General features: G+C 77.9%; 52 protein-coding genes (1 of these 52 running past the window's edge). 27 read left to right on the top strand and 25 right to left on the bottom strand.

Features of this window, described 5'->3' with window-relative positions; genetic code table 11:
- From ACRYMN_RS06655 to ACRYMN_RS06640, 4 genes are all read left to right on the top strand, one after another.
- Positions 1–280, top strand: partial view of an MFS transporter gene (locus ACRYMN_RS06655; RefSeq protein WP_432493257.1) — the final stretch only. The gene continues 1,058 nt to the left of window position 1, outside the view; the window shows 280 of its 1,338 coding nt (coding positions 1,059–1,338); the start codon falls outside the window, past its left edge; its stop codon occupies positions 278–280.
- Positions 281–397: 117 nt separating this feature from the next.
- Complete coding sequence (locus ACRYMN_RS06650) at positions 398–1,507, top strand: quinone-dependent dihydroorotate dehydrogenase (protein ID WP_432493255.1); 1,110 nt, start codon at positions 398–400, stop codon at positions 1,505–1,507.
- A gap of 124 nt (positions 1,508–1,631) precedes the next feature.
- Positions 1,632–3,230: an MFS transporter gene (locus tag ACRYMN_RS06645; protein WP_432493253.1), complete on the top strand. Its 1,599-nt coding sequence runs from the start codon at positions 1,632–1,634 to the stop codon at positions 3,228–3,230.
- Between the two features lie 10 nt (positions 3,231–3,240).
- Complete coding sequence (locus ACRYMN_RS06640) at positions 3,241–3,450, top strand: hypothetical protein (protein ID WP_432493251.1); 210 nt, start codon at positions 3,241–3,243, stop codon at positions 3,448–3,450.
- A 65-nt stretch (positions 3,451–3,515) separates the two neighbouring features.
- Here the strand turns inward: ACRYMN_RS06640 and ACRYMN_RS06635 are convergent, their stop codons facing one another.
- On the bottom strand, positions 3,516–4,526 hold the full coding sequence (locus ACRYMN_RS06635) for an aldo/keto reductase family protein (RefSeq protein WP_432493249.1): 1,011 nt from the start codon (positions 4,524–4,526) through the stop codon (positions 3,516–3,518).
- Between the two features lie 97 nt (positions 4,527–4,623).
- Positions 4,624–5,214 (bottom strand): DUF3043 domain-containing protein, encoded by a 591-nt coding sequence (locus tag ACRYMN_RS06630; protein WP_432493247.1) that lies wholly within the window; start codon positions 5,212–5,214, stop codon positions 4,624–4,626.
- 82 nt (positions 5,215–5,296) lie between these two features.
- Here ACRYMN_RS06630 and ACRYMN_RS06625 point away from each other — a divergent pair, with 82 nt between their 5' ends.
- The 6 genes from ACRYMN_RS06625 to ACRYMN_RS06600 all read left to right on the top strand — a co-directional run bounded on the left by ACRYMN_RS06625 (position 5,297) and on the right by ACRYMN_RS06600 (position 11,348).
- Complete coding sequence (locus ACRYMN_RS06625) at positions 5,297–6,772, top strand: dipeptidase (RefSeq protein WP_432493245.1); 1,476 nt, start codon at positions 5,297–5,299, stop codon at positions 6,770–6,772.
- A 93-nt stretch (positions 6,773–6,865) separates the two neighbouring features.
- Positions 6,866–7,228, top strand: a complete 363-nt coding sequence (locus ACRYMN_RS06620; RefSeq protein ID WP_432493243.1) for a HesB/IscA family protein — start codon at positions 6,866–6,868, stop codon at positions 7,226–7,228.
- A gap of 86 nt (positions 7,229–7,314) precedes the next feature.
- Entirely contained in the window at positions 7,315–8,112 is a 798-nt protein-coding gene (aat, locus tag ACRYMN_RS06615) for a leucyl/phenylalanyl-tRNA--protein transferase (protein WP_432493241.1), read from the top strand.
- 138 nt (positions 8,113–8,250) lie between these two features.
- Positions 8,251–9,171, top strand: coding sequence for an aa3-type cytochrome oxidase subunit II (ctaC, locus tag ACRYMN_RS06610; protein ID WP_432493239.1), 921 nt, complete (start codon positions 8,251–8,253; stop codon positions 9,169–9,171).
- On the top strand, positions 9,171–10,943 hold the full coding sequence (ctaD, locus tag ACRYMN_RS06605; RefSeq protein WP_432493237.1) for an aa3-type cytochrome oxidase subunit I: 1,773 nt from the start codon (positions 9,171–9,173) through the stop codon (positions 10,941–10,943). The genes ctaC and ctaD overlap by 1 nt, the downstream gene beginning before the upstream one ends.
- A gap of 3 nt (positions 10,944–10,946) precedes the next feature.
- Entirely contained in the window at positions 10,947–11,348 is a 402-nt protein-coding gene (locus ACRYMN_RS06600) for a cytochrome c oxidase subunit 4 (RefSeq protein ID WP_432493235.1), read from the top strand.
- Positions 11,349–11,591: 243 nt separating this feature from the next.
- Here the strand turns inward: ACRYMN_RS06600 and ACRYMN_RS06595 are convergent, their stop codons facing one another.
- From ACRYMN_RS06595 to ctaE, 6 genes are all read right to left on the bottom strand, one after another.
- The gene (locus ACRYMN_RS06595) at positions 11,592–11,816 is read right to left on the bottom strand and encodes a hypothetical protein (protein ID WP_432493233.1); all 225 of its coding nucleotides are present in this window, start codon (positions 11,814–11,816) and stop codon (positions 11,592–11,594) included.
- A complete protein-coding gene (locus ACRYMN_RS06590; protein ID WP_432493231.1) occupies positions 11,813–12,277 on the bottom strand; it encodes an LbetaH domain-containing protein in 465 nt (154 codons plus the stop codon). The genes ACRYMN_RS06595 and ACRYMN_RS06590 overlap by 4 nt, the downstream gene beginning before the upstream one ends.
- Positions 12,278–13,814: 1,537 nt before the next feature.
- Positions 13,815–15,491, bottom strand: coding sequence for a cytochrome bc1 complex cytochrome b subunit (gene qcrB / locus ACRYMN_RS06585; RefSeq protein ID WP_432493229.1), 1,677 nt, complete (start codon positions 15,489–15,491; stop codon positions 13,815–13,817).
- On the bottom strand, positions 15,488–16,516 hold the full coding sequence (qcrA, locus tag ACRYMN_RS06580; protein WP_432493227.1) for a cytochrome bc1 complex Rieske iron-sulfur subunit: 1,029 nt from the start codon (positions 16,514–16,516) through the stop codon (positions 15,488–15,490). The genes qcrB and qcrA overlap by 4 nt, the downstream gene beginning before the upstream one ends.
- Positions 16,517–16,601: 85 nt before the next feature.
- Positions 16,602–17,432 (bottom strand): cytochrome bc1 complex diheme cytochrome c subunit, encoded by an 831-nt coding sequence (qcrC, locus tag ACRYMN_RS06575; protein WP_432493225.1) that lies wholly within the window; start codon positions 17,430–17,432, stop codon positions 16,602–16,604.
- Positions 17,433–17,489: 57 nt separating this feature from the next.
- Positions 17,490–18,149, bottom strand: coding sequence for an aa3-type cytochrome oxidase subunit III (ctaE, locus tag ACRYMN_RS06570; RefSeq protein WP_432493223.1), 660 nt, complete (start codon positions 18,147–18,149; stop codon positions 17,490–17,492).
- Positions 18,150–18,391: 242 nt separating this feature from the next.
- Between ctaE and trpD the strand changes: the two genes are divergently transcribed.
- A complete protein-coding gene (gene trpD, locus ACRYMN_RS06565) occupies positions 18,392–19,558 on the top strand; it encodes an anthranilate phosphoribosyltransferase (RefSeq protein ID WP_432493221.1) in 1,167 nt (388 codons plus the stop codon).
- Between the two features lie 63 nt (positions 19,559–19,621).
- Here trpD and ACRYMN_RS06560 read toward each other — a convergent pair whose 3' ends face one another.
- On the bottom strand, positions 19,622–19,900 hold the full coding sequence (locus tag ACRYMN_RS06560) for an Lrp/AsnC family transcriptional regulator (protein ID WP_432493219.1): 279 nt from the start codon (positions 19,898–19,900) through the stop codon (positions 19,622–19,624).
- Positions 19,901–19,909: 9 nt separating this feature from the next.
- Positions 19,910–21,679: a DEDD exonuclease domain-containing protein gene (locus ACRYMN_RS06555; protein ID WP_432493217.1), complete on the bottom strand. Its 1,770-nt coding sequence runs from the start codon at positions 21,677–21,679 to the stop codon at positions 19,910–19,912.
- A 175-nt stretch (positions 21,680–21,854) separates the two neighbouring features.
- Here ACRYMN_RS06555 and ACRYMN_RS06550 point away from each other — a divergent pair, with 175 nt between their 5' ends.
- From ACRYMN_RS06550 to ACRYMN_RS06540, 3 genes are all read left to right on the top strand, one after another.
- Positions 21,855–22,052: a hypothetical protein gene (locus tag ACRYMN_RS06550; protein WP_432493215.1), complete on the top strand. Its 198-nt coding sequence runs from the start codon at positions 21,855–21,857 to the stop codon at positions 22,050–22,052.
- A 61-nt stretch (positions 22,053–22,113) separates the two neighbouring features.
- Entirely contained in the window at positions 22,114–23,406 is a 1,293-nt protein-coding gene (locus tag ACRYMN_RS06545; protein ID WP_432493213.1) for a hypothetical protein, read from the top strand.
- Complete coding sequence (locus tag ACRYMN_RS06540) at positions 23,403–24,623, top strand: glycosyltransferase family 4 protein (RefSeq protein ID WP_432493211.1); 1,221 nt, start codon at positions 23,403–23,405, stop codon at positions 24,621–24,623. The genes ACRYMN_RS06545 and ACRYMN_RS06540 overlap by 4 nt, the downstream gene beginning before the upstream one ends.
- On the opposite strand, the gene ACRYMN_RS06535 is transcribed toward ACRYMN_RS06540, so the two are convergent.
- Both ACRYMN_RS06535 and ACRYMN_RS06530 read right to left on the bottom strand, forming a co-directional pair.
- Positions 24,511–25,902, bottom strand: coding sequence for a hypothetical protein (locus tag ACRYMN_RS06535; RefSeq protein WP_432493209.1), 1,392 nt, complete (start codon positions 25,900–25,902; stop codon positions 24,511–24,513). The two genes, ACRYMN_RS06540 and ACRYMN_RS06535, sit on opposite strands and share 113 nt — an antisense overlap.
- A 19-nt stretch (positions 25,903–25,921) precedes the next feature.
- A complete protein-coding gene (locus ACRYMN_RS06530) occupies positions 25,922–27,721 on the bottom strand; it encodes an AMP-dependent synthetase/ligase (protein ID WP_432493207.1) in 1,800 nt (599 codons plus the stop codon).
- A gap of 200 nt (positions 27,722–27,921) precedes the next feature.
- On the opposite strand from ACRYMN_RS06530, the gene ACRYMN_RS06525 reads away from it, so the two are divergent.
- The 4 genes from ACRYMN_RS06525 (at position 27,922) to ACRYMN_RS06510 (ending at position 31,683) form a co-directional block, all read left to right on the top strand.
- Entirely contained in the window at positions 27,922–28,524 is a 603-nt protein-coding gene (locus ACRYMN_RS06525) for a hypothetical protein (RefSeq protein ID WP_432493205.1), read from the top strand.
- 195 nt (positions 28,525–28,719) lie between these two features.
- Entirely contained in the window at positions 28,720–29,733 is a 1,014-nt protein-coding gene (locus tag ACRYMN_RS06520; RefSeq protein WP_432493203.1) for an ROK family glucokinase, read from the top strand.
- A gap of 67 nt (positions 29,734–29,800) precedes the next feature.
- On the top strand, positions 29,801–30,880 hold the full coding sequence (locus tag ACRYMN_RS06515) for an ROK family glucokinase (RefSeq protein WP_432493201.1): 1,080 nt from the start codon (positions 29,801–29,803) through the stop codon (positions 30,878–30,880).
- Positions 30,877–31,683 (top strand): endonuclease/exonuclease/phosphatase family protein, encoded by an 807-nt coding sequence (locus ACRYMN_RS06510; protein ID WP_432493199.1) that lies wholly within the window; start codon positions 30,877–30,879, stop codon positions 31,681–31,683. Before ACRYMN_RS06515 ends, ACRYMN_RS06510 begins: the two co-directional genes overlap by 4 nt.
- A 52-nt stretch (positions 31,684–31,735) precedes the next feature.
- On the opposite strand, the gene ACRYMN_RS06505 is transcribed toward ACRYMN_RS06510, so the two are convergent.
- The gene (locus ACRYMN_RS06505; protein WP_432493197.1) at positions 31,736–32,392 is read right to left on the bottom strand and encodes a hypothetical protein; all 657 of its coding nucleotides are present in this window, start codon (positions 32,390–32,392) and stop codon (positions 31,736–31,738) included.
- A gap of 142 nt (positions 32,393–32,534) precedes the next feature.
- On the opposite strand from ACRYMN_RS06505, the gene ACRYMN_RS06500 reads away from it, so the two are divergent.
- The 3 genes from ACRYMN_RS06500 to ACRYMN_RS06490 all read left to right on the top strand — a co-directional run bounded on the left by ACRYMN_RS06500 (position 32,535) and on the right by ACRYMN_RS06490 (position 35,947).
- Positions 32,535–33,299, top strand: coding sequence for a lysophospholipid acyltransferase family protein (locus ACRYMN_RS06500; protein WP_432493195.1), 765 nt, complete (start codon positions 32,535–32,537; stop codon positions 33,297–33,299).
- A 97-nt stretch (positions 33,300–33,396) separates the two neighbouring features.
- On the top strand, positions 33,397–34,476 hold the full coding sequence (locus tag ACRYMN_RS06495; protein ID WP_432493193.1) for a 6-phosphofructokinase: 1,080 nt from the start codon (positions 33,397–33,399) through the stop codon (positions 34,474–34,476).
- 76 nt (positions 34,477–34,552) lie between these two features.
- Positions 34,553–35,947 (top strand): class II 3-deoxy-7-phosphoheptulonate synthase, encoded by a 1,395-nt coding sequence (locus ACRYMN_RS06490; protein ID WP_432493191.1) that lies wholly within the window; start codon positions 34,553–34,555, stop codon positions 35,945–35,947.
- Between the two features lie 76 nt (positions 35,948–36,023).
- On the opposite strand, the gene pknB is transcribed toward ACRYMN_RS06490, so the two are convergent.
- The gene (pknB, locus tag ACRYMN_RS06485) at positions 36,024–37,982 is read right to left on the bottom strand and encodes a Stk1 family PASTA domain-containing Ser/Thr kinase (RefSeq protein WP_432493190.1); all 1,959 of its coding nucleotides are present in this window, start codon (positions 37,980–37,982) and stop codon (positions 36,024–36,026) included.
- Positions 37,983–38,055: 73 nt separating this feature from the next.
- Complete coding sequence (locus ACRYMN_RS06480; protein WP_432493188.1) at positions 38,056–39,225, bottom strand: lytic transglycosylase; 1,170 nt, start codon at positions 39,223–39,225, stop codon at positions 38,056–38,058.
- A gap of 169 nt (positions 39,226–39,394) precedes the next feature.
- Here ACRYMN_RS06480 and ACRYMN_RS06475 point away from each other — a divergent pair, with 169 nt between their 5' ends.
- Positions 39,395–39,787: an Rv2175c family DNA-binding protein gene (locus ACRYMN_RS06475; RefSeq protein ID WP_432493186.1), complete on the top strand. Its 393-nt coding sequence runs from the start codon at positions 39,395–39,397 to the stop codon at positions 39,785–39,787.
- Positions 39,788–39,847: 60 nt separating this feature from the next.
- Here the strand turns inward: ACRYMN_RS06475 and ACRYMN_RS06470 are convergent, their stop codons facing one another.
- Genes ACRYMN_RS06470 through ACRYMN_RS06460 form a run of 3 tightly spaced genes read right to left on the bottom strand, consistent with a single transcriptional unit; the run spans position 39,848 to position 43,517 of the window.
- The gene (locus tag ACRYMN_RS06470) at positions 39,848–40,837 is read right to left on the bottom strand and encodes a phytoene/squalene synthase family protein (RefSeq protein ID WP_432493184.1); all 990 of its coding nucleotides are present in this window, start codon (positions 40,835–40,837) and stop codon (positions 39,848–39,850) included.
- On the bottom strand, positions 40,828–42,387 hold the full coding sequence (gene crtI / locus ACRYMN_RS06465; RefSeq protein WP_432493182.1) for a phytoene desaturase family protein: 1,560 nt from the start codon (positions 42,385–42,387) through the stop codon (positions 40,828–40,830). Before crtI ends, ACRYMN_RS06470 begins: the two co-directional genes overlap by 10 nt.
- On the bottom strand, positions 42,387–43,517 hold the full coding sequence (locus ACRYMN_RS06460; protein WP_432493180.1) for a polyprenyl synthetase family protein: 1,131 nt from the start codon (positions 43,515–43,517) through the stop codon (positions 42,387–42,389). Before ACRYMN_RS06460 ends, crtI begins: the two co-directional genes overlap by 1 nt.
- A gap of 75 nt (positions 43,518–43,592) precedes the next feature.
- On the opposite strand from ACRYMN_RS06460, the gene ACRYMN_RS06455 reads away from it, so the two are divergent.
- Positions 43,593–44,282, top strand: coding sequence for a CDP-alcohol phosphatidyltransferase family protein (locus ACRYMN_RS06455; protein WP_432493178.1), 690 nt, complete (start codon positions 43,593–43,595; stop codon positions 44,280–44,282).
- A gap of 8 nt (positions 44,283–44,290) precedes the next feature.
- Here the strand turns inward: ACRYMN_RS06455 and ACRYMN_RS06450 are convergent, their stop codons facing one another.
- The 7 genes from ACRYMN_RS06450 to ACRYMN_RS06420 all read right to left on the bottom strand — a co-directional run bounded on the left by ACRYMN_RS06450 (position 44,291) and on the right by ACRYMN_RS06420 (position 50,405).
- Positions 44,291–45,769, bottom strand: a complete 1,479-nt coding sequence (locus ACRYMN_RS06450; RefSeq protein WP_432493176.1) for a phytoene desaturase family protein — start codon at positions 45,767–45,769, stop codon at positions 44,291–44,293.
- A 13-nt stretch (positions 45,770–45,782) separates the two neighbouring features.
- Positions 45,783–46,931 (bottom strand): glycosyltransferase family 2 protein, encoded by a 1,149-nt coding sequence (locus tag ACRYMN_RS06445; RefSeq protein ID WP_432493174.1) that lies wholly within the window; start codon positions 46,929–46,931, stop codon positions 45,783–45,785.
- Positions 46,928–47,701 (bottom strand): carotenoid biosynthesis protein, encoded by a 774-nt coding sequence (locus ACRYMN_RS06440; protein WP_432493172.1) that lies wholly within the window; start codon positions 47,699–47,701, stop codon positions 46,928–46,930. Before ACRYMN_RS06440 ends, ACRYMN_RS06445 begins: the two co-directional genes overlap by 4 nt.
- A 52-nt stretch (positions 47,702–47,753) precedes the next feature.
- Positions 47,754–48,011, bottom strand: coding sequence for a hypothetical protein (locus tag ACRYMN_RS06435; RefSeq protein ID WP_432493170.1), 258 nt, complete (start codon positions 48,009–48,011; stop codon positions 47,754–47,756).
- A 65-nt stretch (positions 48,012–48,076) separates the two neighbouring features.
- Positions 48,077–48,796, bottom strand: coding sequence for a monooxygenase (locus ACRYMN_RS06430; RefSeq protein WP_432493168.1), 720 nt, complete (start codon positions 48,794–48,796; stop codon positions 48,077–48,079).
- Positions 48,793–49,737: an alpha/beta fold hydrolase gene (locus ACRYMN_RS06425; RefSeq protein WP_432493166.1), complete on the bottom strand. Its 945-nt coding sequence runs from the start codon at positions 49,735–49,737 to the stop codon at positions 48,793–48,795. Before ACRYMN_RS06425 ends, ACRYMN_RS06430 begins: the two co-directional genes overlap by 4 nt.
- Entirely contained in the window at positions 49,734–50,405 is a 672-nt protein-coding gene (locus ACRYMN_RS06420) for an aminoacyl-tRNA deacylase (protein ID WP_432493164.1), read from the bottom strand. The genes ACRYMN_RS06425 and ACRYMN_RS06420 overlap by 4 nt, the downstream gene beginning before the upstream one ends.
- 311 nt (positions 50,406–50,716) lie before the next feature.
- Between ACRYMN_RS06420 and ACRYMN_RS06415 the strand changes: the two genes are divergently transcribed.
- The 4 genes from ACRYMN_RS06415 (at position 50,717) to ACRYMN_RS06400 (ending at position 56,451) form a co-directional block, all read left to right on the top strand.
- Positions 50,717–51,157, top strand: coding sequence for a DUF6504 family protein (locus ACRYMN_RS06415; protein WP_432493162.1), 441 nt, complete (start codon positions 50,717–50,719; stop codon positions 51,155–51,157).
- Between the two features lie 31 nt (positions 51,158–51,188).
- Complete coding sequence (locus ACRYMN_RS06410; protein ID WP_432493160.1) at positions 51,189–51,647, top strand: SAV_6107 family HEPN domain-containing protein; 459 nt, start codon at positions 51,189–51,191, stop codon at positions 51,645–51,647.
- Between the two features lie 87 nt (positions 51,648–51,734).
- Positions 51,735–55,619, top strand: a complete 3,885-nt coding sequence (locus ACRYMN_RS06405; RefSeq protein ID WP_432493158.1) for a PHP domain-containing protein — start codon at positions 51,735–51,737, stop codon at positions 55,617–55,619.
- 85 nt (positions 55,620–55,704) lie between these two features.
- A complete protein-coding gene (locus ACRYMN_RS06400; RefSeq protein WP_432493156.1) occupies positions 55,705–56,451 on the top strand; it encodes a methyltransferase domain-containing protein in 747 nt (248 codons plus the stop codon).
- Positions 56,452–56,489: the final 38 nt, after the last annotated feature.

Genomic DNA, 56,489 nt, shown 5'->3' with positions numbered 1-56,489 from the left:
GTGGCTGTGCGCCGGCCTGTTCTTCATGGGCCTGGTGTTCGGGCCGATCGGCGCGTACCTGCCCGAGCTCTTCCCGACGAACGTGCGCTACACCGGCGCCTCGCTCGCCTTCAACGCCGGCAGCATCCTGGGCGCCTCGCTCGCCCCGTACACCGCCGTGCGCCTGGCGCAGGCCCACGGCGTCAGCTGGGTGGGCTTCTACCTGGCCGGCACGGCCGTCGTCAGCCTGGTCGCGCTCGCGCTGCTGCGCGAGACGCGCACCAGCGCCCTGGAGGACTGAACCACCGGGGCCGCCGCGCGTGGGCGGCCCCGGCGCGCGGCCGCCCCGCCGGCGCGGGGTTACCCTGCCGGTGGCCGCGCCCAGGGGGGGAGCGCCGCTGGATCGAGGAGGACCGTGGTGGCTGGCGGCTCGGGAGCTGCGTACCGCGCGCTGTACCGGACGGTGCTGACGCGCGTCGACCCGGAGCGCGCGCACCACCTGGCCTACGACGGGATGCGCGCCGCGAGCCGGGTGCCCCCCGCGGTGCCGCTGCTGCGCCGCGCGTTCGTCGAGACCGACCCGCGCCTGCGCACCCGCGCCCTGGGCCTGGACCTGGCCAGCCCGCTGGGCCTGGCCGCCGGCTTCGACAAGGACGGCGCGGCCGTGGAGGCCCTGGCGCACTTCGGCTTCGCCTTCGTCGAGGTCGGCACCGTCACCGCGCTGCCGCAGCCGGGCAACCCGAAGCCGCGCCTGCAACGCCTCGTCGACGACCGCGCGATCGTCAACCGCATGGGCTTCAACAACTCCGGCGCCGAGGCCGTGGCGCGCCGCCTGCGCCGGCTGCGCGCGGTGCCGCCGCGCCACCCCGTCGCCGTCGGGGTCAACATCGGCAAGAGCAAGGTGGTGCCCGAGCGGGACGCCGCCGCCGACTACGCCACCTCCGCGCGGCTGCTGGCCCCCTACGCCGACTACCTCGTGGTCAACGTCAGCTCCCCGAACACCCCGGGCCTGCGCGACCTGCAGGCGGTGGGCAAGCTGCGCCCGGTGCTGGAGACGGTGCGCACCAGCGCCGACGCCGCCGCCCACCGCCACGTGCCGCTGCTGGTCAAGATCGCCCCGGACCTCGGCGACGAGGACGTCGACGCCGTCGCGGACCTCGCCCTGGAGCTGGGCCTGGACGGCGTCGTGGCCACCAACACCACCACCGCCCGCGAGGGCCTGCGCTCGGACCCGGCGCTGGTGAGCGCCGCCGGCGGGGGAGGGCTCTCCGGCGCCCCGCTGCGCGAGCGCTCCGTGCAGGTGCTGCGCCGGCTGTCCGCGCGCGCCGGGGACCGCCTGACCCTCGTCAGCGTCGGCGGCGTGGAGAGCGCCGACGACGTGCGCGAGCGGCTCGAGGCCGGCGCCTCCCTCGTGCAGTCCTACACGGCGTTCGTCTACGAGGGCCCGGGCTGGGCGCGCCGGGTCCTCTCCGACCTGGCCGCCTCCCGCTCGCGGCGCGAGGAGGACCGCGCCGGCGCCGCGCGCTGAGCCGCGGCGCACCACCGCCGGGGTCGCGCTCTCGAGTTGTGCGCGCGGCCCGCAGCGGCGACGGTCGGGGTACCACCGCGGGGCCGGCGCGCCCGCTCCGCCCCGCCCCGACGCGAGGAGCCCCATGACCGACGTCGCGCAGCGCCGTCCCGGCGCCGGCGACCCCCGGCCGCCCGGCGAACCCGACCCCGCCCGCTGGCGGGCGCTGGGCGTGTGCCTGGTGGTGGGGTTCATGACCCTGCTCGACGTCTCGATCGTCAACGTCGCGCTGCCGTCCATCGAGTCCGCCCTGGGCGCCGGGCCCTCCCAGGTGCAGTGGATCGTCGCCGGCTACGCCCTCGCCTTCGGCCTGGTGCTCGTGCCCGCCGGCCGCTTCGGCGACCTGTACTCGCGGCGCACGATCTTCGTGGTCGGCCTGGCCGGGTTCGTCCTGACCAGCGCCGCCGCCGGCCTGGTGCAGTCCGCCACCGCCCTGGCCCTGGTGCGGCTGCTGCAGGGCGTGACCGCCGGGCTGGTCAACCCGCAGGTCCTCGCCTTCATCCAGGAGCTGTTCACCGGCCCCGAGCGCGGCCGCGCCTTCGCCGCCTTCGGCACCACGGTCGGGCTCTCCACCGCGATCGGGCCGCTGCTGGGCGGGGTGATCCTGCAGGTCTTCGGCGAGGAGCACGGCTGGCGCGGGGTCTTCCTCATCAACGTGCCCATCGGCCTGGTGCTGCTGCCGCTGGCGTGGCGATGGCTGCCCGCGCGGCGCGGCGCGCGCGGGCGCCCCGGCTTCGACGTGCCCGGCCTGCTGCTGCTGGCCGCCGCCGTGCTGCTGCTCATGCTGCCGTTCGTGCTCACCAGCAGCTCCTCCGCCCGCTGGTGGCTGCTCGCGCCCGGCGTGGCGCTGCTCGTCGCCTTCGCGCTGTGGGAGCGGCGCCAGGACCGCCTGGACCGCAACCCCGTCATCGCCGTGAGCCTGGTGCGCACCCCGTCCTTCACCACGGGCGCCCTCATCGGCGTGGCCTACTTCGCCGGCTTCACCGGCATCTTCCTCGTCGTCACCCTGTACCTGCAGTCCGGGCTCGGCTTCTCCCCGCTGCAGGCCGGGCTCGTGCAGACCCCCTTCGCGCTGGCCTCCGCCGCGCTGGCTCAGGTCGGCGGCCGGCAGGTGGCGCGGCGCGGGCGCACGGTCGTCGTCGTCGGCCTGCTCGTCGTGGCCGTGGGGCTGACCGCGGCCGACGTGGTCAGCGCCGCGGTGCAGGGCACCGCCGGGGCGGTCGCGCTGGCCGCGTGCCTGGGCGTCGCCGGCGTCGGCAGCGGCCTGGTCATCTCGCCCAACCAGACCCTCACCCTCGCCGACGTCCCGCGCCGCACCTCCGGCGTGGCCGGCGGGGCGCTGCAGACCGGTCAGCGCATCGGCTCGGCGATGGGCGTGGCCGCCGTCACGGCCGTCTTCTACTCGGTGCTGGCCGGCGCCGGCCTGGGCGAGCAGCGCCGCGCCGGCGCCGGCGGCGAGGTGCCCGAGCAGGTGCAGGCCGCCTTCGGCGAGGCCCTCTCGGGCGGGCTGCGGGTCTCCCTCGGCCTGGTCGTGGCGGCCCTGCTGCTGGCCCTGCTCGACCAGCGCCGGCGCCGCTCGACGGAGACCACGGGCACCGGGGAGACCGCGGGCACCGCGGGCGCGGGGCCCGACCGGGCCGCCGGGCCGGGTGCACCCGGCACGGGCCGCCCCGACGTCGGCTAGCGTCGCGGCGGTGAGGGCGACGCAGTGGACCTGGACCTTCGAGGACGCCGAGGGGCGCCCCGTCGAGGGCGGTGGCGAGGTGTTCCCCACCCAGGCGGACGCCGAGGTGTGGATCGGGGAGAACTGGCGCGGCCTGCGCGAGCGCGGCGCCGAGTCCGCCCAGCTCTCCGCCGACGGCCAGCCCTTCTCCCGCCCGCTCAGCCTGCGCCCCGCCGACTAGCGGCGCGGCGCCGGCCGAGCGGGGCCCCGGCGGGCGCGGTGCCCGCCGGGGCGCTCGCCGCCTCGTCAGGAGGGGCGCTCGGCCGGCGCGTTGCGCGCCGTCAGGCCCGGGTCGCGCTCGACGACGTCGCCGAGGACCTCGTCGATGCGCGCCATGAGCTCCGGGGGGATCACCACGCCGGAGGCCTTGACGTTCTCGGTGACCTGCTCGGGGCGCGAGGCGCCGATGATGGCGGTGGCGACGTTGTCGTTCTGCAGCACCCAGGCCACCGCCAGCTGCGACATGGACAGGTCCAGGTCGGCGGCCACGCCGCGCAGGCGCTGCACCCGCTCCAGCACGTCGTCGCGCATCCAGCGGCTGATCATCTGCCGGCCGCCCTTCTCGTCGGTGGCGCGGCTGCCCGCCGGCGGCTCGGCGCCCGGGCGGTACTTGCCCGTCAGCACGCCCTGCGCGATGGGGGACCACACCACCTGCGACACGCCCAGCTCGCGGCTGGTGGGCACGACCTCGCCCTCGATGACGCGCCACAGCGCGGAGTACTGCGGCTGGTTGGAGACCAGCTGCACCCCCAGCTCGCGCGCCAGGCCGTGCGCGGCGCGGATCTGCTCGGCGGTCCACTCGCTGACCCCGACGTAGAGCGCCTTGCCGGCGCGCACCACGTCGGCGAAGGCCTGCACCGTCTCCTCCAGCGGGGTGGCGGTGTCATAGCGGTGCGCCTGGTAGACGTCGACGTGGTCGGTGCCCAGCCGGCGCAGCGAGCCGTCGATGGACTCGGTGATGTGCTTGCGCGACAGGCCCGAGTCGTTGGGCCCCTTCGGCCCGGTGGGGAAGTAGACCTTCGTCATGATCTCGAGGCTCTCGCGGCGCTCGCCCTTCAGCGCCTGGCCGAGGACCGTCTCGGCGGCCGTGTTCGCGTAGACGTCGGCGGTGTCGAACGTCGAGATCCCCGCGTCGAGCGCGGCGCGCACGCAGGCGACGGCGGCGTCGTTCTCCACCTGCGAGCCGTGCGTCAGCCAGTTGCCGTAGGTGATCTCGGAGATCTTCAGACCGCTGCGACCGAGGTGTCGGTACTCCATGGCCGCGACGGTAGGGCCTGCCGGGCCGCCGCGCACCGCCGTGGCCGCCGGTGCGGAGGGTGGGGCCCGGCGCGGGCGCCGCGGGCGCGGGGCGCGCTCAGCGCGGCGGCGCGCCCCGCTCGACCATCGGCACCGGGCGGCGCATGCGGCGGATCTGCAGCGCGCGGGTGACGCCGTAGGAGACCAGGCCGCGCTCGGGCTCCTCGAAGCGCCCGGCCAGCGCGCGCTTGACGCGCCGGCCCAGCAGCACGCTGTCGACGACGACGACGGCGAGCATGCCGTAGATGAGGACCGTGGTGCCCAGCAGCAGCGCTGCCGAGCGCAGCGGCTGCGCCAGCAGGGACAGCAGCAGCGAGGCGCCGGCGATGATGAGGAAGTACTCGCCCACGTTGCGCCGGGCGTCGACCACGTCGCGCACGAAGCGCCGCTGCGGGCCGCGGTCGCGCGCGGGCAGGTAGCGCTCGTCGCCGGTCAGCAGCGCCTGCTGCGAGCGCAGCCGCTCCTGGCGCTGCGCCTCGCGGGCCGCGCGCGCGGCGGCCTTGCGGTCGGCGGGCACCAGGGGGCGCGCGTTGCGGGCGCGGGCCTCGTCGCGGCGGGGGGTCGGGCGGCCCTTGCCGCCCGGCTTCGTCAGCTCGACGGCCGGCGCGGCGGCGGCGGGGGCCTGCTTCTCCTTCGAGCGTCCGAACACGCCGCCAGGGTACGTCAACCGCGCGCCCGCCCCGGCCGCCCGCGCCCCGGTGCGGGCCCGTGCGGCGGTAGCGTCGGCGCGCGTGAGCCAGCCGCCCGTGACCCCGCCCCTGCCCGCCCCCGGGCCCGAGCGCACCGCGGTGCTGCGGCGCGCCTGCGCCGCCGGCGCCGCCGCCGCGCGCGCCGACCTCGAGGCCCTCGTGCGCGTGCCCAGCGTCTCCGCGCGCGCCTTCGACCAGGCCCACGTGGCCGCCAGCGCCGAGGCCGTGGCCGCCCTGCTGCGCGCCGCCGGTGCGCCGCGGGTGCGGGTGCGCACCGCCGAGGCGGTCGTCGACGGCGTCGCGCGCCGCAGCGCGCCGGCGGTGCTGGCGCACCGCCCCGCGCCGCCCGGCCGGCCCACCGTGCTGCTCTACGCCCACCACGACGTGCAGCCGCCGGGCCCGGAGGAGGCGTGGACCACCCCCGCCTTCGAGCCCGTCGAGCGCGACGGGCGCCTGTACGGGCGCGGCACCGCCGACGACAAGGCCGGCGTGATCGCCCACGTCGCCGCGCTGCGCACCCTGCTGCCGCTGTGGGGCGAGGACGACGGCGTCGGCGTGACCGTCTTCGTCGAGGGCGAGGAGGAGGTCGGCTCGCCCACCTTCGCCGCCTTCCTGGCCGAGCACCGCGCCGAGCTGGCCGCCGACGTCATCGTCGTGGCGGACTCGGCCAACTGGCGCGTGGGCGTGCCGGCGATCACCACCACGCTGCGCGGCCTGGTCGACTGCGAGGTGAGCGTCTCGGTGCTGGAGCACCCGGTGCACTCCGGCGTCAACGGCGGCCCGGTCCTCGACGCCCTGACGTGCCTGTCGCGCCTGGTCGCCACGCTGCACGACGAGGCGGGCGACGTGGCCGTGCGCGGGCTGCTGCACGGCTCGGCCGGCGACGTCGACCTCACCGAGGAGCGCTACCGCGCCGAGGCGGGGGTGCTCGACGGGGTGCGCCTGGCCGGCACCGGGACGGTCGCCGACCGGCTGTGGGCCAAGCCGGCCCTGTCCGTCATCGGCGTCGACGCCACGCCCGTGGACCTGGCCAGCAACACCCTGGTGCCCTCCGCGCGCGCCAAGCTCAGCCTGCGCCTGGCGCCCGGGCAGGACCCGGGCGAGGCGATGACCGCGCTGCGCCGCCACCTGCTGGCGCACGCCCCCCTCGGCGCCCGCGTGGAGGTGGCCGAGGGCGAGCGCGGCAGCGCCTTCGCCGCCGACACCGCCTCGCCGGCGCACGCGGTGGCGCGCGCCGCCCTGGAGGAGGCCTTCGGCGCCCCGGTGGTCGAGGCCGGCATGGGCGGCTCCATCCCCTTCATCGCCGACCTGGCCGCCGAGCACCCCGGCGCGGCGATCCTCGTCACCGGCGTGGAGGACCCCGCCTCGCGCGCCCACGGCCCCGACGAGTCGCTGCACCTGGCCGACTTCGAGCGCGCCTGCCTCGGCGAGGTGCTGCTGCTCGACGGCATGGCGGCGGTGCCCGCCACCGTGACCGGCGCGGCGGGCGGCGCGGCGGGCGGTGCGGCGGGGCGCTGAGCGCCCGTAACCTGGAGGGGGAACAACCGTGCCGCCCCGGCGGTTGGCCCGGACAGCGTCCCTAGTCGACGAGTGGAACCGGAGACGAGCCTGATGACCACGACGACCGCCGCCGCCGAGGAGACCCGCGCCCACGGCGTGGAGCTCACCGACGTCGCCGCCACCAAGGTCCGCACCCTGCTGGAGCAGGAGGGCCGTGACGACCTGCGCCTGCGCATCGCGGTGCAGCCCGGCGGCTGCTCCGGCCTGATCTACCAGCTCTACTTCGACGAGCGGGAGCTCGACGGCGACGCCGTGCGCGACTTCGACGGCGTCGGCGTGGTGGTGGACAAGATGAGCGCCCCCTACCTGGACGGCGCGACCATCGACTTCGCCGACACGATCGAGAAGCAGGGCTTCACCATCGACAACCCGAACGCGGGCAGCAGCTGCGCCTGCGGCGACTCGTTCTCCTGACGGGCGCTCCCGCGCCCGCCGGCCCCCCGCCGGCCGGCCCGCACGGCCCGACGGCCCCCGCACCGACCGGTGCGGGGGCCGCTCGCGTGTGGGCGGCGCCGCTGCCCACCGCGCCGGCCGGCCGCCCGCGCCGGCACCCCGGGCCCTCCCGCTTCGACCTGGACCGGCTGGTCGCGCGCCCGGGCGAGGACCTCGTGGCCACCGGCGGCGACCTCGCGCCCGCCACCCTGCTGGCCGCGTACGCGCGCGGGCTCTTCCCCATGGGCCTGGGCGGCGGCGGCCGCGGGCCGCTGGGCTGGTGGTCGCCGGACCCGCGCGGGGTGCTGCTGCCGCGGCGGGTGCACGTCTCGCGCTCCCTGCGCCGGGCCCTGCGCGGCTTCGAGGTGCGCGTGGACACCGCCTTCGAGGAGGTCGTGGCCGGCTGCGCGGACCCCGCGCGCCCCGGGGCGTGGATCACCCCCCGGGTGGCGGCCGCCTACGCCGAGCTGCACCGGCTGGGCTGGGCGCACTCGGTGGAGGTCTACGCCGGCGGCGAGCTGGCGGGAGGCCTGTACGGCGTGGCGCTGGGCGGGCTCTTCGCCGCGGAGTCGAAGTTCCACCGCGTGCGCGACGCCTCGAAGGCGGCCGTGGTGGCCCTGGCGGAGCTCATGGGCGGTGACGGCTCGGGCGACGGCGCCGGTGACGGCTCGGGCGACGGCGCCGACGACGGTGCCGGCGACCGGCTCGTGGACGTGCAGTGGCGCACGGAGCACCTGGCGACCCTGGGCGTGCAGGAGGTCACCCGCCCGGCCTACCGGCGGCTGCTGGCGGCGGCGCTGGCCGCACCGGGCCCGGCCGTCTTCGCGGCGCGCCCCGACCCCTCCGTCAGCTACGACGGGGGGTAGTCTCTGCGCAGGAGCGCCCCCTCCGACGGCCCCGCGCCGCCGGGACGGTGCGCCCCCGTCTCTGCACGAACCGTGGGAAGGCCGACGTTGGGCACGCGAGACTCGGACGCGACGCGTCGTCGCCGTCCCCCCAGGGCGATGGTCGCCGGCGTCCTCGCCGGGGCCGGGTTGCTGCTGACGGGCTGCTCGGCCGCCGACTGGCCGGACGCCAGCGCCAGCAACTTCTTCCTCCCCGACCCGAGCATCGGGGCCACCAACCACACCGAGCGCACCTCCGAGCTGTGGGACGGCTCCTGGATCGCCGCCCTGGCCGTCGGCCTGCTGGTCTGGGGGCTGACGGTCTGGTGCGTCGTCGCCTACCGCCGCCGCAAGGGCGATCCCGAGCTGCCGGCGCAGACGCGCTACAACATGCCGATCGAGATCCTCTACACCATCGTCCCCGTGATGATGGTCGGGGTGCTCTTCTACTACACGGCCCGCGACCAGGCGGCCATCATCGACACCTCCGGCGAGGCCGACGTCAGCGTCGACGTCATCGGCAAGAAGTGGGGCTGGGACTTCAACTACCTCGGCGCCGACGGCCAGCCGGTGGCGTACGAGGTGGGCCGCCAGGCGGACCTGACCGGTCGCCCGGGCGACGGCGTGGAGGAGCAGCTGCCCACGCTGTACCTGCCGGTGGACCAGAACGTGCAGTTCAACCTGTACTCGCGCGACGTCGCGCACTCCTTCTGGGTCCCGGCGTTCCTGTTCAAGATGGACCTGTACCCCGGCAGCCCGAACGAGTTCCAGCTGACGCCCACCAAGGAGGGCCTCTACCGGGGCAAGTGCGCCGAGCTGTGCGGCGACTACCACTCGGAGATGCTCTTCAACGTGCGGGTCGTCTCGCAGGAGGAGTACGAGCAGCACGTGCAGGACCTCGCCGCGGCCGGCCAGAGCGGCGGCATGCCGATCGAGCTCGGCGGTGAGCTCGAGCGCGACCCGGCCGGCACCGACCCGGCGGGCGACGAGTCCAGCACGGGCAACAACAGCGTCAACGAGGCGATCGGGGAGAACGACTGATGGCGAGCGAGAGCCTCAACGCCCCGGGCGTCGCGCCCCGGGTCACGACCCGCCAGCCGCTCGGCTCCGTGGTGCCGCGCCGGCACGGCTCGGTCATCGCGGGCTGGCTGTCCAGCACCGACCACAAGGTCATCGGCAACCTGTACTTCATCACCGCCTTCCTGTGGTTCCTCATCGGCGGCGTGCTGGCCCTGCTGATCCGCGCGGAGCTCTTCGCGCCGGGCATGCAGGTGTTCAACACCAAGAACGAGTACAACCAGGCGTTCACGATGCACGGCACGATCATGCTGCTGCTCTTCGCGACGCCGCTGTTCTCGGCCTTCGCCAACGCGATCATGCCGCTGCAGATCGGCGCCCCCGACGTCGCCTTCCCGCGGCTGAACATGCTCTCGTACTGGCTGTTCCTCTTCGGCGGCCTCATCGCCGCGGCGGGCTTCATCACCCCCGGCGGTGCCGCCGCCTTCGGCTGGTTCGCCTACGCGCCGCTCTCGGACGGGATCCACTCACCCGGCCTGGGCGGCAACCTGTGGGTGATGGGCCTGGCCTTCTCCGGCTTCGGCACCATCCTCGGCGCGGTCAACTTCATCACCACCATCCTGTGCATGCGCATGCCCGGCATGACGATGTTCCGCATGCCGATCTTCACCTGGAACACCCTGATCACCAGCGTGCTGGTGCTCATGGCCTTCCCGGTGCTGGCCGCGGCGCTGCTGGCCCTGGCGGCCGACCGCGTCCTGGACGCGCACGTCTTCGAGCCCGAGTCCGGCGGCTCGCTGCTGTGGCAGCACCTGTTCTGGTTCTTCGGGCACCCCGAGGTCTACATCATCGCGCTGCCGTTCTTCGGGATCATCACGGAGATCCTGCCCGTCTTCAGCCGCAAGCCCGTCTTCGGCTACAAGGGCCTGATCTTCGCGACGATCTCCATCGCCGGCCTGTCCGTGACGGTGTGGGCGCACCACATGTACGTCACCGGCAAGGTGCTGCTGCCGTTCTTCGCCTTCATGACGATGCTCATCGCGGTGCCCACCGGCGTGAAGTTCTTCAACTGGCTCGGCACGATGTGGCGCGGCTCGCTCACCTTCGACACCCCGCTGCTGTGGAGCGTCGGCTTCCTGGTCACCTTCCTCTTCGGCGGCCTGACCGGCGTCATCCTGGGCTCCCCGCCCCTGGACTTCCACCTGTCGGACTCGTACTTCGTGGTGGCCCACTTCCACTACGTCGTCTTCGGCACGGTCGTCTTCGCGATGTTCGCCGGCTTCCACTTCTGGTGGCCCAAGCTGACCGGCAAGATGCTCGACGAGCGGTGGGGCAAGGTCCACTTCTGGATGCTGTTCGTCGGCTTCCACTCCACCTTCCTCATCCAGCACTGGCTGGGTGCGGCCGGCATGCCCCGCCGCTACGCGGACTACCTGCCCGGTGAGGGCTTCCAGACGATGAACGAGATCTCCACCATCGGCTCGTTCCTGCTGGGCGCCTCCTTCCTGCCCTTCCTGTGGAACGTGTACATCACGGCCCGCAAGGGCGAGCGGGTCACCGTCGACGACCCGTGGGGCTACGGGATGTCGCTCGAGTGGGCGACCTCCTGCCCGCCGCCGCGGCACAACTTCACCTCGCTGCCGCGCGTGCGCTCGGAGCGTCCCGCCTTCGACCTGCACCACCCCGAGGTCGCCGCGCACGACACCCCCACCGACGCGCGCAGCAAGAACATCCTCGACCACGCCCTGGGCGAGGCGGACCTGTCCGGCCGCCAGGAAGACCTGAGGGGACGCTGACCGATGAAGTCCGAGACCTGGCTGTTCTCCGGCGGGATCCTCTTCTTCCTGCCCGTGGCCTTCGTGTACGGCCTGCTGACGCAGTGGAACGAGCTGGTGGGCTTCACCGCTCTGCTGCTGACCGGTGGCCTGGCGCTGCTGGTGGGCACCTACCTGTTCATCACCGCGCGGCGCATCGACGACCGTCCCGAGGACGACCTGCGCGCCGACGTCAGCGAGGGCGCGGGGGAGCAGGGCTTCTTCCCCCCGTTCAGCTGGTGGCCGCTGTACCTCGCGGCCGGCGGTGCCATCGCCTTCGCCGGCGTGGCCGTCGGCTGGTGGCTGTGGGTCATCGGCATGGTCTTCACCGTGCCGCTGATCATCGGCTGGGTGTTCGAGCACTACGTGGGTGAGCACGCCCACTGAGGCACCACGCCTTCTGCGCGGGAGGCCCCGCACCCGGACCGGGTGCGGGGCCTCCCGCGCGTGGTGGGGGCGTCAGGGCGCGTGCGGCGCGTCCCGGGCGTGCCGCTCGGGCGGGGAGGTGCCCGCCGTGGCCGCCACCCGCACCGACGGCTCGCGCGTCGTGGTGTCCGCCGACGACCCGGCCGGCACGCCCTCGGAGGTGGCGCAGCGCACGACGCAGGAGCTCGCGCCGGGCACCGGTGCCTAGCGCGGCTCCCAGTGCACCTCCCAGCTCACCACCGGCGTGCCGCCCGGTGCGGTGCCCGGTGCGGTGCGCTCCACCGTCGCCACCCGCAGCTCCTGCGGGGCGCGCAGGGGAGCCGCGGCCGTCGCCGGTGCCGCGGGCGGGTCCTGTTCCGCCGTGCAGGCCGAGGCGCTGCCCACGGCCAGCACGGCCGCCAGGCCCAGCGCGCCCGGTGCGGGCCTCACCACTCGACCGCGCCGAAGACCTCGTCGTTCGCGTGCACGGTGCGCTCCGGAACGACCTGACCCGCGCTCAGATCGCTGCCGACCACGGCGCTGCGCGGACCGACCACCGAGCCGTTGCGCAGCAGGGAGCGGAAGACCACCGCCCCGTCCCCGAGGACGACGTCGTCGCCGATCGTCGTGGGGGCGGCCGTGCCGGTGGTGGGGTCCACCGCCGGGCGCCCGCCGCCGTGCACGACGACCCGCTCGCCGCAGGTGACCCGGTCGCCCACCGACAGGTCCGAGCCCTCCAGGGCGTGGAAGACCGTCCCGTCGCCCATCCGCTCGACGGTGCCCACGGAGGAGGGCCCGCCCTCGTCGGCGCGCAGCGCGATGCGCGAGCCCATCCGCTGCGACAGCGTGGCCAGGTCGTCCTCGAAGCAGACGTCGCCGATGACGCGGTTGCGGAAGGAGGGTTCGCGCACCTCCGGCCCCGTGCACCTCCGGCCCCGTGCACAGCGCCGACTCCACGGCGGGGGCGTCGCGGGAGACGTCGAAGGCGTTGCCGCCGGGGTCGACGTCCATCCCGCGCACCGCCCGCGGGTCCTCGGCCGCCAGGCGGGCGTACTCGCGCGCCAGGCCGGTGTTGACCTCGACGACGCCCGCGTTGAGGAGCCGGTCGGCCTCCACCAGCGGGCGCACGTCCTTGCCGGGCAGGACCATCGTGCCGCTGCGCAGCACCACCCCGGGGCCCACCCGGCTCAGCGCCGACAGGCCCGTGTCGCGCTCGAGCACGGCCCCGTCCACCAGGGCGCCGAAGCTGACGAAGACGCCCGAGTCGTCGGGGTCCGCCCCACCGGCGCCCAGGCGCGCCGGGCCGCGCACCGCCGAGCCATGCGCGAGGATCACCCGTTCCCCGAGCCGCACCCCGTCCTCGGCGCCGAGCCCGGCGCGCGCGAGGGCGCGCTGCTCGGCGCGGGAGCGCGGCACCAGCGCCTCCACCCGCACCGAGTCCTGCACGTTGGACTCCGCGCCCACGCTGATGCCCGCGCGCCGGCCCGAGAGCAGCTGCGCGAAGGGCCCGACGTAGACGCGCTCGCCCAGCCGCACCGACAGCGCCCAGCGCACCTCGGCCGTCGGGTCCACGAACGAGGCGCCCGCCGGCGCCACCTGCTGCGCACGCGCCGGCGCGGCCAGCACGGCCCCCGACAGGCACAGCACCAGCACACCGCCGCCCAGCGCCCGCCACCCTCGTCCGCCCGCCACGTCGACCCCCTCGTCCCGCGGCGCGGCCGGTGGCCGCGCGCCTGCACACCGTGTGTAGCAGTCAGGCACTACCGGTGACGGGTGGTGGCGTGTCGCAGGTCACACGCGCCCGCTCGGGAGGGGTGCGACGCGCGGTGCACGGCGGGCGACACGGCCGGTGCTGCCACCGCCTCCAGCGCGTGGACCAGCACGGGGGAGGCGCTGGGCGGCACCCGCTGTGCGCCGAGGCGCCCGACGGCTCCGGTGCGCGCGTGGCCCGCGACAGCGCCCCGACCACGCTGGCGCCGGCGGTGACCGCCTCCCCGGCGGTCTCTCCGGCAGTGGAAGCCACTGAGCGGCAGCGCGGTAGGGGTGCGCACCCTGCCGATCACCGGCGGCCGCTCCGGGCACGGCGAGCGCTGCGTCGCGCGCAGCGGCACCGAGGTCGCCGAGAGCCTGGAGGGGTCGCGGCCGACGGACGCCGAGCCGGTCGGTGGCCTCGCGGGGCGGGGAGGACGCCAGACACGGCTGCACCGCACGAGCAGCGAGGACGCGCGCCGGTTCTCCGGGGCCTGCGAGGTCGGCGACGTCGTGCGCCCCACCGGCAGCGCGCCGTCGAGGACGGCGACGGCGTCAGCGCGTGGCACGTGCGCGGGGACGAGTGGCGGGCCGGTTCCGCGCCGGCCCGAGCGCGGTGCCGGTGCGCGGGGCCGGGGGAGGGGACGACGAGGGGCCCCGGGCGGATCGCCCGGGGCCCCTCGTCGTGCTGGGTGGTGCTCAGCCGTGCAGCGTCTGCGAGGTCGCGATCGCGGCGTTGCCGCCGCGCTCCTCGATCGACGCGTGCTCCTGGCTCTCGATCTCGGTGCCGTGCTCGTGGTGCGCCGCGGCCAGCTCGCGCGGGGTCACCGGCTCCACGCGGTCCTCGAAGTAGAACTTCGACAGGCGGCGCTGGATCTTGCCGTAGACGGTGTCGGGGTTGCCGGCGTCGACGCGGTCCTCGATCTCCATCGGGCGGTGGTTCTCGTGCTGCACCAGGACCCAGCGCTCCTCCTCGGTGAGGGGGGCGTGGACCTCGATGAACTCGCCGTGCGGCAGCCGCACGATGCGGCCGGTCTCACGACCGTGCAGGGCCTTCTCGCGGTCCTTGCGCTGCAGGCCCAGGCAGATCCGCTTGGTGACGACGAAGGCCAGCGCCGGCAGGGCGAACACGGCCACGCGCAGGGTCCGGGTGATGTCGTTGATCGACAGGCCCATGATGTGCGCGATGATGTCGTTGCCGCCGGAGATGAACAGCAGCACGTAGAACGTGATCGCCATGACGCCCAGCGCGGTTCGGGTGGGGGCGTTGCGCGGGCGGTCCAGCAGGTGGTGCTCGCGGCGGTCGCCGGTCGCGGCCTGCTCGATCCACGGGTACAGCGAGCCCGCCGCCACGACGGCCAGGATGAGCACCGTCGTCGGGATGAAGATGTTCATCGAGAACGTGAACCCGAAGAGCGTGAACTCGAACCAGCCCGGCGTCAGGCGCACCGCGCCGTCGAGCCAGCCCATGTACCAGTCCGGCTGCGAGCCCGCCGTCACCGGCGAGGGGTCGTAGGAGCCGTACGCCCAGATCGGGTTGATGGTGAACAGCGCCGAGATGAGGGCGATGACGCCGAACACGATGAAGAAGAAGCCGCCGGCCTTGGCCATGTACACCGGGTAGAGCGGGAAGCCGACGACGTTGTCCTCGGTCCGGCCCGGGCCGGGGTACTGGGTGTGCTTGTGCACCACGATCAGCGCCAGGTGCACGACAATCAGCCCGAGCAGGACCGCCGGCAGCAGCAGGATGTGAATCGTGAAGAAGCGCGGGATGAAGTCCTCGCCGGGGAACGCGCCGCCGAAGAGGAAGTAGCTGATGTAGCTGCCCACCACCGGCACCGCCAGGATGATCGCCTGGGCGATGCGGATGCCGGTGCCCGAGAGCAGGTCGTCCGGCAGCGAGTAGCCGGTGAAGCCCTCGAAGACGGCCAGCAGGGCCAGCACGACGCCGATGACCCAGTTGATCTCGCGCGGCTTGCGGAAGGCGCCGGTGAAGAAGACGCGCATCATGTGCACGATCGTGGCGGCCACGAAGACCAGCGCGGCCCAGTGGTGGACCTGGCGCATGATCAGGCCGCCGCGCACGTCGAAGGAGATGCGCAGCGAGGACGCGTACGCCTCCGAGACGTGCTGGCCCGTCAGCGGGGCGTACATGCCCGTGTAGGTCGTCTCCGCGGCGCTCGGCTCGTAGAAGAACGTCAGGAACGTCCCCGTGAAGAGCAGGATCACGAAGCTGTAGAGGGTGATCTCGCCCAGCATGAACGACCAGTGGTCGGGGAAGATCTTGCGGGCGAATCCGTTGACGATCTTGCTCGCGCCGACGGAGTCGTCGGCGAAGTTGCCGACGCCGCCGGCGACCTTGTCGATGGTGCTCATCCACGCTCCCAGAAGCTCGGGCCCACGGCTTCCTGGAAGCCGTCTCTCGCCACGAGGTACCCCTCGTCGTCCACCCGGATGGGCAGCTGGGGCAGGGGCCGCCTGGCGGGGCCGAAGATCACCTTGCAGTCCTGCGTCACGTCGAAGGTCGACTGGTGGCAGGGGCACAGCAGGTGGTGGGTCTGCTGTTCGTAGAGGGCCACGGGGCAGCCCATGTGCGTGCAGATCTTGGAGTAGGCGACGATGCCGTCCACGCCCCACTCCGCCGACTTCTCCGTCAGCTGCTCCTCGTCGAGGCGCATGATGAGCACCGCCGCCTCGGCCTTCTCGTTGAGGACGTTCTCCGCCTCCTCGATGGGCTCGGGCATGACGTGCACGACGGAGCCGAGCTGGACGTCCGCGGCGCGGATGCGACCGCCCTCGGGGTCCTTGACGAGGTACATCCCGCCCTCCCACATGGTGGTGGAGAGGTCGTCGCCCGGCAGGGGACCGGTGTCGCGGAAGAAGAAGACCGCCGGCAGCGGGAACAGCGCCAGCGCGCCGACCAGCGTGTTGCGGATCAGCGGGCGGCGCCCGAGGCCCGCCTCGGCCGCGCCCTCCTTGAGGATCGCCACGGCCTCCTCGCGCTCGGCCGTGGTGCCGCGCTGGCGGTGGCGGTAGTCGATGCGCTCGTCGTCGGGCATGAGCGTCTTGGCCCAGTGCACCGCGCCGACGCCCAGCGCGAACAGCGAGAGGAACATCGACAGGCCGATGGCCTTCGTCGACAGGCTGATCGCGTCGAAGCTGCCGTCGTACTTGATCCCGATGATGGACACGACGATGCCGATCGACCCGAGGATCGACAGCAGCAGCAGCGTGGCCACCTGCCGCTCGGCCCGCTTGGCCGCCTTGGGGTCGACGTCGCCCAGGCGGTGCTTGTGCGGGGGCAGGCCCGGGTTCTCGAAGCGCTCGGGCACGCCGCCCTCAGGCTTCGCCAGGGCCGTGGACCCCCCGTGCGCCTCGCCGGCGCGTTCAATCTCGCTCATGCTCCCTGCCCGTCCGTGCGGGGCCGCGCCCCGTGCTCGATGCTGCTCGTGCCGACCACCCGCGCCCGCCGGGCCGCGCCGGTGCTCACGAGGACTTCATCCCCAGCCACACCGAGCAGCCGATGAGCAGCCCGATGCCGCCGATCCAGGCGAGCAGGCCCTCGCTCACCGGGCCCAGCGAGCCCAGGCTGAAGCCGCCCGGCTCGGGGCGCTTCTCCTCCTGGGTCAGCCACGCGATGATCGCCCGCTTGTCCTCGGGGGCGATGGTGTTGTTGTTGAAGACCGGCATGGACTGCGGGCCGGTGAGCATCGCCTCGTAGATGTGCTTGCCGGACACGCCGGTGAGGTCCGGGGCGTACTTGCCGGCGGTCAGCGCGCCGCCCTTGCCGGCGAAGTTGTGGCACATGGCGCAGTTGGTGCGGAAGATCGACGCGCCGCGCGCCAGCTCCTCGTCCGAGACGCCGGAGACGTCCAGCTCGGCCTGGGAGGGGACGGCCGGCCCCGGTGCCAGCGAGGCGATGTAGGCGCCCATCTGGTCGATCTGCTCCTGCGAGAAGCGCAGCTTGCTGACCTCCGGCGCCTGCTGCGCCGACTGCGCCAGCGGCATGCGCCCGGTGCCGACCTGGAAGTCGACCGACGCCGCGCCCACGCCGATGAGGGAGGGGCCCGCGCCGCTGCCGTCGACCACGTTGCCGCCCTGCGCGTCCAGCCCGTGGCAGGTGGCGCAGTTGGCCAGGAAGAGCGTCTTGCCTTCTTCGATGTCGTCGGCGGACGCCGCGGTCGTCGAGGCCTCCGCCGGTCGCGGGGCCAGCGCGGCGTAGAGGCCGCCGACGAGGACGAGCGCCAACGCGATCAGCACGACGACGGCCAGCGGGTGGCGCCGTCGGGCGCTGAGTGCGGTGAGGGTCCTGGTCACGGTCGGGGTGCTCGCTTCCGTCGGTGCTGTCGCGTGCGGGAGGGGTGGGCTGCTCGGTCAGCGCAGGATGTAGATGACCGTGAACAGGCCGATCCACACCACGTCGACGAAGTGCCAGTAGTAGGAGACGACGATCGCGCTCGTGGCCTCCTGGTGGCCGAAGCGCTTGGCCGCGAACGAGCGGCCGATGACCATCAGGAAGGCGACCAGGCCGCCGAGGACGTGGATGCCGTGGAAGCCGGTGGTCAGGATGAAGACCGAGCCGTAGGCGTCCGAGGCGATCGTCACGCCCTCCACGGCGAGCTCGGCGTACTCGAACACCTGCCCGGTGACGAAGATCGCGCCGAAGACGTAGGTGAGGACGAACCACTCCTGCATGCCCCAGGTGCCCACCTGCCACAGCCGGCCGCGGCGCCGCGGCTGGAAGCGCTCGGCGGCGAAGACGCCGAACTGGCACCAGAAGGAGGAGATCACCAGGATGACGGTGTTGGCCGTCGAGAACGGCACGTTGAGCACCTCGGGGCCCGTCCCGGAACCGGCCTCCCACAGCTGCGGGGCCACCGAGCGGATCGTGAAGTACATGGCGAACAGGCCGGCGAAGAACATGAGCTCGCTCGCGAGCCACACGATCACGCCCACCGACACGATGTTCGGCCGGTTCACCGAGCCGCGCGCGGGACTCGGGGTACTGCTCTGGACAGCCTGTGCACTCGCCACGCAGTCATCATGCCCCACCACCCCCGCCTGGTGCCGACCGGCCCACCGACATCGTGTCGTAGATCTCGTCACCGCCGATCGGGTGACGCCCCCGGCGGCTCCCCGGCGGGGTCCGGGCGGGGTCCGGGCGGGGTCCGGGCGGCCGCCGGCGGGCGCCCGGGCGCCGTGCCCCGGGCCCCGGGCGCGGCGGTCAGTAGGGTGCCGCCAGCCCGACCGACCCGCCGCACCCACCGGGGACCCCCATGACGCTCCCGCAGGCCAGCGCCCCCTCCGGCGCACCCACCGCGCCCGGCCGCCCGGCGCCGACCTGGCCGCGCCTGCTGGGCGAGCTGCTCGCCGGGCGCGACCTGAGCGCGGCGGACACCGCCTGGGCCATGGACCGGGTCATGGCCGGCGAGGCCGGCGACGTGCCGCTGGCGGGCTTCCTCGTGGCGCTGCGCGCCAAGGGCGAGACCAGCGCCGAGCTGACGGGCCTGGCCGACGCGATGCTCGAGCACGCCGTGCCGCTGCGGGTGCCCGGCCCCACCGTCGACCTCGTCGGCACCGGCGGCGACCAGGCGCGCACCGTCAACATCTCGACCATGGCCGCGCTCGTGCTCGCCGGCGCCGGCCACCGCGTCGTCAAGCACGGCAACCGCGCCGCCTCCTCCGCCTCCGGCTCCGCGGACGTGCTCGAGGCGCTGGGCGTGGACCTGGACCTGCCGCCGGCGCGCGTGGGGGAGGTCGCCGTGGAGGTCGGCATCACCTTCTGCTTCGCCAAGGTCTTCCACCCCGCCTTCCGCCACGCGGCCGCCGCGCGCACCGGCCTGGGGGTGCCCACCGCCTTCAACGTCCTGGGGCCGCTGACCAACCCGGCCCGCACCGACGCCACCGCCATCGGCGTGGCGGACCGGCGCATGGCCCCCCTCGTGGCCGGCGTGCTGGCCGCGCGCGGCACGGACGCGCTCGTGCTGCGCAGCGAGGACGGCCTCGACGAGCTGACCACGACCTCCCCGGCCCGGGTGTGGGTCGTGGCCGGCGGGCGCGTCGAGGAGGCCGTGGTGGACCCCGTCGCCGACCTCGGCATGGCCCCGGCGGTGCTGCAGGACCTGCGCGGCGCCGACTCCCGGCACAACGCCGCGGTGGCCCGCGAGCTGCTGGCCGGCGCGCGCGGGGCCGTGCGCGACGCCGTCGTGCTCAACGCCGCCGCCGCGATGGTCGCCGCCGGGGTGCGCGCCGGCGCCCCCGACGGGGCTCCCGGTGCCGCTGCCGACGGCGCGGCGGGCGCTCCGGCCGGGCAGCCGGCCGAGCGCCTGGCCCGGCGGCTGCCCGAGCACCTGGCCGAGGGGGTGCGCCGCGCGGAGGAGTCGCTGGACTCCGGCCGGGCCGCGGACGTGCTGCAGCGCTGGGTGGCCGCCACCCGCCGCTGACCGCCCGGGCACCGCGGGGACCGGCCCGAGCCGGCCCGGCCCGGCCCAGCCCCGCAGCGGGGCTCAGTCCAGGCCGAGGTCGAACGCGCTCTCGAGGTCGTGGCGCGAGTAGGCGCGGAAGGCGATGTTGGTCGTCGTGCGCGTGACGCCCTCCACCCTGCTGATGCCGCCGGCGATCACGTCCGCGAGCGCGTCGTGCTCGCGCACGCGCACCACCGCGACGAGGTCGGCGTCGCCGGTGACGGAGTACACCTCCGCCACCCCGTCCAGGTCGGCCAGCGCCTGGGCCGTCTCCGGGATGCGCCGGCCGTCGGTGTGCACGTTGACGAAGGCGGTGATCACCTCGGCAGCCTAGGGCGCCGTGCCCGCGGTGCCCAGCCGGTGCCGCGCCCAGCCGGCCCCGCGCACCGGCAGCGCCCACGGCGGCGCCTGCGCCCCCTCCGCCCCGGCCAGCGAGACCAGCCGCACCCCGGGCTGGTCCAGCCAGGCCAGCAGCGCGTCGGTCTCCTCCACCAGCAGCCCCGCCCGCCCCGGCCCGGGCGGCTCGACGGCCTCGCCGGTGGCCCGCAGCGCCGCCACGTGCGGCACCGGGTCCGCCCCGCGCGGGGTGACGGTCGTGCCGGCCAGGCGGCCGTGGCGCACCAGCACCAGCTCCCAGCCGCCCTCGCGCCAGCCCGGCTCGGGGGTGCACCGGCGCGCGGCGACCAGCTCGGGCAGCGCCTGCAGCGGCGCGCGGCGCTGGGCGCGCTCGGCGGTGCGCAGGAACGCCTCCAGGCGGTCGCGGGCGGCGGCCGCCTCCTCGAAGCGCTCCTCGCCGGCCAGCGCCAGCATCCGCCGCCGGCCCACCTCCAGCGCCGCCCCCGCGTCCCCGCGCAGCGAGGCGCGCACCTGCTCCACCACCCGCGCGTACCCGGCCGCGTCCTGCCCGCCGCGCTCGACGCCCAGGCAGGGCGCCCCGCAGCGGCCCAGCTCGGCCAGCACGCAGGCGCCAGGCCCGTCCGGGCGCGGCGCGCGCGGGATGCGGCGCGTGCAGCGGCGCAGCGGGTGCGCGTCGTGCAGCGCCTCCACGGCCTGCTCGGCCGTGCGCGCCGAGCGGAACGGGCCCAGGTACTCCGCGCCCGCGGCGGTGTCCTCGCGCACCTGCTTGACCAGCGACAGCCGCGGCCACGCCTCGGCGGTCAGCTTCACCCAGGTGGCGCGCTCGGGGTCCTTCGAGCGCCGGTTGTACGGCGGGGAGTGCTCGGCGATCAGCCGCAGCTCGCGCACCCGCGCCTCCAGCGGCGTGGCGCACACCACCGGCACCACCTCGGCGGCCGCGTTGACCATCTCGGTCATCCGAGCGCGCGTCTCCGAGGCGGTGAAGTACTGCGCCACCCGGCGGCGCACGTCCACCGAGGTGCCCACGTAGAGCACCCGCCCGCGCCCGTCGCGGAAGAGGTAGACCCCGGGCGCCGAGGGCAGCCCCAGCGCCAGGTGCTTCTTGGCGCGCCGGGCCGGCGGGGCGGCCGCGGCGAAGTCCTGCAGGTCCTCCAGCGTGCGCACCCCGCGGTTGCCCAGCCGCTCCAGCAGGGCGTGCAGCACCTCGACGGTGGCGCGCGCGTCGTGCAGCGCGCGGTGGTCGGGGGCCGTGGCCGTGCCGAACAGCCGCGCCAGCGTGCCCAGCTTGTGGTCGCGCGCCTCGTCGCGCCCGATCAGCCGGCGCGCCAGCGCCAGGGTGTCCACCACCTCCGGCTTGGGCCACTCCAGCCCCGCCCGGCGGCACGCCGCGGCCAGGAAGGCGGTGTCGTAGCGGGCGTTGTGCGCCACGAGCACCGCGCCGCGCGCGAACTCCAGCAGGCTGGGCAGCACCTGCGCCGCCGAGGGCGCGCCGGCCACCATCGCCGGGGTGATGCCGGTGAGGACCTGCACCGCCGGCGGGATGGGCGAGTCGGGGCGCACCAGCGTCTGCAGCTCGCCGAGCACCTCCCCGCCGCGCACCTTCACGGCGCCGACCTCGGTGATCCCGCCGTCGGCCGGGGCGCCGCCGGTGGTCTCGAGGTCGACCACCACGAACGTCGTGCCCACCAGCGGCCGGCCCAGGTCCTCGAAGCTGGCCTGCTGCGGACGGGGGGCGGGACGCACGGGCGAACGGTGCCACACCGCCCCGACAGCTCCTCGGCACCACCCCGGCGCCGCGTCCCGGCGCGCCGCTGCGGCGCCGGGACGCGCGCGGGGGTCGTGTCGGAGGCGGTGCCTAGCGTGCGCAGCGCCGGTCGAGGGACCGGCCGGGCCCCGCGGGCCCGCCAGCGTCTCGGAGGTGCCGGTGCTCATCGACTGCGACAGCTGCACGGTCCGCCCGGTGGCGTGCCCGGAGTGCGTGGTGTCCGTCCTGCTCGGCGAGCCGGGCCCGCCCCGGCTGGACGCCGAGGAGCGCGACGCGGTGCAGGTCCTGGCCCGCTCCGGCCTCGTCCCGCCGCTGCGCCTGGAACCGGGCGGCGACCGCCGCGCCGGCTGACCCGCCGCGCCGGCTGACCCGCCGCGCCGGTGCGGCCGGCGCCGGGTGCGACGATGCGCCGGTGGCGGGGCGTGCGGTGCGGCGGCGGGCCCTGCTCGCGGGGGCGCTGGGCGCCGCGGCCGCCGGCGCGTCCGGCGGGTGCCGCCCGGCCCCGGACGCCCCCCGCGCCGCCGCCCCGGCCGTCGCCGACGCCGAGCGGCTGCTCGCCGCGCGCGCCCGCGCCCTGCTGCGCGAGCGCGGCGCCGCGGCGGCCGGCCTGCGGGTGTGGGCCGTCGACGTCGAGGGCGTCGACGGCACCGCCGTGCGCGGCCGGCTGCGCGCGCGCGTGGCGGGGGAGGGCCGGGAGGTCGCCGCCGCCGTGCGCGCCCGCCTGGTGCGCGGCGACGACGGGTGGGAGCTGGGCGCGCTGGACGGCGCCGTGCAGCCCTGGGACCTCGGCGACGTGCGCGCGCAGCCGACGGGCGCCGGCCCGGTGCTGCTCGTGCGCCCCGACGGTACGGGGTCGGACGGCACGGGGTCGGGCGCCACGGGGTCGGGCGGTGCGGGGTCGGGCGGTGCGGGGCGGGCCGCGGCCGAGCTGGTCGCGGCCGACGCCGCTGAGGACCTGCCCGCCGCCGCGGCGCGGGTGGACGCCGCCTGGGGCGCCGACTGGCCGCGCGGCACCGCCGTCGTCGTGGTGCCCGCGGCCGCCGCGGCCGCCCGCCTCGCCGGGCTGAACCCCGCCCGCGCCGCGGCGCTGGACGCCGCGGCGGTCGGCCTGGACGCCGCCCTGCCCGACGGCGCCCCCGCCGGGGTGCGCGTGGTCCTCGTCGCCGAGCGCTGCGCGCGCCTGACGCGCGCCGGGCGCACCGCGACGCTGACCCACGAGCTCGTGCACGTGGCCACCCGCGCCACGGCCACCGCCCGCCCCGGCCCCGACGGCGCCCGCCCCGTGCCGCGCTGGCTGGCCGAGGGCTACGCCGACCACGTCGCCCGCCGCGACCTGGGCGTGCCGGCGGCGCTGCTGGCCGCGCCGCTGCTCGACGAGCTGGACGCCCGCGCCGCCCGGGGGGCGCCCGCTGAGCCCGCCGTGCCCTCGGACGCGGACCTCACCGCCACCGGCCCACGGCTGCAGGTGGCCTACGCGGCGGCGTGGACGCTCGTCACCTCCGCCGCCCGCGCCGCCGGGACGCCGGCCGTCACCGCCCTGCACCGCCGCCTGGCCACCGCGCCCGCCGACGGCGGCGAGGGCCCCGCCCCGGCGGCGCAGCGCCTGGACGCCGCCTGCCGCGCCGCCCTCGGCGCCGGCTGGGAGGAGGTGGTGCGCACCTGGCGCGCCGACCTCGCCGGCCGCCTGGTGGGGTGGGGGCCGTGAGCACCCTGGTCGTCACCAACGACTTCCCCCCGCGCACCGGCGGCATCGAGTCGTTCGTGCACGCCGCGGTGCGCCTGCTGCCGGCGGCCACCGCCCGCCGCGAGGGCCCCGGCGCCGCGGCCGCGCGCGTCGTCGTGCACACCGCCCGCCAGCGCGGCGCCGAGGCCGTGGACGCGGAGCTGGCCGCCGCGGGCGTCACCGTGGTGCGCGACCCCTCGCCGCTGCTGGTGCCCACCCCGGCGATCACCCGCCGGCTGCAGCGCACCGCCCGCGAGCACGGCGCCGACCGCGCCTGGTTCGGCGCCGCCGCGCCGCTGGCGCTGGCCGCGCCCGCGCTGCGCCGGGCCGGGGTGGGCCGCGCCGTCGCCACCACCCACGGGCACGAGGTGTGGTGGTCCACCCTGCCCGGCTCGCGCGCGGCGCTGCGCCGCATCGGCGAGGGCACCGACACCCTCACCTACCTGGGGCCCTGGTGCCGCTCGCGCATCGAGCGGCCCCTGAGCGCCGCGGCCCGCGCGCGCATGCGCCAGCTCACGCCCGGCGTGGACGTGGACGTCTTCCGCCCCGGCGCCGGCGGCGCCGGGGTGCGCGCGCGCCACGGGCTGGGCGGGCGCCCCGTGGTGGTGTGCGTCTCGCGCCTGGTGGCCCGCAAGGGCCAGGACGTGCTCGTGCGGGCGATGCCCGAGGTGCGCCGGCGCGTGCCCGGCGCCGCGCTGCTGCTCGTCGGCGACGGCCCGCACCGCCCGGCCGTGGAGCGCCTGGTCGAGCGCCTGGGCCTGCGCGGCGACGTCGTGCTCACCGGGGCCGTGCCGTGGGCCGACACGCCCGCGCACTACGACGCCGGCGACGTCTTCTGCATGCCCACCCGCACCCGCCTGGGCGGGCTGGAGCCCGAGGCGCTGGGCATCTGCTACCTGGAGGCCGCCGCCACCGGGCTGCCCGTCGTGGCCGGCGACTCCGGCGGGGCGCCGGACGCCGTGCTGGACGGCGTCAACGGCCACGTCGTCGACGGCCGCGACGTGGCCGCCGTCGCCGAGCGCGTCGCCGGCCTGCTCGCCGACCCCGCGCGGGCGCGCGCCCTGGGCGCGGCCGGGCGCGCCTGGGTCAGCCGGCGCTGGGGCTGGACGGAGCAGGCGGACCGGCTGGCGGCCTTGCTGGCCGGGGCGGACGTGCCCGCGGGGCCGTCCTCGCCGGCCGGGGCGGGGCCGCGGGGCTGAGCCCGGAGCGCGCGCCGGCCCCGGCGGCCACCGCCAGCAGCAGCAGCGCCCCCACGAGCCAGAACTGGTTGTAGAACGCCTGCTTGTTCAGGACGTTGACGACCATGAGCACCGCCGCGCACCACGTCAGCAGCCCCGCCAGCCCCACCGGCCGGCGGCGCAGCGCCACCACGGCGGCCACCAGCACGCCCAGGACCAGCGCGCCGACGAGGGCGAACGGCAGCCGCACGCCCGTCTCGTTGAGCACGGCCGTGTAGAGGGTGTCGGCGAAGCGCAGCGGCGGCAGCTCCAGCATCGTGCGCACCGTGTCGTGCACGAAGGCGTGCGGCGCCCCCAGCGCCCACGGCGCCACCAGCAGCCCGGCGCCGCCGACCGCCACGGCCGCGCGCCGCAGCCCGAAGCGCGGCCACACCGCCAGCAGCGGCAGCAGCAGCACCACGTGCTGCTTGGCGGCCAGCGCCACCGCCAGCGGCACCACCGCCCACCACGCGCCGGTACCGCCGCGGTGCACCAGCAGCGCCCAGCCCGCCAGGCCCGCCAGCACCGTCGGCTCCGTCCACGCCTGCTCCACCAGGGTGCTCGAGCCCGGCGCGAGCAGCAGCAGCGCGGCGGCGGCCAGCGCCGGGGCCCGCCAGCGGCCCAGCGCGGCCGTGCACAGCGCCGCCACCGCCACCAGCACCGCCAGCGCCCAGCGCACGTCCCCGGCCAGCCAGCGGCCCGGGGCGGTGAGCACCGCCGTCCACGGCAGGTACGCGAAGGCGTCGGTGATGCCGGGCGAGCCGCTCCAGCGCTGGACGTACATCGACTCCCCGCGCAGCAGCCCGTCGGCGGCCTGCTGCAGGATCACCCACACGTCGATGCGCGGCGCGGGGTCGCCGCGCACCACGAGCACGGCCGCGGTGCCCGCCCCGGCCAGCGCCACCGGCAGCACCGCGGCCCGCGCGCGCGGCACCAGCAGCAGCGCCCCGGCCAGCAGCGCCGCCGCCGCCAGCGCCGCGCGCACCGCCCCCAGCCCGGCCGCGCCCAGGTAGCTGAAGGGCACCAGCAGCAGGTGCGTCAGCGCCACCAGGCCCAGTACGGCGGCGGCCGCGCGCACGCCCGCGGCCGGCGCCGCGGCGGCGCCGCGGTCGTCGCGGGCGCTCAGCGCCAGCGCCCCCAGCGCCGCGGTGACCAGCAGGTACCCGGCGACGATCCACCAGCGGTAGCGCACGACGCTGTGGGTGGCCAGCGCGCTGAGCACCCACCACACCAGCAGGACCGCGCCCTCGCGGCGCGTCACGCGGGCACCCCCGGCGGCTTCACGCGCCGTAGAGGGCGTCGACCTCACCGGCGAAGTCGCGCAGCACCTCGGTGCGCTTGACCTTCTGCGAGGGCGTCAGGTAGCCGTTCTCGACCGTGAAGTCGCCGGTCAGCACCCGGAAGCGGCGGATGGACTCGGCGCGGCTGACCGCGCCGTTGGCCGCGTCCACGGCCCGCTGCAGCGCCGCGAGCACCACCTCGTCGGTGCGCGCGGCCGCCGCGTCCAGCCCGGGGCGGCCGTGGTTGGCGCCCCAGGCGGGCAGCGCCTCCTCGTCCAGGGTGATCAGGCAGCCCACGTAGTGCCGGTCCTCGCCCACGACGACGGCCTGCGAGACCAGCGGGTGCGCGCGCAGCGCGTCCTCCAGCGGGGCCGGCACGACGTTCTTGCCGTTGGCCGTGACGATGATCTCCTTCTTGCGGCCGGTGATGCGCACGTGCCCGGAGTCCAGGACCTCGCCGAGGTCGCCGGTGCGGAACCAGCCGTCCTCGAAGGCCCGCGCCGTCTCCTCCCCGCGCCCGCGGTACTCGCGGAAGACGCCCACGCCGCGGCACAGCAGCTCGCCGTCCTCCGCGACGGCCACGTCGGTGCCCGGCAGCGGCAGGCCCACCGTGCCGATGCGGATGCTGGAGGGGCGGTTCACGCACAGCGGCGCGGTGGTCTCGGTCAGGCCGTACCCCTCCAGCACCACCAGGCCGACGCCGCGGAAGAAGTGCGCCAGGTGCTCGCCCATCGGCGCACCGCCGGAGACGGCGTGCTCGACGCGCCCGCCCAGCAGGGCGCGCAGCTTGGCGTACACCAGGCGGTCGAAGAGCGCGTGCCGCGCGCGCAGCGGCAGCGAGGGGCCGCCGGCGTCCAGGGAGCGCGAGTACGCCACCGCCGTGGCCGAGGCCCGCTCGAAGACCGCGGCCCTGACCCTGCCGCCGGCGGCCGCGCGCTGCTCGGCGCCGTCGTAGACCTTCTGGAACACCCGCGGCACCGCGAGCACGAAGGTGGGCCGGAACCCGGCCAGGTCGGTGAGCAGGTCCTTCGCGTCCGGGGTGTGACCCACCCGGATGCGGCACACCAGGCACAGCACCTCGATGAAGCGCGCGAAGACGTGCGCCAGCGGGATGAACAGCAGCGTGGCCGCGTCCGGGCGCTGGAGCACCTCCGGGATCGCCTCGCGGGCGTTGCGGGCCAGGTCCAGGAAGTTGCCGTGGGTCAGCGTGCAGCCCTTGGGGCGCCCGGTGGTGCCCGAGGTGTAGATGACGGTGGCCGGGTCCGAGGGGCCGGCCAGGGTGCGCCGGCGCTCCAGCTCCTCGTCGCCCGTCTCGCGCCCGGCCTCGCGCAGCTCCTCCAGCGCCCCGGAGGCCAGCGTCCACACGTCGCGCAGCTGCGGCAGCTGCTCGCGCACGGCCGCCACGCGCGCGGCGTTCTCCGGCGTCTCCACGAAGCAGGCCACCGCGCCGGAGTCGGAGAGGATCCACCGCACCTGCTCGGCCGAGGACGTCTCGTAGACGGGCACCGTCACCGCCCCGGCGAACCACGCCGCCACGTCCACCAGCGTCCACTCGTAGCTGGTGCGCGCCATCAGCCCGACGCGGTCGCCGGGCTGCACGCCCGCGGCCAGCAGCCCCTTGGCCACGGCGGTGACGTCCGCCAGCAGCTGCGCGGCGCTGACGCCGCGCCACGAGCCGTCGGCGTCCCTGCGGCTGACGCTGACGTGCCCGGGGACCTCGCGCGCCGCGTCCACGACGCAGTCGGTGAGGTTCCCGGTCGTCGCGGGCGGGACGAGCGGGGGCTCGCAACTGCTCCGCACGGGGTTCCTCCTCGGTGTCCTGCGGGGCGGCGGCGGACCCCGTCGCGCCCCGGCCGCCTGCGCCGGCGACGGATCCCGCACCCTACCGGCGCTCGCCGGGCGCCCGGCACGGCCGCGCGGGGCTTCAGCCGCGGCGCGCGCCGGCCGATGGGGCGGACGGGGCCGCGCGGGCCCCGGCCGGTGCGCGACGAGGAGGAGCCGTGGACGAGGTCCTGCAGGGCGCGGGCGCGACCGCCCCGGCGCCCCCGAGCGAGCGCCAGGCCGCCCGCGCCGCCGTGCGCGCGGGCACCCGCACCGGCGCGGCCTTCGGCGGCGTCGACGTCGGCGCCCCGGTCAGCCGGCTGCCGCGGGTGCCGCGGGTGCCCGAGGAGCCGGCGGCGCAGCTGCCCGAGCGCTGCCCGGCGTGCGCCGCGCGGGTGCGCGAGGGGCAGTCGTGGTGCTCGCTGTGCCACGCGCCCCTGCTGCCGGAGCGTGCCGCCGGGCCCGTCGGGCCCGTCGGGCACGTCGGGCCCGTCGAGCCCGCGGGACCCGTCGAGGCGGCCGGGCCGGTGGGGCCGACCGGGACGGCCGAGCCGGCCGGGACGGCCCCGACGATCGAGCGGGCCGAGGCGGCTGAGCCGGCGGGCGACCTCGACGAGGAGGAGGTGGACCGGATGCTGCGCGCGCTGGCCGCCTCCGGCGCCGCCCCGGTGCGCGGGCCGGGCTCGCCCGGCGCCAAGGTGGCCGTGGCCGCCGGCGGCGGCGTGGCGCTGACCGTGCTGCTGCTGCTGGTCATGACCGTCCTGGGCGCCCTGGCCGGCTGAGCCCGCCCCCCCGCGGGACCCGCCGGGAGCCGCGCGGCCACGGGGCGGCGGCCGACGGGACCCCGACGGGAGCCCGCCGGGCCGGCGCGCGCCGGTCGGGGGGCGGCGGTCGCGATGCTCTAGCCTCCTGCCGGTCGCGCGCCGCGCGCGGCCGCCCCGGACCGGGGCTCGCGTCGCAGGGGGTTCCGGGACGGCATGGGGGATCAGCGCACCACGGCGGCCAGCGCCGCAGCGGCGGCCGGGGGAGTGCCCGGCAACGCCATCGGCATCGACATCGGCGGCACGAAGATCGGCGCGGGGGTCGTCGACCACCGCGGGGAGATCCTCGCCCAGACCCGCCGCGAGACGCCGGCCTCGCACCCGGACGCCATCACCGAGGCGGTGGCCGACGCCGTCGAGGAGCTGGCCACCACCCACGAGTTCGGTCCCGTCGGCGTCGGCGTCGCCGGGTTCGTCGACGCCGCGCGCTCCTCGGTCGTCTTCGCCCCGAACCTGGCCTGGCGCGACGAGCCGCTGCGCGCGCGCCTGGAGCCGCTCCTGGGCCGGCGCGTGGTCGTGGAGAACGACGCCAACGCCGCCGCCTGGGCCGAGTACCGCTTCGGCGGGGGCCTGGACGAGCACGGCCTGCCGGTGGACGACCTGCTGATGCTCACCGTCGGCACCGGCCTGGGCGCCGGGATCGTCTCCGGCGGGGTGCTGCAGCGCGGCGCCAACGGGGCCGCGGCCGAGCTCGGCCACGTGCGCGCCGTGCCCGACGGGCGCGCCTGCGGCTGCGGCAACGCCGGCTGCTGGGAGCAGTACGTCTCCGGCAACGCGCTCGTGCGCGAGGCCCGCGACCTGCTGCGCTCGGGGGACCCCTCCGCCGAGCAGCTGCTGCGCGCCGTCGGCGGCGACCCCGAGGCCGTCGACGGGCCCACCGTGACCCGCCTGGCGCAGGGGGGCGACCCGGCCGCCGCGCGCCTGCTGGCGGAGGTCGGCCGCTGGCTGGGCGAGGCCGTCGCCAGCTTCGTGGCGGTGCTGGACCCGGAGGTCGTCGTCGTCGGCGGCGGCGTCTCGCACGCCGGGGAGCTGCTGCTGGCCCCCGCGCGCGCCAGCCTGGCGGCGAACCTGCCCGGGCGCACCCACCGCCGCCCGCCGCCGCTGCGCACCGCCCGCCGCGGCAACGCCGCCGGGATCGTCGGCGCCGCGGACCTGGCCCGCACCGCCTGAGCGCCCCCGGACGCCTCGCCGGACGCCTCCCCGAACACCCCCGCCGCCCGCCACGACAGGACGCGAGATGGCCGCACCCCGCAGCAGCCGGCCCCGGCGCCACCGCGCCCCGGACCCCCGCCGCGTCGCCCTGCAGCAGAGGCTGCGCCAGCAGACGCGGCGGGCGCTCATCGGCGACGGCCCCGCGGTCGGCGTGGACATCGGCGGCACGAAGGTGCTCGCCGGGGTCGTCGACGGCGAGGGCCGCGTGGTGGCCCAGCTGCGGCGCGAGACGCCCACCACCAGCCCGCGGGCGGTGGAGGACACCATCGCCGACGTCGTCGAGGAGCTCGCCGGCGCCCACGACATCGTCTCGGTGGGCATCGGCGCGGCCGGCTTCGTCGACGCCGAGCGCTCCACGGTCCTCTTCGCCCCGCACCTGGCGTGGCGGCACGAGCCGCTGCGCGAGGCGGTGGAGCGGCGGGTGCGCGCCCGGCTGGGCCGGCGCGTGGGACGGCGCACCGTCGTGGAGAACGACGCCAACGCCGCCGCGTGGGCCGAGTACCGCTTCGGCGCCGGGCGCGGGGAGAGCCGCCTGCTGTGCGTGACGATGGGCACCGGCATCGGCGGCGGCATCGTCACCCAAGGGCGGGTGGCGCGCGGGCGCTTCGGGCTGGCGGGGGAGTTCGGGCACATGGTCGTCGTGCCCGGCGGGCACCGCTGCGAGTGCGGCAACCGCGGCTGCTGGGAGCAGTACGCCTCCGGCAACGCGCTGGTGCGCGAGGCGCGCGAGCTGGCCCGCTCCGGCTCGCCGGTGGCGCACGCCCTGCTGGAGCTGGCCGGCGGCGACCCGGCGGCGATCACCGGGCCGCTGGTGACGGAGGCCGCGCGCTCGGGCGACCCCGCGGCCGTGGAGCTGTTCGAGGAGGTCGGGCGCTGGCTGGGCATCGGCGTGGCCAACCTGGCCGCGGCCCTGGACCCGGGCACGGTCGTCGTCGGCGGCGGCGTCTCGGACGCCGGCGAGCTGCTGCTGGGCCCGTGCCGGGAGGCGTACCGGCGCACCCTGACCGGCCGCGGCTTCCGCCCCGAGCTGCGGCTGGTGCGCGCGCAGCTGGGCCCGGCCGCCGGCCTGGTCGGCGCCGCGGACCTCTCGCGCGGCTGGGGGTGAGCCCCCTGGACGGCCCCCTGGGCGGCCCGGTGGGCGGCCCGGTGGACGGCCCGGTGGGCGCGGGCGCCCGGCTGCGGGTGGCCACGTGCAACGTGCGCGAGCTGCTCGACGACGGCCGGGTGCTGCGCGAGGTGCTGCGCGCGGCCGCCGCGGACGTGGTGTGCCTGCAGGAGGTGCCCACGCACCCCCTCGCCGAGCACCGCCTGGGCGACCTGGCCGCCGACGCGGGCCTGTGGGTGGTGGCGGCCGGCAGGCCGGGCGCGGGCACGGCCGTGCTGGCGGCGGCGCGGGTGGACGTGCGCGCCGCCGCGGTGCGCGCCCTGCCCGTGCCGCGGTGGCGCGGGCGTCGCCCGGTGCGCCGGCGCGGGGCCGCCGAGGCGGTGGTGCGGGTGGCCGCGGGCGGCGGCTGGTCGGCGGAGGTGCTGGTGCGCAGCGTGCACCTGGGCCTGGACGCCGGTGAGCGGGCCGCGCACGCGGCCCTGCTGGTGCCGCCGGCCGCCCCCGCCGCACCGTGCGCGCCGTGGGCGCGCGCGGCGCTGGTGGTGGCCGGCGACCTCAACGAGGGCCCCGGCGGGCGCGCGCGGGCGGTGCTGAGCGGCGGGCTGGTCGACGCCGCCGAGGTCGCCGGCGCACCGTTCCCCACGTTCCCGGCGCGCGCGCCGCGGCACCGCCTCGACGCGGTCCTGGTCGACCCGCGCCTGGCGGTCGCCGCGGTGCGCACGCCCGCCGTGGAGCGGGCGGAGCGCGCCACCGACCACCTCGCGGTCGTGGCCGACCTGCTCGTGCCCCCGGCCGGGGGCTGAGGGCGCCCCCGCGGCGGGTGGGCGCGGCGGGGAGCGGGTGGGGCGGCGGGGCTCAGACCACCGCGCCGTCGTCGTCGTCCTCGTCGCGCGAGCCGGGCAGGCGCACCACGAGCGTGGCGAAGCCGGCGACGAAGACGGCGGCGGTCAGCAGCGTGACCAGGGCGGAGACGTCGCGCCGGGCCAGGGCGACGACGAGCAGGAACAGCGGTGCGCCCACGACGGCGGCCCACGCGCCCCAGCCGACGAGGTCGCGCGGCAGCGGTGCGGGCTCGGCCGGCACGAAGCGCTCCTCGGCGTCCAGCGGGTCGTGCGCGTCCTGCCCGTGCAGCTCGCGCGGTGCGGGCTCGCGCTGCGGGACCTGCGGGACGTCCTCGCGCGGGGCGGGCGGCAGCGGGCGCGCCGGGCGCACGGTGCGGCCCTCGGGGTGGGCGGCGGGCGTCGCGGAGCCGTCCACCGGGTCCACCGGGTTCGCCGGGTCCAGCGGGCCGTCCGCCGGGTCGGCGCCGTCGGCGCGCTCGTGCGCCTCCCGCGCCGCGGGCCCGTCCCCGGCCGGGGCGCCGGGCCGGCCCCGGTCGGCCGCGTGGTCGCGGTGGTCCGGGTGCCCCGCCGGGCGGTCGAGCGGGGCCTCGTCGTCCCAGCGCGCGACGATCTCGGCGAAGGCCGCGTCGACGTCGAGGCGGCCGGCGCCGTCGTCCGGGGTGGCAGGCACAGCTCATGGTGGCACGCCCGCCCGGTGCGGTCGAGGCGTCCGCCCGCGCGGCGCGCGCCCCGCGCCGCGCGCGGGGATGCCCTAGGGTCGCCGCGGCGGGGAGCGCCGGCCGCGGGCGCCGGCCGCGGGCGGGGAGGCACCGGTGCTGTACTGGGTCGTCAAGCGGCTGGTGGCCGAGCCGGTGCTGACGCCCCTGCTGCGGCCGTGGGTGCGCGGCGCGGAGCACGTGCCCGCCTCCGGCCCCGCCGTGCTGGCCAGCAACCACCTCTCCTACGCCGACCCCGTGCTGCTGCCGACCGTGCTGCGCCGGCGGGTCACCTTCATCGCCAAGGCCGAGATGTTCACCGGCTCCGGGGTGCGCGGGCGGCTCTTCGGCGGGTTCCTGCGCGGCATCGGCCAGCTGCCGGTGGACCGCAGCGGCGGGCGCGCCTCGAGCGGCGCCATCGACGCCGCGCTCGGGGTGCTGGCCCGCGGGGAGCTGCTGGGCATCTACCCCGAGGGCACCCGCTCCCCGGACGGGCGGCTGTACCGGGGCCGCACCGGGGTGGCGCGCATCGCGCTGCGCTCGGGCGCGCCCGTGCTGCCGGTGGCGGTGGTCGGCACCGGCGAGCTCATGCCCCGCGGCCGCCTGCTGCCCAGGGTGCGGCGGGTGGGCGTCGTCATCGGCGAGCCGATGGACTTCTCCCGCTACGCGGGCCGGGCCGACGACCAGTTCGTGCTGCGCTCGGTCACCGACGAGGTCATGGCGGCGGTGCAGCGCCTGTCGCACCAGGAGTACGTCGACGCCTACGCCCTGCGCCACGGCGCCCCGCCCGCCGGCGGGCCGGGCGGGACGGGCGGGTCGGGCGGCAGCGGTGGGCCCGGCGGGCGCGGCGCGCCCGGGGGCGGCGGCGCGGCGCGCCCGTGAACCGCGCCCGGCGGCGTGCGCCCGGTGGCAGAGTGAGCCGCGTCACGGGGAGCGCGGGCGAGGACCGGCGGTGCAGCCGGTGGACGGGGGAGGCGCCATGGCCGTCACGAGCGGGGCGGGGCGTGCGGCGGGTCCGGGGGCCGGCTGGCGCGTCGGGCTGCTGACCGGCGGCGGGGACTGCCCGGGCCTGAACGCCGTGCTGCGCGCGGCCGTCCTGGCGGGCACCCAGCGGCACGGGATGAGCTTCCTGGGCTTCCGCGACGGCTGGCGCGGCGTCCTGGACGGCGACGCGGTGCCGCTGGGCGAGGCGGACGTGCGCCCGCTGCTGGCCCGCGGCGGCACCGTCCTGGGCTCCAGCCGCACCAACCCGCTGGCCGACGGCGTCGAGGAGGGGGTGCGCCGGGTGCGCGCCTCCCTGCAGCGCCTGGGCGTGGACGCGCTGCTGGCGATCGGCGGGGAGGACACCCTGGGCGTGGCCACCGCCCTGCACGAGGCGGGCGTGCCGGTCGTGGGCGCGCCCAAGACCATCGACGACGACCTCTCGGCCACCGACGCCACCTTCGGCTTCGACACCGCCGTGCAGACGGCCGTGGAGGCGTGCGACCGGCTGGTCACCACCGGCGCCTCGCACCACCGCGTGATGCTCGTGGAGGTCATGGGCCGGCACGCCGGCTGGATCGCGCTGCACACCGGCACCGCGGCCGGCGCGCACGTGACGCTGCTGCCGGAGGAGCCGGTCGACCTCGACGCGGTCGCCACCGTGCTGCGCGAGGTCCTCGACCGCGGCGAGGCGCCCCTGGTGGTGCTCTCCGAGGGCGCGCAGGTCCTCGGCGAGCAGGCGGTGCGCACCGCGCAGCGCGACGCCTTCGGGCACGTGCAGCTCGGCGGCGCCGGGGAGCAGCTCGAGCGGGAGCTGCAGCGGCGCCTGCCGGGGGTCTCGATGCGCCTGACGGTGCTGGGGCACCTGCTGCGCGGCGGCACCCCCTCGGCCGCGGACCGGGTGCTGGCCACCCGCTTCGGGCTCTCGGCCGTCGAGGCGCTGGCCTCCGGGCGGCTGGGCACCATGGCGGCGCTGCGCGGGGTGGACGTGGTGCAGGTGCCGCTGGCGGAGGCGACGGGCGTGCTGCGCACGGTGCCGCCGGAGCGGCGGGCGGAGACCGCGGACCTGCGCTGGTGAGGCGCGCCGCGCCCGCCGGCGGCCGGTGGGCCGGAGTCGTCCCGCGCAGCGCCCGCGGGGTGGGAGACTGGCGCGCGTGAGCACCGGAACGAGCACCGCGCCCACGGCCGCCTCCTCGATCACGTGGCCGGACCTGCCCGCCGCCCAGCAGCCGCAGTGGCCCGACGCGGCCGCGCTGGCCGAGGTGCAGGCCGAGCTCGCCTCGTACCCGCCGCTGGTGTTCGCCGGCGAGGCGGACCAGCTGCGCGCGCAGCTGGCGGCCGCCGCCCGCGGCGAGGCGTTCGTGCTGCAGGGCGGGGACTGCGCCGAGACCTTCGCCGGCGCGACGGCCGCGGGCATCCGCCGCCGCCTGAAGACGATGCTGCAGATGTCCGCCGTGCTGACCTACGGCGCGAGCCTGCCGGTGGTCAAGGTGGGCCGCATGGCGGGGCAGTTCTCCAAGCCGCGCTCCAGCGACGACGAGACCCGCGACGGCGTGACCCTGCCGGCGTACCGCGGCGACGCGGTCAACGACTACGCGTTCACCGCCGAGTCGCGCACCCCGGACCCGCAGCGGCTGCTGCGCGCCTACCACACCTCCTCGGCGACGCTGAACCTCATCCGCGCCTTCACCACCGGCGGCTACGCCGACCTGCGCAAGGTGCACGAGTGGAACCGCGGCTTCGCCGCCACCGCCGCCAACGCCCGCTACGAGGCGCTGGCCCGCGACATCGACAAGGCGATGAAGTTCATGATCGCCTGCGGTGCGGACTTCGACGCGCTGAAGACGGTGCAGTTCTTCTCCAGCCACGAGGCGCTGCTGCTGGACTACGAGCGCCCGCTGACGCGCACCCTGGACGAGGAGCCGCCGCTGGCGGCCTCCCCGGTGCCCGACGTGCGCCAGGGCGGCCCCTACGACGTCTCGGCCCACATGGTCTGGATCGGCGAGCGCACCCGCCAGCTCGACGGCGCGCACGTCGACTTCGCCTCGCGCATCCGCAACCCCATCGGCGTCAAGCTGGGGCCGAGGACGTCCGTGGACGACGCCCTCGCGCTGGTGGAGAAGGTGGACCCGTACCGCGAGCCCGGCCGGCTGACCTTCATCACCCGCATGGGCGCCGGCACGGTCCGCGAGGCGCTGCCGGCCCTGGTCGAGGGCGTCACCCGCGCCGGCGCGCAGGTGACGTGGGTGTGCGACCCCATGCACGGCAACACCATCACCTCCGCGAGCGGCTACAAGACGCGCCGCTTCGACGACGTCGTGGACGAGGTGCGCGGCTTCTTCGAGGTGCACCGGGCGCTGGGCACGGTGCCCGGCGGCCTGCACGTGGAGCTGACCGGCGACGACGTCACCGAGTGCCTCGGCGGGGCGATGGACATCGACGACGCCGGGCTGGCCACCCGCTACGAGTCGCTGTGCGACCCGCGGCTGAACCACCAGCAGTCCCTGGAGCTGGCCTTCCTGGCCGCGGAGATGCTCGCACAGCGCTGAGCGGCCCGCCGGGGGGCACCCCCGGACGCGAGCACCGCGGTCCCCCCGCCCGCCCGGGCGGGGGGACCGCTGCGCGTCAGACGACGGTCAGCGTGATCGTCGACCCCTTGGGCACCGACTGGCCCGAGCCCGGCTCCACCGAGCGCACCGTGCCGAAGAGGCCGCCGAGGACGTTCTCCACCCGCACGTCGAAGCCGAGCCCCTCCAGCGCGGTGCGCACCTCCTCGACCTGCCGGCCCTGCAGGCCGTCGGGCACCCGCACCAGCGGCGGCCCGCTGGAGACCACGAGCTGCACCGCGTCGCCGCGGAAGAGGGTGCCGTCGGCGGGGGTCTGGGAGAGGACCCGGCCCGCGGGCACGGTCTCGCTGGTGCGCTGCACCGGCTCGCCGGCCACCAGCTGCGCCGCGGCGATCTCCTCGCGCGCCTCCTCCAGGGTGTCGCCGACGACGTCGGGCACGCCGATCGGCTCGCGCCCGCGCGAGACGACCAGCGCCACCGGCGAGTCGTGCGGCACGGACTGCCCGGCGGCCGGCGCCGAGCGCAGCACCCGGCCGGCCTCGACGTCCTCGCTCCACTCCTCGGCGACCTCCCCGACGCCCAGCCGGCCCTCGCGCAGCAGCCGCTCGGCCTCGGCCCGCTCGCGCTGCACCACGTCGGGCACCTCGACCTGCTCCACGCCCAGGCTGACCACGAGCGTGACGGTGCCGCCCTTGCGCACCCGCTCCCCGGCGCGCGGGTCGGTGCCGACGAGGGCGTCGCGGGGCACGGTGTCGCTGAACACCTCCTCGCGCTGCACCCGGAAGCCGCCGGCCTCCAGGGCGCTCGCGGCCTGCTCGGGCGGGCGCGCGGCGACGTCGGGGGTGGTGGTGAACGCGCCCGGCCCGGCGAGGAACCACCAGGAGACGACGGCGGCCACGGCCACCAGGGCCAGGGTCAGCACCATGGCCGGCACGCCGCGCCGCCGGCGCCCGGCGGGCCGCGCCGCCCCGGCGGGGACCGCGCCCGCAGCGCCCGCGTCCCCCGGGCCCCCCGGGCCGTCGCCGTCCGCGGGGCCCTGCGCGGTCGCGCCGCCGGCCGCGCCACCGGCCAGGTCCAGGCGCAGGGTGCCGCCCTCGGCGACGGCGCCGGTGCCGCCGGCGCCGCGCACGGACAGCTCCTGCGGGGTCAGCTCGGCGCGCACCGCGCGCAGGCGCGCGAGCATGTCGCCGGCGTCGGCGGGGCGCTCGTCGGGGTCCTTGGCCAGCGCCTCCAGCACCAGCCGGTCCACCGCCGCCGGCACGCCCGGCACCACCGACGACGGTGCCGGCGGGTCGTCGTAGACGTGCTGGTAGGCCACCCGCAGGGGGGTGTCGCCCGTGAAGGGCGGCGCGCCGGTGAGGACCTCGAAGAGGACCACCCCGACGCCGTAGACGTCGCTGCGGGCGTCGGCCACCCCGCGCGAGACCTGCTCGGGCGCGAGGTACTCGGCGGTGCCCAGCAGCTCCGCGCCGGTGGCGGCGGTGCTGGCCTGGGTGGGCCCGGCCGAGCGGGCCAACCCGAAGTCGCCGACCTTGACCCGCCCGTCGTCGCCGACGAGGACGTTGCCGGTCTTGACGTCCCGGTGCAGCAGCCCCTTGCGGTGCGCCTCGGCCAGCGCGTCGAGCACGGCGGCGGTGACGTCCAGGGCGCCGCCGACGCTCAGCGGGCCCCGCTCGTGCACGACGTCGCGCAGGGTGCGCCCGCTGACCAGCTCCATGACGAGGTAGGCGGTCCCGCTGCCGGGGCCGTCGTGCTCGTCGACGCCCTGGTCGAGCACGGAGACCACGCCCGGGTGCGCCAGGCGCGCGGCGGACTTCGCCTCGCGCACGAAGCGCTGGCGCGCCACGGGGTCGTGCGCCAGGTCGCTGCGCAGCACCTTCACGGCCACCTCGCGCTCGAGGCGCTCGTCCTCGGCGCGGTAGACGATCCCCATCCCGCCGCGGCCGATGCGGGCGAGCACGCGGTACCGCCCGTCCAGCACGCGCCCGACGAGCGGGTCGGAGAGGGTGGCGTCCACGGTCGTCGAGTCTAGGCAGAGCCCGCGCCCGGCCCCGGCACCGCCGCGCGCGTCGGCGGCGGTGCCGGGCGCGTCAGCGGAAGCGCGCCTGCAGGGTCTGCACGTTGGCCACGTAGCGGCGCGTGTCGTCGTACATGCCGCGCGAGCGCACCGAGCCCTGCCCCTGGTAGTAGGAGGCGATGGCGATGTCCGGCGGGTTGCTGGCCACCAGCGTGCGCAGGATGACCACCCCGGCCTTGGCGTTGTCGCGCGGGTCGAACAGGTCGATCTCCTCGCCCAGCAGGTCCGAGGCCCACTCCCCGGAGGAGGGGATGACCTGCATGGCGCCGATGGCGTTGGCGTGCGAGACGACGCCCATGTTGAAGCCGGACTCCTGGTAGCCGATCGCCAGCGCCAGCGAGGGGTCCACGCCCAGGCGCACGGCGGTGGCGCGGATGATCTCGCGCATCTCGTCGCGCCCGGGCAGGTCGGCGCGCGCCAGGCGGGCGCGGTTGGCCTCCACGGCCGCGGCCAGCGAACCGGCCTGCACCGGGGCCGCCGGGGCGGCGGGCGTCGCCTGCGGCGCCGGCGCCAGCTGCAGCTCCTGGCCCTCGACGATGAAGCCGGTGCGGTCCAGGCCGTTGAGCTCGACGAGGGTGGCCACGGTGGTGCCCGTGCGCGCGGCGATGCCCGAGAGGGTGTCGCCGGCGCGCACGGTGTAGGTGGCGCTCTCGGCGCGCGGGGCGCGCGGGGCGCCGGCGCCGCCGGTCAGCTTGAGCACCTGCCCGGCGCGGATGAACCCGCGCGCGTCCAGGCCGTTGGCCTCGCGCAGCGCGGCCACGGTGGTGCCGCGGGCCGCGGCGATGCCCGAGAGGGTGTCGCCGGGCACGACGGTGTGCTCCGCGGGCGCCTCGGGGGCCGGCGCCGGGGCGGGCGCCTCGGTGCCGGGCGCCGGCACCCGCAGGCGCTGGCCCTCCACGATGCGCGCCGCGGCGCCCAGCTCGTTGGCCCGCACGATGGCGCGCACGGTGCTGCCGGTGCGCGCGGCGATGCCGCTGACCGTGTCGCCGCGGCGCACGGTGACGACCTGCTCGCCGTCCACGGCGGCGTCGGCGTGCGCGGCGGTGGAGGGCGCCGCGGCGGCGGCACCGGCGGGCACGACCGCGGTGGGGCCCGCCGCACCGACGAGGGCGGCGGCGGCCAGCCAGCGGCTGCGCCTGCGCGGCTCCTCGGGGGTGTTCGGGTCGTCGCCGTGCTCGGCCATGCGGGGGTCCCTCCCGTAGGTCGTACCGGTGCTGGTGCCGGTGGGCCGGCCGGGCTCGCAACCTACCCGAGCGCGGCGGGCGCACCGCCCCCCACGATGGATCACCGCGGGCCCGGTGTGTGGGACGTGCCGCTCGTGTCGTGTCGCCGGGAGGTGGCACGCTGGGCGCGTGGCAGCACCGCTGAGAGCAGACATCGCCCGTGAGCACGGCGACGGGCTGGACGCCCTGGTCCCCGAGTGGCTCACCGTCCCCGACGCCGCGGAGGTGGCCGGCGTGGACCTGCGCACCGTCCGCCGCTGGCTGCAGGAGCGCGAGCTGATCGCCCTGCGCCGCGGCGAGCGCTCGGTCGCCTCGATCCCCGCCGCGTTCGTCACCCCCGAGGGCCCGCTGAACCACCTGCGCGGCACCCTGTCGGTGCTCATGGACTCCGGCTACGGCGACGCGGAGAGCGTGCGCTGGCTGTTCACCCCCGACGAGACCCTGCCGGGCACGCCGATCGACGCGCTGCGCGCCAACCGCAAGACCGAGGTGCGCCGCCGGGCGCAGGCGCTGTCCTTCTGACCCGCCCGACCGGCTGACCCGCCCGCCCCGACCGGCCGGCCCCTGCCGGGGCCGGCCGGCTCAGGCGCTGCGCCAGCGCGCCTCGCGGTGGCGGGCCAGGCGGGCGCGGCCCAGGCCGGGCAGCGCCACCGCCAGCCGGCGCGGCAGCCCCACGCGCACCCGCCGGCCGAGCACGTCGTGGTCGACGGCCTCGACCGCGCCGAGGATGCCGCCGTAGAGCTCGTAGGCGGTGCGCAGGCAGTCGCGGCTGGTGGGGTGCACCATCGCGATGCCCGGCTCGGCCTGCGCGTACAGCTCGCGGGTGCGCGCCACCTCGAAGGCCAGCAGCTCGCGCACCGCCGGCGGGGTGGTGCCGGCGCGGCGCCCGGCGAGCAGGTCCTCGCGGGTGACCCCGAAGGCGTCGAGGTCCTCCTGCGGCAGGTACACCCGCCCGCGGTCGAGGTCCTCGCCGACGTCGCGGATGAAGTTGGACAGCTGGAACGCCTCGCCGAGCGCGCGCGCCGGCGCCTCCGCGCCCGGGACCACCGGCTCCAGCACCGGCAGCATCTGCAGGCCGATGACGGCCGCGGAGCCGTACACGTACCGGCGCAGGTCCTCGTAGGTGGCGTAGCCGGTCTCGGTGATGTCCATGCGCATCGAGGTCAGGAACGCCTCGACGTGCTCGCGCGGGATGTCCCAGCGGCGCATGGTGGCGGCCATCGCCCGCCCCACCGGGTCCGCGGGCCCCTCGGGACCCCCCGAGCCCAGCGCCTCCAGGAAGGCGTCGGACCAGTCCACCAGGGCGGCGGGGTCGGGGTCGGTGAGGGAGTCGACGAACTCGTCGGCGTAGCGGGCGAAGCCGTACAGGGCCCACACGTACGGCCGCTTGGCCGGCGGCAGCAGCAGCGTGGCCAGGTAGTACGTCTTGCCGTGCTCGGCGTGCAGCAGCCGGCACCCCTCGAAGGCGGCGCGCAGCTCCGGCTCGCGCAGCGCCGGGTCGGTGCGCGCGGCCTCGTCCAGCGCGCGGGCGCTGCTGCGCGGCAGCGCCCCGCCCGGCGCGCTCAGCGCCACGCCCGCGAGCGGTACCCGGGCACGGGCCCGGTGACGCGCTCGGCGGCCAGCCGGCCCGAGACGAGCACCATCGGCACCCCCACCCCGGGCTGGGTGCCCGAGCCGGTGAACACGACGTTCTCGCCCCACAGGTTGCTCGGGCGGAACGGGCCGGTCTGCCGGAAGGCGTGCGAGGACGCGAACGGCGCGCCCGCGGCCATGCCCTGCCGCTCCCAGTCGGCCGGGGTGATGACGTCCTCGGCCTCCACGGCGTCGGAGAAGCCGGGGTAGCCGCGCTCGGCGAGCACGCCCATGACGTGCTCGCGGTAGCGCGGGGCCAGGCGGTCCCAGTCGATCGGGGAGCTGCCCGCCGCCAGCGACGGGGTGGGGAAGAGCACGTAGTACACGTGCTTGCCCGCCGGCGCCAGGCCCGGGTCGGAGACGGTGGGGCGCGAGACGAGGATCGACGGGTCGCTCATGAGCCGGCCGTCGAGCAGCTCGGCGAACACCTCCTCCCACGCCGCGCCGAAGTGGATGGAGTGGTGCACCGGGTCGGGGTAGTCCGCGCTGGAGCCGACGTGCATGAGGTAGCACGAGGGCGAGTACGTCAGGTGCCGCACCCGCCACGGGTCGGTGCCCAGCAGGTCGCGGTGCGCCACCGGCAGGTCGGGGTTGAGCACCACCGCGTCGGCGGCGAAGCGGCGCCCGTCGGTGGTCAGCACCCCGGTGGCCCGGCGGCCGGTGCGCTCCACGCTCGCCACCTCGGTGCCGTAGTGGAACTGCACCCCGTGCTTCTCCGCCGCGGCCGCCATCGCCGTGGGGATCGCGTGCATGCCCCCCTCGGGGAAGAACACCCCCGCGACGGTGTCCATGTACGCGATCACCGAGTACAGCGCCAGCGCGTCGAAGGGGGACAGGCCCGCGTACAGCGCCTGGAAGGAGAACATGCGCTGCGTGCGCGGGTCCTTGAGGTACTTGGCCACCTCGGGGGCCATCTTCTTGAACCCGCCGGCGGCCAGCAGGCGCACCAGGTTCGGCTTGAGCAGGTCCAGCGGGGTGTCGATGTTGGAGTCGATGAAGTCGCGGATCTCGTAGCGGTACAGGTCGCCCACGTGCGCCACGAAGCGGCGGTAGCCGTCGGCCTCCGCGCCGCCGCACAGCTCGGAGATCGCCTGCGCGGTGCGCTCGACCTCCGCGGAGACCTCCAGGCGCGAGCCGTCGGCGAACGTGCCCCGGTACAGCGGGTCCACCGGCCGCAGCTGCAGCCAGTCCTCCACGCGCTCGCCCAGCGCGTCGAAGCAGTCGGCGATGAGGTCGGGCATCGTCAGCACCGACGGGCCGGTGTCGAAGCGGTACTGCCCGCCGGGCACGTCCTTGACGGACAGCCCCGCGCGCCCGCCGGGCACGTCCTCGCGCTCGAGCACGGTGACCTCGCGCCCGGCCGCGGCCAGGCGCATCGCCGCCGACAGCCCCGCCAGCCCCGCGCCGACCACGACGACGCGGTCGGTGGGCCCCTCCACCCGCCGGGTGCGCCCCGGCAGCCAGTCCAGCGCCCGCGTCAACCCGCTCATCAGGACCTCCTGCTCGTGGCGGCGACGACCAGCTCGTGCAGCGCGGCGCGCGCCGGCTCCGTCAGGTCGGCCGCGTCCAGCGCCTCGCAGGCGGTGTCGACCTGCTCGGCGATCATCCCCTCCACGCCGTCCAGCGCGCCGGTGCCCGTGAGCACCTCGCGCAGCGCCTCCACGCCCGCGGCGTCCAGCGCCGGGTCGCCCAGGTGGCGCGAGACCAGCGCGGCCTGGGCGGGGGAGGCGGCCCGCAGCGCCAGGGCCACCAGCACGGTGCGCTTGCCCTCGCGCAGGTCGTCGCCGGCGGGCTTGCCGGTCTCGGCCGGGTCGCCGAAGACGCCCAGCACGTCGTCGCGCAGCTGGAAGGCCTCGCCCAGCGCCAGCCCGAAGCGGGACAGGTCCGCCAGCAGCGGCTGCGGCGCCCCCGCCAGCGTCGCGCCCAGCAGCAGCGGGTGCTCCACGGAGTACTTCGCGCTCTTGAAGCGCACCACCCGGCGGGCGCGCTCGACCGCCCCGGCCGGGCCCAGCCGCTCGGAGCACGCCTGCTCCAGCATGTCCAGGTACTGCCCGCCCATGAGCTGGGTGCGCATCGTCTCGAAGACGCGCCGGCCGCGGCGCAGCGCCTCGGCGCCCAGCGGCGCGCGCTCGTACAGCTCGTCGCTCCAGGCCAGGCACAGGTCGCCGGCCAGCACGGCGCCGGCCAGCCCGAAGCGCTCGGCGCTGCCGGCCCAGCCGTCGTCGGCGTGCAGCGCGGCGAACCAGCGGTGCGCCGCCGGGCGCCCGCGGCGGGTGTCGGAGTCGTCCATCACGTCGTCGTGCAGCAGGGCGGCGGCCTGGAAGAGCTCCAGGGCCGCCGCGGCGGTCACGATGCCCTCCTCGGAGCGGCCGGTCAGCGCGCCGTCGGCGCCGCGGTAGCCCCAGTAGCAGAACGCCGGGCGCAGCCGCTTGCCGCCGTCCAGCAGCGTGGTCACCGCCCGCAGCAGCGGCTCGCAGTCCTCGCCCAGCTCGCCCAGCACCGCGCGCTGGTCCTCCAGGAAGGCGGCGAGCACCTCCTCCACCCGCTCGCGCACCCCGAGCGCGGCGGCGCGCCGCGAGGGGTCGGGGACCGTCGTGGGCGCGGTGGGGGGCGGCGGCACAGGGGCACTCTAGGCAGCCCGCGCAGCGCGCGGCGACCGGGTGCGCACAACCGCTCCCGGCCTACGGTGATCCCCGTGCCCACCGAGCGCGCCCGTCAAACGCGCGGACCGGCCGTGCCCGGCCGCGCGGAGTACCTGCGCCGCTGGTCGCTGCTGCACGGCGGCGCCCCGGCCACCGGGCTGGTGCGCGCCTGGCTCTCCGGCGTGCACGTGCTGGCCGTGCCGCTGGCGGCCGCGCGGGTGCCCCCGGCGGCGGTGACGGTGGCCGGCACGGCGCTGGCGGCCGCGGCGGCCTGGCTGGCGCTGGCCGCCGGTCCCGGTGGCGCGGCCGCCACGGCGGTGGCGCTGGCCGTGGCCGCCGGCGGGGTGCTGGACAACCTCGACGGGGCGGTGGCCGTGCTGCGCGGGCGCACCAGCGACCGCGGGGCGCTGCTGGACGCGTGCTGCGACCGCGTCGGCGACGCCGCGTGCGCGCTGGTGCTGCTCGGCTGCGGGGCGCCGGCCTGGCTGGCGGCGCTGGCCGGCGCCCTGGCGCAGCTGCAGGAGTACGTGCGCGCCCGCGCCCAGGGCCTGGGCGTGGCGGACGTGGGGGTCGTCAGCGTCGCCGAGCGCCCGGTGCGCATCGCCGTGGCGGCCGGGTGCGCGGCGGCCACGGCCATCGCGCCGGGGCAGGCGCCGTGGGCGCTGCTGGGCGCGGGCGCCTGGAGCGCCCTGGGCGCCGTCGGGCTCGTGCAGGTCGCGGTGGCCCTGGGCCGCCGGCTCTGAGCGCGCGCTCAGGCGGGGCCGACGAGGTCGGCCACGATGCGCGCCGACAGCCCCACCAGCGGCAGGCCCCCGCCGGGGTGCGCGCTGCCGCCGACGAGGAAGAGCCCGGGCACCGGCGAGCGGTTCGCCGGGCGCAGGAACGCCGAGCGCGCCCCGTCGCTGGAGGTGCCGTAGATGGCGCCGCCGTCGCTGCGGGTGCGCCGCTCCAGCTCCGCCGGGGTGCGCACCTCCCGCCAGCGCAGCCGCCCGCGCACGTCCAGCCCGCGCCGGGCCATCGTGGCCAGCACGTGGTCGGCGTAGCGCTCCACCAGCGCCGCGTCCGTCCAGTCCGTGCCGCCCGGGGCGCGCGCGCCGGGGTCGTGCACGGGCGCGTTGACGAGCACGAACCACGCCTCGGTGTCCGGCGAGGGGCGCAGCGCCGGGTCGTCGGGGGCGCTGACGTACACCGTGGGGTCGGCCACCGGCCGGCCGGCGGCCAGGTCGGCGAACTCCGCGTCGTAGTCGTGCGGGAAGAGCACGGTGTGGTGCCGCAGCCCCGGGGTGCGCCCGTCCAGCGCCAGCAGCAGCACGAACCCCGAGGAGGAGCGCCGCCGCGGCGACGGGCGCAGCCGCGGGCGCGGCAGCAGGTCGCGGTACAGGTGCGCGGCGTCCACCGCCGAGACCACCACGTCCGCGCGCAGCTCCTCCCCGCCGGCCAGGCGCACCCCCGCCGCGCGCCCGCCGGACTCCAGCACCGCCTCCACGGCCGCCCCCGTGCGCACCACCACCCCGCGCTCGCGGGCCCGGTCGGCCACCGCCTCCGCCAGCAGCCGCAGCCCGCCGCGCACGTACCAGGCGCCGAAGGTCTGCTCGACGTAGGGCACCGTGGCCAGCGCCGCCGGCGCCTTCGCCGGGTGCGAGCCGGAGTAGGTGGCGTAGCGGTCCAGCAGCACCCGCAGGCGCGGGTCGCGCAGGTGGCGCCGGCCCAGGGAGCGCAGCGAGGACCACGGGGCCACCGCGCGCACGTCCGAGGCGCTGCGCGCCAGGCGCAGCAGCGTGCGCGGGCCCTCCAGCGGCGACTCCAGGAACGGCTCGCGCGCCACGTCCCACACCGCGCCGGCGCGCCGCAGGAACGCCGTCCACTGCTCGCCGGCGCCCGCGCCCAGCGCCGCGTCCAGCGCGGCGGCCACCCGCGGCAGCCCGCCGCCGGGCAGGTCCACCTCGGTGCCGTCGCCGAAGCGATAGTGCGCCACCGGGTCCAGCGCCACCACGTCCAGCACCGACTCGATCGGGGCGCCGGTCGTGAGGAAGAGGTCGCGCTGCACCGCCGGCAGCGTCAGCAGCGACGGGCCGGTGTCGAAGGAGAAGCCGTCGCGGCTGAACCAGCCCAGCTTGCCGCCGACCTCCTGCGCCTGCTCGCACAGCACGACGTCGTGGCCCAGCGCCGCCAGCCGCGCCGCCGCCGACAGCCCGCCCAGCCCGGCGCCGACCACCACCACGCGGCTCACCGCGGCACCCCGCTCACGGCAGCACCCGCCCCTTCCACGCCAGCCGCCCGCGGCGGTGCCGCGCCCAGGAGTCCGCCAGCAGCCCGATCAGCAGCACCACCGACGCCGGGTGCCCCAGCGCGTCCGGCAGGGAGCGCCCCCCGGTGCGCTCGGCGGCCGCGTAGCGGCCCACGACCGCCGCGACGTAGCCGGCGGCCCCGGCCCGCGAGCCGCCCAGCGCCGCCAGCGGCGGCAGCACGTACGCCACCGCCAGCCCCGCGGAGACCGCCACCGCCGAGGCGGGGGAGCCGAACGCCGACCACAGCGACTTCGCGTACCCCTCGCGCAGCGCCGGCCAGCCGTCGTACATCCGGCAGGTCGCCAGCGCGGTGCCGTCGGCGACGCCGCCGCGCCCGCCGGAGGCCTTCACCGCGCGCAGCAGCGCGATGTCGTCGAGCACCTGCCCGCGCACCGCCGCGTGCCCGCCGGCGCGCCGGTACGCCGCGGCGTCGACGAGCAGCAGCTGGCCGTTGGCCGCCGACAGCGACGGGCGCGGGGAGACCTCCGCCGCGCGCAGCGGCAGCGTCGTCAGCCACGACCACTGCAGCAGCGGCTGCACCAGCCGCTCGCTCCAGGTGTGCGCCAGCTGCCGCGGGTACGGCGAGAGCAGGTCCAGGCCGGTGCCGCGCAGCAGCTCCACCCCGGCCGCCAGCGCGTGCGGGGCCAGCACCACGTCGGCGTCGACGAACACCAGCACCGAGCCGGTGGCCGCCGCGGCCAGCTGCGCGCAGGCGTGCGGCTTGCCCAGCCAGCCCGGCGGCGGGCCGTCCCCGCGCAGCAGCCGCACGCGCGGGTCGGCCGCGGCCACCGCCGCCACCACCTCGGCGGTGCGGTCGCGCGAGGCGTCGTCGAGGACGAGCACCTCCACGTCGGCCACGCCCACCTGGTCCAGCAGCGAGGCCAGGCAGGCGCCCGCGCGCTCCTCCTCGTCGCGCACCGGCACCAGCACGCTGACGCGCTCGGCCACCGGCGCCGGCTCCGGCGAGGGGGTGCGCAGCGCCCGGGCGTTGAGCAGGGAGTGGGCGGTCAGGGCGCCGGCCGCGGCCGAGCCGGCCCACGTCAGGGCGCGCAGCGCCCGGCGCACCGGGCCGCGCCGGCCGTGCCGCCCCGCGTGCCCCCTCACGCGCCGCGCCTCAGCGAGCGCAGGTAGGGCCCCACCGTCAGGCCCATGGCCACCCCGCCCCACGCGGCGGCGGCCGGGCGGCGGAAGAAGGCGGCGTTGGCCAGCGTCGAGCCCAGCCACGTCCAGCCCAGCAGCCAGGCGGGCACCGCCTGCGGCACCTCGCGCTGGCGCTCCTCGGGCAGCGCGGCGTGCAGGGCGGCGCAGATGGCGGTGGCGGTCAGCAGCCAGCCGGCGTAGTTGCTCAGCGGCACGCCCGGCAGGCCCGGCAGGTGCGGGTGCGGCACCTCGAACTCCCAGTGCCCGGCCGCGGTCATCTGCGCGTCCAGGAAGAGGTCCCAGCTGGCCAGCGTCCACGCCGCCGCGCCGACGACCGCGGCGTGGTGCCCGCGCCCGCGCGGGGCCAGCCGGCGGCCCAGCTGCACCGAGGGCCAGGCCAGCATCGTCCAGGCCAGCGGCACCACGACCGGCACCTGCAGCACCTGCGGGCCCAGCGTGCCCGCGTAGCGGTAGCGCCCGAACGGCCGGCCGGTGCGGGTGCCCACGGCCTCGGCGAGCAGGCCCAGCCCGCCGGCCACCACCAGCGCCGTCGCCCCGCCGCGCGCGCCGCCGCGCCGGGCCGCGTCGGCGAGCGCGGCGGCGCAGAACGCGCCGACCGAGCCGATGGTCGCGCGGCGCAGCGCCTCGCCGCGCAGCAGCGGGTGCGCCACCTGCGTCAGGACCGCCGCGGCGGTGAGCGCGCCGGCGACGGCCGGCGCGGGTCGGGAGAGCACCGCGCCACTCTAGGGAGGGGCGCGGACGCCGGCGCCCGCGGGAGGGGCGCGCTCAGGGGCCCGCGGTGCCCGGTGCGGCGAGCACCGCGGCCGTCGCCGCCACGAGCGCGACCGCGACGGCCAGGCCCCACGACCAGCCCAGCACCCGGCCGGTGCGCCAGGCTCGGCGGTGCAGCCGCGCGGCGCGCCCGCGGCCCGTGCCGCCCGGCGCCACCCGCTCCGGGTGCGGGCCCCACCACCACAGCGCGACCAGCGCCCGCGCGGCGCCGCGGGCGAGCAGGCCCAGCAGCGCGACGGGGGAGGTCTCCACACCTCCAGCGTGGCCACCGGCCGGCGCTCGCGGTACCGCGTGCGCCCCACCGCCACCCGGACGGCTCAGGGGGTGCGTCCGTCCAGGGTGCCGGTGACCGAGCGCACCGCGAAGCGGGCGAACAGCTCCTCGGCGTACCAGCCCTCCGGGCCGGTGCGGTCCATGACGTCCACGTGCGCCGGGCGCCGGTGCGCGAACCCGCGCAGCGCCGCCGTGGAGGCCCACAGGGAGAAGGTGCCCTGGTGCAGCAGCGGCGACTCCCCGACGCCCAGCGCGCAGCGCAGCCCCGGCACCCGCTGCAGGTCCGCGGCCACCGGCGGCACCGAGCGCCGGAACGAGCGCGCCCGCAGGGTGCGCAGCCGCGCGCGGGTGATCGAGGCGACCGGGCCGTCGTGCGCCCGCGCCCCGCGCAGGTCCTCCGGCCCGAACGGCGCGCGCCCGCCCCAGCGCCCCCGGCTGGTCAGCGGCGCCATCTCCACCCGCAGCCGCTCGCGCGAGAGCCGCCGCCAGGCACGCACCGTGGGCGAGGACTCGAAGGCGGCCGCGTCCTCGGGGCGCGACCACGCCACCAGCACCGCCCAGCGCAGCGGGTCCGCGTCGCGCGCGGTGAAGGTGCGCCCGTCGCCGGTGCCCAGCAGCTTCGCGAAGCGCGCCCCGGGGGTGCGCGCCAGCAGCGGGCGGTCCAGGGCCATGCGCGCCAGCGCCGCCGGCACCGCGCGCGGGGCCACGCCCCACACGTCCAGGGTGACCAGGGCCGGGCGCTGCTCGGGTCGCGGCTCGCTCACCCCGCGACGCTACGCGCCGGTCCCGCCGGTCCGCCCGCGGGCCCGCCCGCCGGTCCGCCCGTCCCGCCGGCCCGTCCCGCCGCGCGCTCGGCGGCGGCCACGTGCTCGCGCACGAGCGCCGCCACGTCGGCGGGGCGGTCCCAGGCGGGCACGTGCCCGCAGCGCTCCCACTCCAGCCACCGCGCGCCCGGCGGCGCGCACGAGCGCAGCAGGTGCGAGGGCGGCAGCACCCGGTCGCGCCGGCCGGTCACCACCACCACCGGCACCCGCACGTCCGCGCCGCGGGTGAACGCCCCCGAGGCCATGCCCGCGTCGGCGGCCGCGTACCCGGCGGCGGCGGCCACCGACATCACCGCCTCGCGCGCCAGCTCGGCCGGCAGCGCGCGCGGGGCGGCGCTGGTGGCCGCGAAGGCCAGCGCGCGGCCCCAGGCGGTGGGCAGCGGGTCCACCGGCAGGTGGGGGGCGGCGCGCGCGTACCAGCGGGCGAAGCGCTGGCCGGTGGGCAGCAGGGGCGGGCGCCGCCGCGGGCGCGCCCACAGGCCCGCGGGGGCCAGCGCCACGACGCCGGCGACGGCCGGTGCGCCGGTGCGCCCCGCGCCGTCGGCGGCGGCCGCCTCCAGGCACACCCAGCCGCCCAGCGAGTGCCCCACCAGGTGCACGGGGCGCCCGGTGGCCGCGCGCAGCCGCTGCGCCGCGCGGTGCAGGCGCCGGCCGAGGGCGGGCGGGTGCATGGCGGTGGGGTCGCCGTCCTCCAGCGGCGGGCTGGCGCCGTGGCCGGGCAGGTCGACGACCAGCACGCGGTGCCCCCCGGCCAGGTGCGGCAGCACCAGCGACCACGTGCTCGCCCCGGCGCCGAGCCCGTGCACCAGCAGCACCTGGGGGTCGTGCGGCCCGGCCCCCGCCACCTCCTGGACGGCCAGGCCCTCCAGGAGCGCGCTCACCCCGTCTCGACCGGGTGGGCGCAGGCCATCCTCAGCAGCTCGTCGTAGCGGGTGGGGAACAGCGCGCGCGGGTGGCCCGCCGGCACCCACACCACGCGGTGCAGGGCGAGCGTGACGTCGACGTAGGTGGGCAGCGGCTCGGCCAGCCCGAGCGGGGAGGCCGACCCCAGCACCGAGCCGGTGCGGCGCACCGACTCCGCCTCACCGGCCTCCTCCAGCCCGGGCAGGCCCAGCACCGCGGCCAGCAGCGGCGCGCACAGGTCGTGGGCCGAGGAGGCGAGCACGAGCAACGGGTGCCCGTCGGGGGCGCGCAGCAGGGTGCTGCGGGCCACGGCCCCGGCCGGCACCCCCAGGTGCAGGGCGACCCGGGCGGGGCCGCGCACGTCCGCCGGCAGGAGCACGACCCGCCCGGTGGCGCCCAGGTCGGCCAGCGCGCGCGAGGTGGCGGCCACCGCCGGGTGCCCGTGCCCGTCGCGCCCGTCGCGCCCGCCCGCCGCGGCGGGCCCGAGTGCAGCCGGCTCGAGCGGCGCCGCGCCGGCCGGCGCCGCGGTGGGGGGCGTGAGCGGGCCGACGGGCGGGGCCGCGACGGCGGGCGCGGCCCCCGCCGCCTCCGGGAGCGCGTCGAGGAGGCCCTGCGCGGCGGTGCCCTCGCCGGTGGTCCCCCTCATGCCCCCCCACGGTAGGCCGGTCGCGGCGGCGCGTCGCGGCGAACGCCGGGGACCGTCGGGGGAGCAGCGGGCGCCCCGCGCCGGGGGCCTGTGGACGGCTCCTCGAGGCGTTGACGCCGGGTGGCGGGGGTGGTGTAGCTTCGAAGAGCGTTCGAACCGGTGTTCGAACGACGTGGCCGCTCGGCGGCGCGGTCCGGGGAGGAGGGGAAGCTCCCGCGGCCCGCGCCCCGGGCGCGCCGCGACGGGCCGCTTCCCCCGGCTCGCCCGCCGCGGACAGCCCGCGGCGCCGGCTGGAGCGGAGGGAGTCAGCGGTGCGACGGTTCTCGGACGAGGTGCACGTGCGGTGCGGCGTCCTGCAGGGCGCCCCCGGCGCCCCGGTGCAGTTCGTCTGGCGCGGCCGGCTCTACCTGGTGCACGCGGTGCTGGCGCAGTGGCGCGAGCGCAGCGCCTGGTGGGAGCAGCCCGCGGTGGCCGCGGTGCACGGCGAGGAGGCGCCCGCGCCGGCGGCGCGGGTGCCGGGCGCCGGCGCCGGGGGGCAGCGGCGCGTGCTGTCGCTGGGCGAGCTGGAGCGCGAGGTCTTCCGCGTCGAGGCCGCCGTGGGCCGCACCCGGCCGGGCGTGTACGACCTGGCGCACCCCGTCGCGGCCGGCACCGCCGCGCACGCGCCGGGCACTGCCGGGGCCCCCGTGTCGGAGGCGGCTGGTACCCAGGAGGGTGACGACGCGTGGCGCCTGCTGCGCGTCAGCGACTGACGTCCGGACACCACCGGAGAGGCGAACCGCGATGACCACCCCGAGGGCATCTTCCCCCGGTGGCGCCCCCGAGGGCACCACCGACCGCCCCCGACCCCTGAACACCGCCGCCCTGGACCTGCTCGAGCGTTGCGAGGCGGAGCTGCGCGCCGCAGCCGCCGCGAGCGAGCCCGCCGACCGCTACGTCCACGCCCACCTCTCGGCCCTGCGCGCCGGCGCCGCGCTCGTCGCCGTGCACGGCAGGCCCACCGCCCCGCGGCGCAGCCAGCCGCGCAGCGTGTGGGAGATGCTGCCACGCCTGGACCCCGCCCTGGAAGCCTGGTCCCGGCGCTTCTCCTCCACCGCCCCCGTGCGCGCGCGCGTGGAGGCCGGCCGCACCGACGTCGTCGACGCCGCCGCCGCCGAGACCCTGCTGGCCGACGCGGTGGAGTTCCACCGCGTCGTCGAGGCACTGCTCGGCCTGAGCAGGCTGCACCCGCTGGCCAGCTGAACCCCCCGGCGCGCCGACCGGCCGCCGGTCCCGACCCACCGCTGCTCCGTCCTTCCCCGCGGGCGCACCACCCGCAGGAGGACGTCCTTGCCGCCCGCCCCGCCCACCCGCACGTCCACGTCCGCGTCCGCCCCGGCGTTCACGCACCTGCACGTCGCCTCGAGCTGCTCGCTGCGCCACGGCGTCTCCAGCCCCGCCGAGCTGGTGGCCCGCGCCGCGGACCTGGGCATGGGCTCCCTGGCCCTGACCGACCGCGACGCGCTGCACGGCGCGGTGCGGTTCGTGCGCGCCTGCGCCGGGGCCGGCCTGGCGCCCGTGCTCGGCGTGGACCTGGCCACCGCGCCCACCGGGCTGCTCGCCGGCCTGCCCGCCTGGGCCGACCCCGCCGCTCCCGCCGCTCCCCGCGGGCCTGGCGGTCCCGCCGGCACCCGCACCGCGGGCGGCGCCCGCTCGCCGGTGCGCGGCGGGGCCGCCGTCGACCCGAGGTGGCCGCGCGCCACCGCCCTCGCGCTGGGCGCCGCGCCCGGGCTGACCGCCGGCGAGGGGTGGGCCGCGCTGTGCGCGCTGGTCAGCGCCGCCCACCGCGCCGGCGGGCGCGGGCACCCCGTCGCCGCCGTCGAGGCGTTCTCCCGGCACGCCGCCGCCGGGGGCGCCGCGGCGCTGGCGGTGCTGCTGGGCCCGTCCTCCGAGGTGGGTCGCGCCGTGCTGGCCCACCGCGAGGACGTCGCCCGCGCGGTGCTGCGCCGCTGGCGCGACGCGCTGCCCGAGGACTGCCTGCACGTCGAGGTCGTCTGCCACCACTGCGCGCCCGGCACCCCCGGCAGCGTCGAGCACGCCGCGCGGCTGCTGGCGCTGGCGCGCGCCGAGGGGGTGCCCGCCGTGCTCACCGCGGCCGTGCGCCACGCCACCCCCGACGGCGCGGTCACCGCCGACCTGCTCGACGCCGTGCGCCGCCTCGTGCCGCTGGGCACCCGCCACCTGGACCGCAGCACCGCGCAGGGCCACCTCGTCGACGCCGCGGGCATGGCCCGCACCGCCGCCCTCGTCGCCCGCGCGGCCGCCGGCGCCGGCGGGGCCGCGGCGCTGGCCGGCGAGCTGCTCGGCGCCACCGCGCACCTGGCCGCGCGCGCCCGCCTGGACCCCGCGGCCGACCTGGGCACCGGCCGGGCCCACCTGCCCGACGCCGCCGCGCTGCGGCTGCCGCCCGGCGCGCACCCGGACGCGGTGCTGCGCGCGCGCTGCGCGGCGGGCGTGGGCCGCTGCTACCCGGGCGCCGGCGAGCGGCGGCTGGCCGCGGTGCACCGCCGCCTGGAGGAGGAGCTGGACGTCGTCGCGCGCGTCGGCTTCGCCGGCTACTTCCTCACCGTCGCCGACGTGTGCGACCTCACCCGCGCCCTGGGGGTGCGCGTGGCCGCCCGCGGCTCCGGCGCCGGCAGCCTCGTCAACCACCTGCTGGGCATCTCCGGCGTGGAGCCCCTCGAGCACGGCCTGCTCATGGAGCGCTTCCTCAACACCCGCCGCCGGCAGCTGCCCGACATCGACCTCGACGTGGAGTCCGCCCGCCGCGAGGAGGTGTGCTCGGCGGTGCTGGCGCGCTTCGGCGCCGAGCGCGTCACCGGCCTGTCCAGCGTGGCCACCTACCGGGTGCGCCACGCCGTGCGGGCCGTGGGCGCCGCGCTGGGCCTGCCGCCGGCGGAGGTCGACGCCCTGGCCACCGCCTTCCCGCACGTGCGGGCCCGCGAGGCGCGCGCGGCGCTGGCCGAGCTGCCCGAGCTGCGCGGCAGCGCCCTGGGCGCCGGGCGCCTCGACGCCTTCTTCGACCTCGTCGCCCGCCTGGACGGCCTGCCGCGGCAGGTGGCGATGCACCCGTGCGCGCTGGTGCTCTCCGGCCGCGGGCTGCTGCGGCGCACCCCGGTGGGCACCAGCCGCGGCGGCTTCCCGGTCAGCCACTTCGACAAGGACGACGTCGAGGAGATGGGGCTGCTCAAGCTGGACGTCCTCGGGGTGCGGCTGCAGTCGGCGATGGCCCACGCGGTGCGCGAGGTCGCCCGCGTGGAGGGCGAGGAGCTCGACCTCGACGACCGCGCGCAAGTGCCGCTGGACGACCCGGCCACCTTCCGGCTCGTGCGCTCCACGCGCACGCTGGGCTGCTTCCAGATCGAGTCCCCGGGCCAGCGCGAGCTGATCGGCCGCTTCGGGCCGGAGACGTTCGCCGACCTCGTCGTCGACATCTCCCTCTTCCGCCCCGGCCCGGTGCAGTCGGACATGGTCACCCCGTTCCTGCGGGCGCGGCAGGGCTGGGCGCCGGCGGACGTGCTCGACGAGCGGCTGCGCCCGGTGCTGGCCGAGACGCACGGCGTCGTCGTCTTCCACGAGCAGGTCATCGAGGTGCTGCGCGTGACCACCGGCGCCGACCGGGCGCTGGCCGACGAGCACCGCCGGCGCCTGGGCACCCGCGAGGGGCAGCGCGAGCTCGAGCCGTGGTTCCGCGAGCGCGCCGCCGAGCACGGCTTCGCCCCGGCGGTCGTCGAGCGCGTCTGGGGGGTGCTGCGCGCCTTCGGCTCCTTCGGCTTCTGCAAGGCCCACGCGGCGGCCTTCGCGCTGCCCACCTACCAGTCGGCGTGGCTGAAGACCCACCACCCCGCCGCGTTCCTGGCCGGCGTGCTCACCCACGACCCGGGCATGTACCCCAAGCGGCTGCTGCTCGACGAGGCGCGCCGCCTGGGCGTGCGGGTGCTCGGCCTGGACGTCAACGCCTCCGGCGACACCTACCGCGTCGAGCGGGTGCCGAGCCCGGACGCGCCCGCCGCCGAGCGGGGCGGAGGCACGGCGCGCGCGGCGCGCGGCGAGCTGGGCGCGGGGGTGGCCGACGGCACCGGGTACGGCGTGCGGCTGTCGCTGAGCGACGTGGCGGGCGCCTCCGCCGCCGAGGTCGCCCGCCTCGTGGCCGGGCAGCCGTACCGCTCGCTGGCCGACGTCTGGCAGCGCGCGCGCCCCTCGCGGCCGCTGGCCGAGCGCCTGGTGCTGGCCGGTGCGCTGGACGCCGTGCACGGCACGGGCACCACCGGCACGGCCCGCCGCGGCCGCGCCACCCGCCGGGACCTGCTGCTGCAGGTGGCCGAGCTGGAGCGCCGCGACCGCGGGGCCCGCCGCGGCCCGCGGCCCGCGCCCCGCGCACCCCTGCGCGACGGCCCCGGCGGCCCCCGCGACCCCGGGGTGCAGCTGGCGCTGGACCTGGGCGACGCCCCGGAGGAGCCGGTGCCCGGCGGGCTGGCGGAGGTCGGCGCCGCCGAGCGGGTGCGCGCCGAGCTGGAGGTGCTGGGCCTGGACGCCAGCGCCCACGTCGTCACCGCCTACGTGCCGCTGCTGCGCGCGCTGGGCGTCACCCCCGCCCGCGACCTGCTGCACCGCCGCAACGGCTCGCACCTGATGGTGGCCGGGGCCAAAGTCGCCACCCAGACCCCGCCGGTGCGCTCGGGGCGGCGGGTGGTCTTCCTCACCCTCGACGACTCCACCGGCCCGGCCGACGCGGCCTTCTTCGACGACGCGCAGGGGCCGTGGACGGCCACGGTCTTCTCCTCCTGGCTGCTGCTGGTGCGCGGGGTGCTGCGCCGCACCGGCCCGCGCGGGGTCTCGCTGCGCGCCACCGGCGCCTGGGAGCTGACCGGGCTGTGGCGCACCTGGCGGCGCGACGGCGCGGCGGCGGTGCGCGACCTGCTGGACGCCGACCCCGCCGCCGACCCCGCCGCCGACCCCGCCGCCCGCCCCGGCGAGCACCCCGGCGCGCGCGGGCCGGGCCGGGTGCTGGTGCACCCCAGCGGCTTCCTGCAGTCGCCGTACGCGGACCTGCGCCCGCCGGGGGTGGACGTGCGCGACACCCGCTCCGCCGCCCGCGGCGCCGGTCCGGGGGCGAGCGCCGGTGCCGCGCCGCGCCGGCTGTGGGGCGCCAGCCCGGGCAGCCCGGGGTGGTGAGCCGGCGCGCGCCCCGGGTGGCGCCGCGGCCGCGGGCGCGGCGGTGTCTAGGGTGGGGCCCGTCCGCGAGCGGTGGGAGGAACGGGTGGCGAAGGAACGGGGCCGTCCAGCCGCGTCGACGGTCCTGTGGGACGGCGTGCAGCAGCTGCTCGCCGACGCGCACGGCGCCGGCGGTGCAGACGGGCCGCTGTCGGTGGTCGACGTCGGCGGCGGCACCGGCGGCCTGGCCGTGCGGGTGGCCGCGCTGGGCCACCGCGTCGTCGTCGTCGACCCCTCCCCGGACGCCCTCGCGGCGCTGCAGCGGCGCACCGCCGAGGCGGGCCTGTCCGAGCGGGTGCGCGCCGTGCAGGGGGACGCGACGGAGCTGGCCGCGCTGCTGCCGGCCGGCGGCGCCGACGTCCTGCTGTGCCACGGCGTGCTCGAGGTCGTCGACGACCCCGCCGCCGCGCTGCGCGCGGCGCACGCGGTCCTGCGCCCGGGCGGGCGCCTCAGCGTGCTGGTGGCGCAGTGGCCCGCCACGGTGCTGGCCCGCGTGCTGGCCGGTCAGCTGCCGCAGGCGCTGCACGCCCTGTCCGACGCGGAGCACCGCTGGAGCGGCACCGACCCGCTGCGCCGGCGCTTCGACCGCGCCTCGGCGGCGCGGCTGGCCGAGGCGGCCGGCTTCACCGTCACCGCCGTGGAGGGCACCCGCACCTTCAGCGACCTCGTGCCCGCCGCGTGCGCGGAGGCCGAGGGCCACGCCGGGCTGCTGCGCGAGCTGGAGGCGCTCGCGGCCCGCTCCCCGGAGCTGCAGGCCCTGGCCGGGCACCTGCACCTGCACGCCCTGCGCTGAGGCCCGGCGCGCGGGCGCCGCGCGCGGCGCCCGCGCGC

This window comes from Kineococcus gypseus (genome assembly GCF_050871305.1).
Lineage (GTDB): Bacteria > Actinomycetota > Actinomycetes > Actinomycetales > Kineococcaceae > Kineococcus > Kineococcus gypseus.
Note: the sequence above shows the minus strand (reverse complement) of the source record. Positions and strands in the feature narration are given on the sequence as shown.

Excerpts from the sequence above, each read along its gene's own strand:
- ACRYMN_RS06620 (WP_432493243.1), top strand. The coding sequence starts at position 6,866 with ATGACCACGACGACCGCCGCCGCCGAGGAGACCCGCGCCCACGGCGTG.
- ACRYMN_RS06635 (WP_432493249.1), bottom strand. The coding sequence starts at position 4,526 with ATGGAGTACCGACACCTCGGTCGCAGCGGTCTGAAGATCTCCGAGATC.
- ACRYMN_RS06495 (WP_432493193.1), top strand. The coding sequence starts at position 33,397 with ATGGCCGTCACGAGCGGGGCGGGGCGTGCGGCGGGTCCGGGGGCCGGC.
- qcrA (WP_432493227.1), bottom strand. The coding sequence starts at position 16,516 with ATGAGCGAGATTGAACGCGCCGGCGAGGCGCACGGGGGGTCCACGGCC.
- ACRYMN_RS06600 (WP_432493235.1), top strand. The coding sequence starts at position 10,947 with ATGAAGTCCGAGACCTGGCTGTTCTCCGGCGGGATCCTCTTCTTCCTG.
- ACRYMN_RS06520 (WP_432493203.1), top strand. The coding sequence starts at position 28,720 with ATGGGGGATCAGCGCACCACGGCGGCCAGCGCCGCAGCGGCGGCCGGG.
- qcrB (WP_432493229.1), bottom strand. The coding sequence starts at position 15,491 with ATGAGCACCATCGACAAGGTCGCCGGCGGCGTCGGCAACTTCGCCGAC.
- ctaC (WP_432493239.1), top strand. The coding sequence starts at position 8,251 with ATGGTCGCCGGCGTCCTCGCCGGGGCCGGGTTGCTGCTGACGGGCTGC.
- ACRYMN_RS06645 (WP_432493253.1), top strand. The coding sequence starts at position 1,632 with ATGACCGACGTCGCGCAGCGCCGTCCCGGCGCCGGCGACCCCCGGCCG.
- crtI (WP_432493182.1), bottom strand. The coding sequence starts at position 42,387 with ATGAGCGGGTTGACGCGGGCGCTGGACTGGCTGCCGGGGCGCACCCGG.
- ACRYMN_RS06410 (WP_432493160.1), top strand. The coding sequence starts at position 51,189 with ATGACCACCCCGAGGGCATCTTCCCCCGGTGGCGCCCCCGAGGGCACC.
- ACRYMN_RS06515 (WP_432493201.1), top strand. The coding sequence starts at position 29,801 with ATGGCCGCACCCCGCAGCAGCCGGCCCCGGCGCCACCGCGCCCCGGAC.
- ctaD (WP_432493237.1), top strand. The coding sequence starts at position 9,171 with ATGGCGAGCGAGAGCCTCAACGCCCCGGGCGTCGCGCCCCGGGTCACG.
- ACRYMN_RS06420 (WP_432493164.1), bottom strand. The coding sequence starts at position 50,405 with ATGAGGGGGACCACCGGCGAGGGCACCGCCGCGCAGGGCCTCCTCGAC.
- ACRYMN_RS06480 (WP_432493188.1), bottom strand. The coding sequence starts at position 39,225 with ATGGCCGAGCACGGCGACGACCCGAACACCCCCGAGGAGCCGCGCAGG.
- trpD (WP_432493221.1), top strand. The coding sequence starts at position 18,392 with ATGACGCTCCCGCAGGCCAGCGCCCCCTCCGGCGCACCCACCGCGCCC.